The sequence below is a fragment of the Acinetobacter sp. NRRL B-65365 genome, from assembly GCF_001605865.1.
In the GTDB taxonomy this organism is placed as follows: domain Bacteria; phylum Pseudomonadota; class Gammaproteobacteria; order Pseudomonadales; family Moraxellaceae; genus Acinetobacter; species Acinetobacter vivianii.
Window position 1 is genome coordinate 1 of the sequence record NZ_LRPD01000031.1, and the last position, 47,723, is coordinate 47,723.

Consider the following 47,723-nt stretch of genomic DNA (forward strand, 5'->3'; position numbering starts at 1 on the left):
CCTATGAAGATATCAACTTTTCAATAGTTTTGTTGATATATTTGGCATAAGTCGGTTAATTTATTAAACTGGTTCGCAAATAAAATCATCGATTATCAAAACTAAATAACAAATTAATGTCTTTATGTTATTAATTCTAATCATTTATATCACTTAAATATTTTATTAACTTTGATAGCATAAATTTGTCAAATAGATGACAGTTTATTCAAAATAAATTGAAAAGCATAAGAGATAAAACTTCTTAATATGATGATTTACATTTTTATAACGTTATATGGATTTTGTTAACGAAAGTAGATTGTGTATATAAAACAAGCAAAAGACGTGGCCTTTTTTGTTAATGAGGAAAATTTGTGGCAAAACAATAAAAAATAATATATATAGGTTTAACAATATTATAGATCTATTTTAAAAAATAAGTTTATGAAGATAAAGTAGGCCAAACTTACAATTACATAAATTTTAAATATAGTTTTTATAACATTCTGTCTACTGGCAGAAATAGAAAAAACACCTGTCAAAACGGTCAATGATATTTATTTGACTTAAGAATGATAATTTGCAGCAATTTTTACACTGTGACGATTTATTGAATAAAACCAAGTGAAAAGTTACGTAAAAAAGACGCCAATATTTTGTTGGTGTAAATAAAAAATTGAATATTACAAATAAGCGGAATGAATATGGATAACGTCGCTCAGCTAGAAACTGACACTAATTTCCAAAGTCGAAAAAAAATAACATGGGCTGTTTTTAGTGCGCTTCTGTTATTACTCATTATCGGCATTATATATTATTTTTTTGTATATCGATATTATCAGTCTACCGATAATGCCTATGTTCAAGCTGACGTCACTTGGGTAATGCCAAAGATATCTGGTGAAGTGATTGAATTGATCATTAAGGATAATCAGGTGGTTAAAAAAGGCGAGACCTTGGCAATATTGGATCATCGTGATTATCAAGCTCGTTATGATCAAGCCCGTTCAGTCGTGACCTTAAAACAGGCAGCGCTTGGGGTGCAGCAGCAAAATGAAAAATCAGCAAAGTCATCTATTAGTGAAGCAAATAGTGGTGTTGTTGCAGCGCAAGCTGACTTATCTCGCTTGAAAAAAGATTTTGAACGTTACCAAGACTTGTTAAAAGATGGGGTCATTACCCGCCAAAATTTTGAAGGTGTCCAGTCCCAGTATTTAACCGCACAGGCACAACTGAGCAAGGCACAAGCCGCTGTCAATGCAGCCGAAGCGCAACTTGGTAGCTTACAGGCAAGTAGAGCGCAAATTTTGGCAGATATTCAAAATGCCAATGCGAGTCTGGATCTTTATCAGATTGATCTTGCTTCATCAAAAGTGATTAGTCCCGTGTCGGGCAAAGTCGGTAGTCTTGCAATCCAGAAGGGATCACGGGTCTCGCCACAAACGCGCTTAATGGCAATCATTCCTGAAAAAAGCTTATATGTGCAGGCCAATTTCAAAGAAACTCAAATTGAAAAAATGCATATTGGCCAGCAAGTTAAATTAAAAATAGATGCATATCCAAGCCTGACCTATACCGGGAAAATCGAAAGCTTTTCTCCAGCATCCGGGGCGACTTTTTCACTCATGCCACCTGACAATGCGACGGGGAATTTTAACAAAGTTGTACAACGTATTCCTGTTCGCATCACTATAGATTCAAGCCCGCATATTGATCTCATTAAACCGGGAATGTCGGTCAGCGCGACCGTTGATCTCAGAACTTAATCATAAAGTCTTAGGTGTAAGTGATGAATCAGTCTGTCGAAAGTGAATGGAAATTCCCTCGAAAAACCGCATGGGCAATTTTCGCTGCCATGATTTTTGGCAACTTTATGGCGATCCTTGATATTCAGATCGTCGCGAGTTCCTTAAATGAAGTTCAAGCAGGTATGAGTGCAAGCCGTTATGAAGTGACTTGGGTACAAACGGTTTATTTGATTGCAGAAATTATCGCGATTCCAATGTCTAGCATTGTATCGCGTGTGCTTTCTACACGTGTCTATTACACCATTTGTGCGGTTGGATTTACCATCAGCTCACTGCTTTGTGCGTTGGCATGGAATCTGGAAAGTTTACTGGTTTTCCGTGGCATTCAGGGCTTTATGGGCGGAGGCATGATTCCGACCTCAATGACAGCACTCTATCTACTTTTCCCTGAAGCAAAACGTTCATTACCGTTGGTGACCTTCGGGATGGTTAGCACATTAGGCCCAGCGATTGGCCCAACCATTGGCGGCTGGTTAACCAATAATTTCTCATGGCACTGGATGTTCCTGATCAATATTATTCCGGGCATTATTATTGCCACCGTGATTTACTCAGGGCCAAATATTGACCGTGCCAATTATTCACTGATTAAAACTATGGACTGGCTGAGCCTGATTGGTATGGCGATGTTCTTGGGTGGGCTGGAATATTTCCTTGATGAAGGCGCACGGCATGACTGGCTTGCAGATTCAGGCGTTCGTATTGCTTTTATGATCTGTCTGATCGGCGGCATGATCTTCTTCACTCGAAGCTTTACTCAGCCTAAGCCTTTACTAGATCTGAGCGTATTCAAAAACAAGAACTTCACTCTAAGTGCAATTACCACCTTTGTCATCGGCATGGCGCTGTATGGCTTGGGCTATATGATTCCTGTTTTTCTTGGGCAGGTTCGGGAGATGAACAGTAGCCAGATTGGTCACATTATGATGGTGACTGGCGTGGTGATGTTCTTTTTTGCGCCGTTCCTTGCCTGGCTGATTCCTAATTTTGACACTCGTAAAACCGTATTCGTTGGCATGATTTTGGCGGGGTTCGGGGTATGGCTGAATTCACATCTCAGCATCCACAGTGATTATGACTTTATGTTCTGGCCACAAATTTATCGTGGTATCGGCCTGATGATTTGTCTGATTGTGGTTTCACATTTAGCCATGAGCACATTACCACTGAGTAAAGTGGCTGATGCCAGCGGTATTTATAACCTAATGCGCAATATTGGTGGAGCAGTTGGCTTGGCATTGATCAATTCCTCACTGGACTGGCTGACAGCGCTACATGTGACTCAAATTAATCAATATATGACACCACAGAACTGGATCTTTGTCGAAAGACTGGATCAGTTGACAGCGCAATATCAGGAGGTTGGTTCAAATGCACAGCAAATTGCGCTGAGCGTGATTTACCGTGACATTCATTATCAGGCGCTTACATCAAGTTTCAATGATTTATTACGTATGCTCGCAATCATTATGTTTGTGACGGCTTTTTTAACCATATTTATGGATCGGGGGAAAAAGATGGATATCTAGATATTTTAAATAGAGGGTAATTTCAAAAATGAAAAAACAATAGGGCTTATATAAAACATATCCCGTTATAAGAAAAGAATATTTATATAAGTATTTTTAATACCTCTATATGAGGTAGGGGTACTCGTGTATCTAGATTTAGAAGGTTAAAGTATTATGATTAATACAACATATAAACTAATTTCAAAATTTAACCAGAAAGAACGTACCTATGGTCAGTATTTTGAAAAAGAGCAAATCGATATTGATCGATTAAAAGTGATGTACTCTATTTATGAACAATATTATGAAAACACCAGATTTTCTATATTTGCAGAGGATTTTAAAAAGAAAAGTGGTGTGATTCTGGTTTTTAATTCTCAAACTGATGAAATCGTGGGTTTCTCTACAGTCGTTGTGCAACATTTCTATTTAAATGGCAAGGACTATACCGTTTTATTTAGTGGCGACACTGTGATTTTAAGAGAGTTTTGGGGAACGCGTTCGCTGCAAAGTACCATGCTCAAACTGATGATCAAGTTAAGAATCAGATATCCATTTAATGAGCTGTACTGGTTGCTGATTTCTAAGGGTTATAAAACCTATTTATTACTTGCCAATAATTATTATGTGTACTACCCAAATATCAAAGATGAAAATCAGCATCTCTCCTCAGTCATTGAACATTACTGTGAAAACTTCTTTGGCGAATATTATGATAAAGAAGCGGGATTACTAAATTTTGGCGAGGATTATCAACCATTAAAAGGTGAAATTGCACCGATTACAGCTGAAATGAGAGAAAAGAATCCAAATATTCATTTCTTCGAGCAGAAAAATCCAACCTGGAGCATTGGCACAGAACTCCCATGTATTGGACGTATGGGCTGGAAAGATATTGCCCGTTTTCCAGTGAAGCTCATGAGAAAGCCAGTCAGCAAAGGCAAATGTGAGGCGATTTTAACGACTAAAAGCAACCGTAGAGAGGCCATCCAATGAAACCGAATGAATGGCTAACAACAGGCTCGCATCTTATTTTAAAGCAATGGTGCAATGCATCTGATCGTAATTTTCAAAAACAGTTTAATGCATTAGAAGCAACACAACGTCAAATTTTGCATTCGATTTTACAGACCTCAAGCTTTGCGAAAGATAAAAAAGTTCAAAACTATGAGCAGTTTGTAAAATCATTTTCTGCCACGCGTTACGGTGCTTGGCGAGAAGAAATTCAACGCTATCGTGAACAAAAGTTGACGCTTTCCAGCAGCAAGCTGGTGCGTTTTCAACCGACCAGTGGTTCAAGCGAACAGATCAAATTTATTCCTTATACCAAATTGTTTTTAGATGAACTTGATCATGCGATTGCGCCGTGGTTAGCCAGTATGTATCGCAAGTGTCCTCAACTCAGCTCGGGCACACATTACTGGTCAGTGTCATGGTTACCTGAAAGTCAGCGAGAAGTTTTGAAAGACAAAAACTTAAATGACGACAGCGCATTATTGGGGATGGGTAAACGAATTTTATCAAAGTTTACCCAAGCCGTTCCAAGCAATGTGGCTTTTGCCGCAAATGCCGATGATGCATTATTTGCGACGATCTGTTATTTGGTTGCAAACCGAAATCTGACGATGATCTCTGTCTGGAGTCCAACTTTTGCATTGCAACTCTTAGATCGTTTAGAAGCAATGCAACAGGAAGTAATTGAGGTACTTGAAAGTGGTTTATGGGGAAGTCGTCAAGGTTCACTCAAAGAAGTCACTGCGCCATATAGCCCTGAAAGTGCTCAGGCTTTAATTAGCAGTTCCAATGGCGAGCAGATTGATTTCAAAAAACTCTGGCCAAAATTAAGTCTGGTGTCCAGTTGGGATACCGCTGGTTCCAAAGCTTGGGCCGAGAAATTGCAACAGCGCCTTCCATCTGTGCAATTTGAAGGCAAAGGCCTATGGGCGACTGAAGGTGTGGTGACCATTCCATATAACGATCAATATCCGCTTGCTTATCAGAGTCATTTTTATGAGTTTGAGTATCTTGAAGGTGAGAAGCAGGGCCAGATTATCCCGTCATGGGAACTCAAAGCTGGTGATGTAGTGAGCCCCATTATTACTTCGGGCAATGGTTTACTCCGTTATTGTCTAGATGATTGTTTGCGTGTCACAGGTTTTCTGGAACAAATCCCTTGTTTCGAGTTTCAGGGACGTCGTTTTGGCGTTGATCTGGTGGGAGAGAAACTTGCACCTGAAACGGCGCAACAACTGCTTTCACAACTCAATGAAACGGAATCTAAAGCAATCTCTTTGCTTGCCATAGATACAGAACAACAGGTTAAACCCTTTTATTGTGTCCTGTTTGAAGGAGAAATCCATCACAGCATTAACGATGAATATATCGATCGTATCTTGCGTCAGAACTTTCATTATGAACTTGCCCGCAATCTCGGTCAGTTAGATCAGCCACAGATTCGTCAAGCCAATAATGGTTGGAATGCCTATAAGAAACTGGTCATGTTTGACGGTATTATTGAAGGCAATATCAAGCCTGAACCCTTAAAGAAAATTACCCTGAATAGTTTGGAACAACTATGAAGAAAGGGATGATGCAATTTAATAATCAGCTTTTTAAGTCCACGCATATTGCACTATGCGTGGGGATGTTGTTCGTTTCAAATAACGTGACTGCGATGACTTTAGATGAGGCATTGTCAGCAAGTTTAAGACATGAAAGTCAACTCGAAGTAAGTCGCTTAAGTGTGAATCAATCTACAGCAATGCTTGAGCAGGCCAAACAGCGAGACGGTTTAAAAGTTAATCTGGTCGGGCAACTGGATTATGAGCGGGTGGAAACACCTGCTCAGGTCATGTTTCCAACTGAAGGCAACCGTAAAGGCCGAAGTCTGCAATTACAACTGGATTATCCCGTCTATACCTCTGGACGACATCGCTTAGGGGTTGATGTGGCGAAAAACCAGTTATCTGCGCAGGCGCAGGGTTTATCGGATCAAAGATCAGAAACCATTCTGAATACGGTGATGGTTTATACCGATGTATTAAAAAAGAAAGCGATTTTAGAGCTGCGGAAAAAGACCATGTCTAATCTGCAACGCTCGCTTTATGAATCACAACGACGTTTTGATGTGGGCATGATTACCCGCGCAGATCTGGCACAGGTTTTAGCTCAAGTGGCTCAAGGACAAGCTGATATTACACAGGCGCAATCCAATCTCACCGTAAGTGAAGCACAGTTTTATCAAATTACGGGGGTCACGCCTGAGAATCTTGTGTCGATTAAACATCTTCCCGTCATTTCTAATCAACTGGATGAAATCTTGGCAAAAACCAATCATCATCCTGCTTTGATGCGCGCGAAATACGAGAAGCAAGCTGCCGAGAAACAATATGCTTTAACCAAACGGGAACTCTGGCCTACAGTCATGTTGACCAGCCGTGCGGGCAAGCAGCATGAAGCCAGTTATATCGGTTCTGAAAGTAACAATTACATGGTGGGTGTACAACTGAATGTGCCTTTGTTTGATGATGGTTTGAATCGGGCCAATACGCGAAAAGCACAGGCTGATGTTGACTTAGCCAACCAGAAAATCCGAACGCTTGAGCTTGATCTGAATCAACGCGCACGGACCACATACGCACAATTGCAAACCATTCGACAAAATAAAGAGGCACTTCAAAATGCTATAGATGCGGCGTCGATTGCTTTTGTTTATACCCGAAAAGAGTTTGAGTTAGGTACCAAAACAACCTTTGATTTGCTCAATACCGAACAAAAATTATTGGATGTACAAACCCAGAAAACTGTTAATGAACAGGATGAAGTTGTTTTTGTCTATCAACTTCTTGATCAAATGGGACAATTAAATCAGCTGGTTCCAAACCAGACCACAACACAGGTGAATAATGAATGAAAACAAATCCACCGACATCAACTGAAAACAGCTTGATTACACGTCAAGCCACATTGGCAGATGATCAGGCTTTACGTGAACTGATTGCCGTGCCAATGACCACCAAAGGCGTGCAAATCAGCTTTCAGCGCGAACCAAGCTATTTTAAGGCATCAGATATTTTGTATCGACATAAACTGCATGTGGTGATTGAAGATACTGAGAATCAGAAGAATGTCGCCTGTTACAGCAACGGTCATCGTCCGTGTTATGTCGATAAAGCGGTACAGAATGTGCGATATGCTAGCGATTTGCGGGTTGATCCCAATTATCGGGGCAAATCATTGGTCAAGATTCTTGGTGCACACGTCAAACAGACGCTACATGAACCTGATTTTAGCCAGATGATTATTTTCAATGATAACTATGCCGCAAGAGCTGCCATACAAACCGGTAAAACAGGAATTCCAGATTACTATGATGAAGGTCTGATCGAAACTTTGACTTTGACCCATCTAGGGACAAAACGTGATATTGATGCATTCTTAGAAAAGACCAGTCAACCTGAAACAGGCAACATTCATTCTCGTGTTGCTCAACCAGAAGATATCCCTGCAATGAATACGTTTATTGCAGCAATGGCACAGCACTATAATTTTATTCCTGCTTATAATTTTGAAGAACTGCAAGCAGGGCATCACTATTTTACGGGTCTACAATTGTCAGACTTTCAATTGTATTTCCAGAATGAGAAATTAGTCGGCATGTTTGGATTGTGGGATCAGCATAGCCTGAAACAAACCAAAATCCTGCATTACAGCCCCTTAATTGGTGTATTTCGTCCTGTTTATAATTTATTGACCAAAATCACCAAAGCAATGCCATTGCCGAAACTGGGTGATTCGCTCAAATATCATGTGTTACACAGCTTATTATCTCATCCACAACATTTGGCGCTGCACCATTTAATGCTTGAAGATGCCTATCAACTGTCTAAGCAGAAAGGGGTTGGGGTAATGAGTTTCACCTTGTCACATCAAGATCCACGCTACCAATTGAATCAGTTTTATAAAGGTGAACGATTAACAGGAATGCATGGCTTTATTAGTTTTGCAGGTGATCCACGTCCGAACTTTGATAAGAGTTTAATTCCATATCTGGAAGTTGGGCGGATTTGATTTGATCTATAAAAATGCCTCAAAGTATTGGAAAGTAAACTTTGAGGCATTTTGAGTAGAAGGGGGAAAATTATTGAGCTTTTAAGCTGTTTGCATATTCGACCAGTTGATCAACCACGGTTCCCCAACCTTCAAAGAAGCCCATATCCTCATGCTGTTGGCGGGTTTCCTGAGTTCGATGTCGCGCAATCGCTGTATATTTAGTTGCGCCATTACCCACATCTTCAAGTAATAGAATCGCAGTCATAAATGGATTTTCAGCAGGTTTCCAGTCTTCAGTATAGGTATCAGTAAAAACCAGTTTTTCACCGTCAATCACTTCAAGATAGACACCTTCATTTTTAATTTCATTGCCATCCACATCAAAAGTGGTATTGAATTTTCCACCCACTCTTAAATCAATTTCACAGGCCTTGATCGAGTGAGGGCGAGGAATAAAGAAGTGTTTGATATGCTCCGGCGTGGTCCAGCATTCCCAGACCAGTTCACGGGGCACATCAATCACTCTTTCTAGTTTTAAATCAGTTTTGGGATCCAGTTTCATTTTCTCTTTTCCTTTTTAATTCGAGTGCGTAACGATCAAATTGATTGAGTCTTTGTTCCCAGATGGCTCGTTGTTCACTTAACCAGTTTTGCATAGGCGTAAATGCATCAGGGGCCAAAGCACAAGTTCTGATTCGTCCATTTTTTTCAGAATGAATGAGTCCAGCCTGCTCTAATTTGTTCAAATGCTTTAGAAAAGAAGGCAGGGCCATATCATGTTGTTCAGCCAGTTCAGTGATTGAGGCTGATCCAAAAGACAGCCGCGTTAAGATATCTCTACGCGTTGGATCACTAAGCGCACTGAACAACAAATCGAGTTTAGAATCATACTTAGCCATAGAGCTAAGTATTGAGCATTTATTAATCTGATGTCAATTAAAACTTAGCTTTTTAGCTAAGTTTTTTAAAGATGAACGCTATCATTTTGTTTTTAATATTTATTCACCAATAAGATACCGATGAAACTGAGAACTGCACCCACAGCCATTGATCCAGTAATCGGTTCTTTCAGTATAAAAAAGGCCAGTAACACAGCAAAAATCGGAACAAGATTGGTAAAAATAATGGTTTTGGATGCTCCAATGGCATGAATGGCTTGTGCATACCAGATGAAGGCCAATACGGTACCCAAAGCACCTAAATAAAGAACAGCTAGCCAACTGTTCAATGAGATATTCATAAGCGTTTTATAACTTAACTCAGGTATTGAACTGATAAAAAGAAATGCGGTCCCCCAAAGGACGGCGTATGTGGTCATGGTCAATGCCGATGTATTTGTGTGCTTCAAGCACAAGGTATAAATCACCCAACTGAATACCGCACCACACATCATCATTTCACCAAGCCCAAAAGACTGTTGTAAGGCATTAAATACTTCACCGCGAGTTACCACCAGCAGTGTTCCAACTAGGGCAATACAGACACCAAGATATTTGATTCTGCTTAACTTTTCGTGAAAGAAAATACGCATGATCAAGACAGTCAGAATAGGTGACAAACTGACAAACAAAGCTGTTCGACCTGCCGCAATTCGGGAAAGCGCAGCAAAGAAAAACAGGTTATAAGTGCATATTCCAGTTAAGCCCATCAGAATTGCATAAATATGCTGTTGAGTGGAAAGACGGGGAAAGCCGCCTGTTGTTTTGATCAGTAAAATAAGCAGCAAGATGGCAGCAATGGAGAAGCGTAACAGTGCAGATAAAGCTGGAGAAACTTCTGCGGCAAGAATACGTCCAGCAATAAAGGTGCCACCCCACATCAAAGCTACACAGATCAATTTAAAATAAACAGTACAACGTGGCAGCAAAATTGCGAAATGGCGCATGAGGTTTTTAATCAATACAGAATTAAAGCAAATCGTAAAACTAATTTATCTTTATAGTAAAATGAGCTTTTACTCATGAATGGTCTATCATGACACTAACTCAACTCGAAATCTTTTCAAAACTGGCAGAATTAAAAAACTTTACCCTGACCGCACAGCAACTGAATATTTCACAGTCTGCGATTTCACATGCACTGAAATCCTTGGAAAAGAAATGGGAAACTCAACTATTTTATCGCAATAACAATGAAGTTGAACTCACTGTAGCAGGGCAAGGTTTGCTGCCTTATGTGAATGAAATGCTCAGTGTCTCAACCATCATTCATCAACAGGTCATGAACCTCAAAGGCTTTAAAACAGGGAGTTTGCGTATCGGCTCCTTTGGCGCATCTTCTTCCAATGTACTGCTTCCATTAATTTTAGAAAATTTTAGTCGGGAATATCCTGAGATTGACGTGTTGATTTATGAAGGAACAGATAAAGAGGTGTTGCAATGGATAGATGAGCGCAAAGTTGATCTTGGTTTTGTGGTTTTACCTGAGACTCGCTTTGATACTTTTGCTGTATTGGAAGATATCTTTGTGGCTTTGATACCAAAGCATTTACCGATTGCACAGCAAAGTGCAGTCAAACTAGAAGAATTGATGGATTATCCTTTTATTTTGACCAGTGCAGGCAGTCAAAATCATGTGCTGGAATTATTTAGAGCGGCTCAACTGACACCTCAAGTGAAGTATCATTTCTCTCAAATCCTGTCGATTTTAAATATGGTAAATAGCAATGCAGCGGTATCTATTGTGGCTGATTTATCCCTTGATCAAAACATTCTGCAACTGTATCCCAATATCGTAAAACGACCATTATCACCAAATATTAAACGCTCAATTGGCTTGGCTGTGAAGAACAAGCAGCAAATGACACCGATTGCAAAAGCATTTATTGAGATTGCAACACAACTGTAAATATCCGGTTAAATCATCAACAAGTCAGCTGACTGTTCATAAAAAGGCTAGAAAAACAGACAAAAGTTATCAATTACACAAAATACTTCTATAATAGCGGCCATTATTACTAAGGTCAGTGTTCGATCGTGCTTAAATGATCTTAGCTACAGCTTTATTTTTAAGTCTATTTCATATCTACGATTCGGCTTATCAATCAATATTTTCACTCTTGTGTGCTTGCAACGCATAAGAATATTTAGGTGTTCGCATGGAAATTAAGGTTAATTATCTCGACAATCTTCGACAAGAGGCGAAGTTTGATGATTTTACGGTAATCGCCGATCAGCCCATTCGCTATAAGGGCGATGGCTCTGCGCCCGGTCCATTCGACTATTTCCTTGCTTCATCTGCGTTGTGTGCGGCTTATTTTGTCAAAGTGTATTGTGCTGCGCGTGACATTCCAACGGATAACATTCGTTTATCACAAAACAATATTGTCGATCCTGAAAACCGCTATAAACAGATTTTTAAAATTCAGGTTGAACTCCCAGCCGACATTTCTGAAAAAGACCGTCAAGGCATCTTGCGTTCAATTGATCGCTGTACCGTAAAAAAGGTGATTCAGACTGGCCCTGAATTTGTAATTGAAGAAGTGGAAAGTATTGATGCAGATGCACAAGCGTTGCTGATGCCAAGCCTGACTTCAGAAAACAATACCTATATTCTGGGCAAAGACCTGCCGCTAGAACAAACCATTGCCAATATGTCTGAGATTTTGGCTGGTTTAGGCATGAAGATTGAAATTGCATCATGGCGTAATATTGTGCCGAATGTGTGGTCCTTACATATTCGTGATGCGCAGTCTCCAATGTGTTTTACCAATGGTAAAGGCTCAACGAAAGAAAGTGCTTTAGCATCGGCTTTAGGTGAATTCATTGAACGTTTAAACTGTAATTTCTTCTATAACGACCAGTTCTGGGGTGAGGAAATTGCCAATGCAGAATTTGTGCATTATCCAGATGAAAAATGGTTTAAGCCGGGTCCAAATGGCGAATTACCACAAGAAATTCTGGATGAATATTGTTTAGAAATTTATAACCCTGATGATGAATTACTGGGCACACATCTGTACGACACCAACTCAGGCAATACTGAACGTGGTATCTGTTCATTACCATTTGTACGTCAATCTGATAATGAAACGGTGTATTTCCCATCGAATTTGATTGAGAATTTATATCTCAGTAATGGCATGAGCGCAGGGAATACCTTGGTTGAAGCTCAGGTTCAGTGCTTATCTGAAATTTTTGAACGCGCGGTAAAACGTGAAATTCTGGAAGGTGAAATTGCTTTGCCAGACGTACCACAAGAGGTATTGGCCAAATACCCAGCTATCGTAGCAGGTATCCAAGGTCTGGAAGAACAAGGCTTCCCAGTACTTGTCAAAGATGCTTCATTAGGCGGTCAATTCCCTGTAATGTGTGTGACGCTAATGAACCCACGTACAGGCGGTGTCTTTGCCTCATTTGGCGCGCACCCTAGCTTTGAAGTCGCTTTAGAACGTAGTTTGACTGAGTTATTGCAAGGCCGTAGTTTCGAAGGACTAAACGACTTACCGCAACCGACTTTCCAAAGCAATGCCGTCACTGAGCCAAATAATTTTGTTGAGCATTTCATCGACTCAAGTGGCTTGGTTTCATGGCGTTTCTTTAGCGCTAAATCCGATTATGACTTTGTCGAGTGGGACTTCACCAATGAAGGTGAAAACTCCAATGCTGAAGAAGCAGCTGAGTTATTTGGCATTCTTGAGGAAATGGGCAAAGAAGTCTACATGGCGGTGTATGAGCACTTAGGTGCAACAGCATGTCGTATTCTGGTACCTGATTATTCTGAAATTTATCTGGTTGAAGACCTGATTTGGGACAATACCAATAAAGCCTTATTATTCCGTGAAGATATTCTCAATCTACATCGTTTAGATGAAACACAGCTGGAAGCATTGGTCGAGCGTTTAGAAGAATGCGAACTGGATGATTACACTGAAATCACCACATTGATTGGTATTGAGTTTGATGACAATACCGTTTGGGGTCAGTTAACGCTGCTTGAATTGAAGTTATTGATCTATGTTGCATTGCAACAGTTTGAAGAAGCCAAAGAACTGGTTGAGACCTTCTTGCAGTACAACACCAACACGGTAGAACGCGGTTTATTCTATCAGTGCATGAATGTCGTGCTTGAAGTCTTGCTCGATGATGAAATGGAACTGGAAGATTACGTGGTCAATTTCCGTCGTATGTTTGGCAATGAACGTATGGATGCAGTGGTTGGTTCGGTTGAAGGTAGTGTTCGCTTCTATGGTTTAACACCAACCAATATGCAACTGGAAGGACTTGATCGTCATTTACGTTTAATCGACAGCTATAAAAAATTGCACAAAGCGCGTGCTAAAGCAGTTGGCTTAAATATCTAAAACACGTTAAATATTCATTTAAAAAGTGCATGTTGATCATGCACTTTTTTATTTTCATGATTTCATATCATTTTATAGATAACAGTTTAAAACGCTTGACCTTACTATAATGGGAACGTTTATATTAGGTTCATATCCTCATCTGATTGGAGTTGTATGATGGAATTTCATGTAGAAAATATGACCTGTGGTGGCTGTGCACGTGGCGTAACGCGCGCGATTCAGGAAGTGGATGCCAATGCAAAGGTCATCACTGATCCACCTAACCGTAGTGTAAAAGTAGAAACCACAGCATCACAACAGCAAGTGGCTGATGCATTAGCAGAAGCAGGTTTTCCACCACGTTAATCTGTATCTAATCAAAAAGCGGCTGATATAGCCGCTTTTTTTAATTTCAAGAAAATGCTAAAAAATTAAAAGGCTATATTTCTATAGCCTTGTAATAAATCTTATTTGCGCCCAGTTAAGGGTGAAAGCGAGAGCAGATCATTATGATGGTGGATATCTTTCATTTCATGACTCGGTTCTCTCAAGCCCTCAAGAATTGGACAGTCGGGACGATTGTCACCAGCGCAGCAATCCACCAAAGTTTGTAAGGTTTGCGCCATTTGCTGTAAATCCTGAATGCGTTCTTCTAACTTATGGATATGCGACTGAGCCAGATGTTTTACATCCGCGCTATGCCTATTGCGATTGTTCCATAAATCCAGCAGATCGGTAATTTCTGCTACCGAGAAGCCCAATTCACGACTACGTTTAATAAATTTCAAACGCTCAACATCATTATCTGAATAAGAGCGATAACCTGCATTGCTACGTCCAGCCGCTGGAATCAAACCTATCTGCTCGTAATAACGGATCATTTTGGCAGTCACACCAGAAGCCTGAGATACTTTACCAATATTCATAACATCCTCCATTAGCTACTGCGTGTAGATGGTGGCTGGAAACGACGTAAGCGCAATGCATTACCCAGCACAAAGACACTAGATAGTGCCATCGCACCCGCTGCAAAGATAGGTGACATCAGGATACCATAGGCTGGATAGAGTAGCCCTGCAGCCACAGGAATCAACAGGGTATTGTAAGCAAAGGCCCAAAACAGGTTCTGGTGAATATTGCCAATCGTCGCTTTTGATAAAGCAATGGCATTGGCTACACCTTGCAGATTGCCTGACATCAACACCACATCCGCAGACTCAATCGCAACATCTGTGCCCGTACCAATGGCAAGACCTACATCCGCTTCTGCTAGCGCAGGGGCATCATTAATACCATCACCGACAAAGGCAATATTGCCATATTTTGCTTTTAACTGTTGTATTGCTTTGACTTTGCCTTCAGGTAGAACTTCTGCAATCACTTCGTCGATGCCCAGTTGTTTGGCAATCGCATGGGCCGTACGCGCATTGTCACCCGTAATCATGGCCACTTTTAAACCGAGCTGATGTAATGCCTGAATGGCTGCTGGTGTTGACTCTTTAATCGGATCTGCGACAGCGATAATTCCAGCAAGTGCGCCATCAATGGCAACATAGAGTGGCGATTTGCCTTCATCACCTAAACGTTGTGCTGTAGCCGCAAAAGGTGCAACATCAATACCCATTTGAGTCATATAGCGATCTGCACCAATCTGAATGGCCTGACCATTTACGCTGGCGTCAACACCCATACCTGTCACTGACTCAAACCGCTCAACTTGCGGAAGTCCCAGTTGTTGCTGTTTCGCTGCATCGACAATGGCTTTAGCAATCGGATGTTCTGAGCGCGCTTCAACAGCCGCAACCAGACTCAACACCTCATCGCGTTGAAAAGAGGGAGTCACTTCAAAATCTGTCAGTACAGGATGACCTTCGGTTAATGTGCCTGTTTTATCCACCGCAACCACTTGAGCATCTTTTAGCAATTGTAAAGCTTCGCCTTTACGGAACAATACACCTAACTCTGCGCCACGACCTGTACCGACCATAATCGAAGTTGGCGTTGCCAATCCCATTGCACATGGACATGCGATAATCAGTACCGCAACAGCATTGACCAAAGCGAAAGTTAAAGCCGGTGATGGCCCAAAAATCAGCCAGACTAGGAAAGTCAGTAGGGCAGCCAACATGACGGCAGGCACAAACCATAATGTCACTTTATCCACCACTGCCTGAATCGGCATTTTAGAGCCTTGCGCTTGCTCAACCAGACGGATAATTTGCGCAAGCATGGTGTCACCACCCACAGCCAGCGCTTTAAAACTCAAGTTGCCATTTTGGTTAATGGTTCCGCCCACCACCTGACTGCCAATATTCTTCTCAACAGGAATAGGCTCGCCTGTAATCATAGATTCATCGACGAAGCTTTGACCTTCAACCACCTCACCATCGACAGGGATTCGTTCCCCAGGTTTCACCATCACTACGTCACCCGCAACCACTTGATCGATTGGAATGTCAATGATTTCTCCATCTCGTGAAACATGAGCAACTTTTGCCTGTAAGCTAACCAAACGTTGAATTGCTTCCGAAGTTCGACCTTTGGCTTTGGCTTCAAGAAACCGTCCTAATAGGATTAAAGCCACAATAACGGCTGCTGCTTCATAGTAAACATTGACGGTTCCTGCTGGCAGTAGCGTCGGTGTAAAAGTAGCGACCAGTGAGAAGAGATAAGCGGCTAAAGTCCCGACTGCCACCAAAGAGTTCATATCGGGTGCTAAACGGAATAAGGCAGGAATGCCTTTACTATAAAAACGTCGACCCGGAATAATCAGGACTAAAGTGGTTAAAACAAATTGTAAGTACCAACTGTTTTGAATCCTAATGCTGTGTTCAATCAGATGATGAACACCCGGAATCAGGTGAGAACCCATTTCCAGAATAAACACAGGTAAGGCCAGAATCGTGGCAAGAATCAGGTCACGTTTGAGTTCAGCTCTTTCCTGATCTTTCTTCTCAAGTTGTTCTGTTTGATCTGGAGCCGCCGCCTGAATTTCTTTGGCATCGTAACCCGCCTTGTCAATCGCTGCGATGAGGCTTTCAATACTGGCTGTACCATTTACGGTTGCACGTTCTGTAGCGAGATTGACATTGGCTGTTTTTACGCCTGCTACAGCATTCAATGCTTTTTCAACCCGACTCACACACGAAGCACAGGTCATCCCCTCAATAGAAAGCTCTACTGTATTGGCAGGGACGCCATAACCTGTTCGCTCAATTGCCTGAATCAGTACTTGTCGATCTATCGGTTTAGCCAAGGTGATATCTGCACGTTCAGTGGCTAAATTCACGGAGGCGGATTGTACGCCTTCAACTTTTTTTAAGGCAGTTTCGACACGACCGACACAACTGGCGCAGGTCATTCCTTCAACTTGAAGTGAAACTTTTATATTTTTAGTCTCTGTATTTGTTTGGGTTTCCATAAGTAAGACCTATAGAGCTAATTCTGATTGCTTAAAGCATAGACCTTAACATTATGGGAAGGTCAAGAGAGGATTTTCAATTTTTAAGCTATATCTGTTTAGCTCGTCAAATTTATTATTTTCATCGCATTTTAAAAAAGCAAAATGAATGGCCTTTGAATGGAAATATATGTTTTTTAATTAGAATGATTGATGTGCGATATTGGGCTATGAATTAAAGCATCTAAAGAAAAATGATTGAAATACAGTTTTTGATCTCAATGATCGACCATTCATACCCCCAGCGAATGTCCGATCACCATACATATTTTATTTATGAGAAGAATCGAGCTTGTAGGGTAGAGGCTGTCGCAAAAATCTTTTGATATCCCTGTGGCAAAATCCGTTGCAAGATATCAACTGCTTTTGCATCTGCACCAATCAATAAACGACGTTTATTTTTGCGCACGGCTGTCAGGATCTGTTTTGCGGCTTCATCGGCGGAAGTTCTCAGTATTTTGTCAAAAGCAGCCTGACTGTTTGCTGGGTCTAGCCCTAAAATTTCGACACTATTATTAATACGGGCAGCTTTAACAATATTGGTGCGAATCCCGCCGGGATGCACACACGTTGCACTGACACCTGAACCTTGTATATCCAATTCTTGCCGCAAAGATTCGGTAAAGCCCCGAACTGCAAACTTACTGGCATTATAAGCACTTTGCGTTGGTTGCGCAGTCAAGCCAAACATGCTGGAAATATTGATGATATGACCGTCACCACTTTGTTTCAGGTAAGGCAGGAACTCTTTGGTGCCATACACCACACCCCAGAAATTAATCCCGATCAGCCATTCAAGATCATCGTAGCTAACACCTTCCGCGGTACTGCCCATAGCTACACCCGCATTATTAAAGATCAGATTAACCTGCTGATGCTGTTCAGCAATCGTTTTAGCCCAATCTGCCATTTCTTGTCGATTAGCGACATCGACTACTTGGGTGCTGACTTTGACTGGATATGTTTTTAATAGATTCTGCGTCTTGGCTAGACCCAGTTCATTTACATCAGATAAAGCCAGATGGCAGCCTTGTTTTGCCAACGCCACCGCAAGTGCTTGACCAATCCCTGAACCAGCGCCTGTAATGGCTGCGACCTTGTTATGAAATGTTTTCATTTAAACCGCCATTTGTTGTTCTAAAAGTTGTGGCTGAACATGAGTATGAGCTGACTTTGCGACCTGATGATAATTTTCCAGATCGAAGCGACGGGTACGCTGACGATATTCCAAGGTGAAGCCCGGCCAGTTATTGGTATTTTTCCCTGTCGCAGTTTGATACCAGCTGGTGCAACCTTGTGACCACATAGTTGATTTCATCCGTTCCTGAATTTCCTGATTAAACTGTGTCTGGATTTCAGCCTTAATATCTGTAAAGCAAAGCTGATTGCGAATATGTGCCTGAATTGCATCCAGAATATAGTTCACCTGACTTTCAATCATATAGACGATTGAGTTATGACCAAGATTGGTGTTCGGGCCATACAACATAAAGAAATTCGGGAAGCCATTCACCGTTAAGCCCAAATAAGCTTCAGCACCATCGGTCCATTGGTCTTTTAATTTTTTACCTTTAAGTCCGGTGATTTGCATCGGTGCCATAAACTCGGTTGCGGCAAATCCTGTTCCATAAATAATGGTATCTACTTCGCGTAATTTGCCATCTTTATCGACAATACCATTTTCAGTGACTTCCTGAATTGCGGTATTGATGACCTCAACATTAGGACGAACCAGACTACGGTACCAATGGTTTGAAATCAGAATTCGTTTACAGCCAATCGGATAATCAGGCATCAGACGATGACGAAAATGTGGATCTTTAATTTCTTCGCGGATATGTCGCTGGAAAATATATTCGGCTAATGGAATCTCATTTAAGGTTGCGGTGAAGCTTTTGAGGCGGATCTCGTTATAACTATATTGAAATACGCGATCGAGGCTTTGCAAAATGGGAAGTTTTTGAAATGCTTTTCGTTCCAGTTTTGAATAAACACGGTCTGGTTTTGGAATGACATAAGGAGCAGAACGTTGATAAATATCTAAATGAACCACTTGCTTGACGATCTCTGGTACAAACTGGATCGCACTGGCACCTGTCCCAATGACTGCGACACGCTTATTATTCAGGTCATAGTCATGATCCCAGCGCGCCGAATGGAAAGCTTTGCCTTTGAAATTGTCCAGACCTTTAATTTTCGGGTATGCAGGGCGGTTGAGCTGACCAACCGCGGCAATTAGAAATTCCGCCTCAAATTTTTCCCCAGTTAAACTCTGGATATGCCAAACACCTTGAGTTGCATCAAAATCAGCGCTGGCAATTTCAGTATTAAACTGGATATGCGGGTACAGTTGATATTTTTCTGTGCAATGTTTTAAGTATTGATGAATTTCTTGTGAGGAGCCATAACGGTTTTTCCAACCCAGTTCCTGCTCAAAAGAAAAGGAGTACAGATGAGAAGGCACGTCACAGGCTGCACCGGGATAGGTATTGTCACGCCAGACACCACCGACATCATTGGCTTTTTCAAATAAGCTAAATTGTTCAAATCCAGCAAGTTTGAGCTGAATAGCCAGACCTAATCCGCCAAAGCCTGTGCCGATAATGGCGATACGAATATTTTTATTTGAAGATAATTGTTGTTTCAACATAACTGACTCAAGTGAAAATTATCATGTATTACATGCAGAATAATCGTTTCATGCATTGATTTAGAGGATGGATGAGGACAAAATATTGTGATTAGCGGACATGGAGAAGACGCTTGAAGTACTTATGGACCTACGAACGAAGTATCCATAGTGTTCGCCTGATGGCTGATTTTGCCGCAGAGTTCGGGGTCAGCCATCAGCAGATTCTGAAAGGAACAGGCTTAGAACAACAGCAATTACTTGATCCCAATACACTGGTGACAGGCCAGCAAGAATTACAACTGATCCGCAATCTGGTAGAGAAATTCGGGCAAAGGCCTTTGCTAGGGCTGGAAATCGGCACACGTTATCACTTTACGACTTTTGGTTCTTTAGGACTTGCTTTGATCAGTAGTGCCAATATTCGTGAAGCTTTGAGCTTTGCATTGGCCTATTTTCCCTTATCCTTTGCTTTTAGCCAGTTTCTGGTATCGGAACAAGCCGAGACCCAGAGTGTTCAAATTGAAATTGTGGTGGATGAAGGGATTCCAAAAACGTTATGGCCATTTATTATTGAACGCGATGTGGCCGCACTCATTACTGTGCAACGCGATTTAATGCAGGATCATCTCTGTCAAAAAGTAGTATTTTCTTTTCCGCTTCGGGGAGAAATGCAGCCTTATACCGCGCTATTTGGCGTTACCCCAGAATTTGGCGGATTAAAAAACCTTATTGTCCTAAACGCAGAAAAAATAGATCAGAAGTTGAGTATGGCCAATGAACTGGTGTTACATGCTGCAGAAGAACAATGTCGACAGACGCTGGATAAACGACAATCACAAAAGAAATATACCCATCAGGTTCAGCAAGTATTGATGAATAATAAAGGGCAAATCCCGTCTATGGAGGACGTTGCGGATCGATTGCACTTAAACTCACGTACCTTGCGCCGTTATTTGGCCCAAGAGCAGGTGACATTTCTCCAGATCAGGGAAGAGGTTCGAAAAATTCTTGCAGACTATTATTTGTCTTTAACCCAAACCTCCATTGAGCAAATTTCTGAATGGTTAGGCTATGCAGAGCCAGCCAGTTTCATTCATGCCTACAAACGCTGGTATGGTAAAACCCCGCATGCGACCCGACTAAAAAATAAAGTATAGAAATTTACAGTGGATTGATCTATAAAAGGAGTTGGTTGTTTTTTCAGCCTGCTGAATGGAATCAGTTTAGATTTAAATCTGGATAACAAAAATATTTTTATGCGTCATTTTTAATAAAACGGTCAGTCTATGCTTTTAGAACACGATTTAAGTCCATCGGAGTTTACGCTTTTTTCCGAAATACTTTGGAAATTAGGCGCGCAAAAAGGACAGGAAAGCTTACGCGAAACAATCATTGCAGATATTGCGACTTTGTTACGTGCTGATTTTGCAGCATCTTATATCTGGGATGCCAAACATCATTTATCCAGAAAAGGCATCATGTGGCAAATTGATCCCAAAGCCATCACGGAATATGACCAAATCTGGCAATATGATGATCCGATCACAGCCCAACTTCGACAGCGACAACATCCGACCTTTGTTCATGAAATCATTTCTTTTTCCGCGCTCAAGAAAACCGATTATTACAATGAGTTTTTAAAACCTTATGGTTTGTATCACGGTCTAAATGTTTATTTTGTTCGAAATAATATGGATATCGGAGACCTACGTATCTGGCGTGCCAAAGATTCAATCATGTTCAATGAGCGGGAGAAAAGGATCCTCAATTTACTGGAAACTTATCTGACCCAAGCCTTAGCAATGGATTTATCCACTCAGTATTGTTTAACTCCACGCGAGCAGGAGGTTGCAACTTTAGTGGCGAAAGGATTAAGCGATAAGTACGTTGCCAATTTACTGGATATTGGCTTCACCACGGTCAGGACGCACCTTAAAAACGCCATGCAAAAAATGGGTTGCCATAATCGTACCGAAATGGCACGGCTCATCCATTGTTAAACCACTCCTCAATTTTGAGGATATCCTCGGAATTTACAACTGTACTAAATTAGCAAAACAATTACTTAAATGGATTTTAAGTCACTATGCTAAACATGAATGAAAAAGTAAATTCGGATCAAATCATTCACCTGAATAAAGCCACCATTGGCGAAATTACCCGTCTGGTACAAGAGCGTAAAGTCACTTGCGAACAACTCGTCCACCACTATTTTGACAACATTGAAAAGCAGCAAGCCTTAAATGCTTTTATTCAGACGGATAAAGCAGCAGCTATTCAGCAAGCACAATTTTGGGATCAATCTATCCGTGAGGGTCATGCTTGTCCTGCCTTGATCGGGGTCTTGCTTGCCGTAAAGGATAATATTCATGTCGCAGGTTTTCCGAATACAGCGGGAACACCAGCCTTGGCAGATTTCAGACCCAAAACCACAGCGCCAGTGATTCAGGCCCTGACTGATCAAGGGGCGATTATTGTTGGTAAAGCTCATATGCATGAATTGGCATTTGGTGTGACAGGTTATAACACCGCAATGCATATTGACGGCGTAATCGGCACGCGTAATGCGGTTAATCCTTCACATATTGCAGGCGGTTCTTCTTCTGGCAGTGCCGTTGCAGTTGCTGCAGGAATGGTGCCAATTGCCATCGGAACCGATACAGGTGCATCCGTCCGATTACCGAGTGCCTTAAATGGTTGTGTTGGCTTCCGCCCAACAGTTGGACGCTATACTCAAGCAGATATCACCCCGATTTCGCATACACGTGATACAGCAGGGCCTATGGCGCATTGTATGGCTGATATTATTCTGATTGATCAGTTAATTGCACCATCAGCTCAGCCTATTGCATTGCCTGCACGACCGATCAGGCTCGGAATCAATGCCTACTTTTGGGAGAATCTGGATGAAGATGTCCATGAACAGGCACATACAGCGCTACAACTATTAAAAACGGCAGGTATCGAAACTGTTCCTGTGGATATGCCAGATTTGGCTCAGCTCAACCACAGTATTTCATTTCCTTTGGTGATTTATGAAGGTAAATATGACCTGATTGCGTATTTAAAACATCATGAAATTGAGATGAGTTTGGAAGCTATGGTCGAGCAGATTTCCAGTCCAGATGTAAAACATATTTTTCAACAAAATATATTGCCTGAAATGTTGACGGATGAAACAGGGCAATCGCTACCCGTTCAACCTTTGTATCAAAAGGCGATTCAGGAAGCTCAACCACAACTGCTAGCGCTCTATCAAACTACCTTTGAGAATCATCAACTTGATGCTTTGATTTTTCCAACCTCTCCAATTGTGGCACCACTTGTGGATGAGCAGGTTAGCTCCATTGAACTTTTCCAAACACTGATTCGTAATACCGATCCGGGCAGTAATATTGGCTTACCAGGGCTTAGTTTACCCATTGGTCTAGGGAAAAAATCACAACTTCCTGTGGCACTGGAAATCGATGGCTTACCTCATACGGACCAGCAACTTCTGGCAATTGGACAAGTGCTGGAACAGATTTTTAGCAGCTTAAATGATCGCTAACATCACTTCATTTTCAGTACATCGCCCGTTTAATTGAAGACGGGTTTTGTATTACTGAAAATAAGCACTGATAGCGTTGTGGCTCAATCGATAAGTGAAAAGGATACAAATTGAAATGGCAAATCCCCAGGTGCAAAACTAGTATTAGACTGACTTTATAAAAAAATTGGTTTAAGTTTATTTTATGTTTTTAAAGAAAATTTTAGGTGTATGTATTTTAAGTAGCCTATTTGCAATGAGTGGCTGTCAAAAAAACGAGCAACATTCCAAAGAAAAAACTGAAGATGTGAATCAATCTGGTTTAAAACTGGATGCAGCACAGATGATGACGCACTTACATGCTTTTGAACATATTGCCAAACAGCATGGTGGCAATCGTGCAGTGGGCACGCAAGGCGGTTTAGCGAGTGCAGATTACATTTTAGATCAAGCCAAGAAAGCTGGTTTTAGTACAGAGGTTCAGACTTTCGAAAATCGCGAAAAGACCAAAGGCCAGAATATTATTGTGGAGATTCCGGGAGAGTCAAAACAAAATATTATTTTACTGGGGGCGCATTATGACTCGGTCAAAATGGGACCTGGCATCAATGACAATGCTTCTGGTGTCGCCTTATTACTTGAGTTGATGACACAATTGTCGACTCAAAAAATAAAGCCTAAACATACTATTTATCTGGCATTCTGGGATTCAGAAGAAGTGGGAATCGCAGGCTCTCAAGCTTATGTGAAAAAACTGACTGCCGAGCAATTAAAAGCGATTAAAGCCTATATCAACTTGGATATGGTTGGCACCAAAGATCCTGAAATCTTGATTGCAGATGGGGATAAATCCTCTGTAGACGAGATGGAAAAAATGTTAAAAGAACGTGGCATGCAGGAGCAGGACTATAAGCCTTTACTCGATGGTTTACGCAGTCTTCCAAGCCATAGCGGTGACTTAGCCTTAGAGAATATGCTCAAAGAATTTTTTAAAACTAAGAATCTAAAAATTAAAGAAGATGTCTCCACCTTAACTGCAAGTGATACGGCTCCTTTTTTAGGTAAAGTTCCAGTGACTGCTGTCATCTTGTTTAATGAACAAATGAAAGGGGACGAGCTTGAGTTCGCGCCGTGCTATCACAAAGCATGTGACACCATTGAACAGGTTGATCCCAAGTCAATGCAACTGGCAGGTGATGCCGTCATTCATTTATTGAAATCACTCGATAAAAATTAAATTTGAGCGTGTTGTACACAATAAAAAAGGAAATCGTGTGATTTCCTTTTTTATATAAATCTTCGTATTTCTATTTAATTTTGGCTTGTCGCTGTGCGATATATTTCTCGTTAAAGAAGCCACCAAAAGGAATAAAGGCCAAAATAAATAATCGAAGCAATTCAGCTTTTGACCACACCGCAGCCGTGCTGATCAAATTCCACAAATAGAAAAGAAATGCCACGCCGTGGATTGGTCCCATAATTTTGGTGGCAACAGGCAAATCAAATGCGTATTTAACAGGAATCGCAACGGCAAATAGAAGTAATAAAGTCACAGCCTCAAGGATGGAAGCCAAACGTAAACGTTGCAATTTTTGGGTGGTAGCACTCATAACATCGTCTCAGGAGATTAATAAAACCATAAAAATGACTGAAGCATATCATCTTTATCGCTCATCACCTTGAGAGACTAGGTAACAGACTTGAAAGATAAGCATATTTAAACAACAAGTTCTATTCAGCTAAGTGATAATTTTAAAATTGATTGGTTTATAAAATTGTTTTTATTATAGTAATTTCAATATCTTATATAAATTATCAGTGTGCAAGCATGATTCATAAAATTCTTTCATAGATTGATGTTATGCAACTTGTTGCATAAAAATATTTGTCCCGATATGATCAGGTGAAGCAACAATCAGGCGTTGATAATTTAAATGGCTTGATGAACGTATTGAAATAAAAATTTATCTTAAAAAGGGCATATTTCATGTCAAACATTCCAGAAGTACTCAAGCACTTAAGACTTCCTGTTATTGGATCTCCATTATTTATCATTAGCACACCTCAACTGGTGCTTGCTCAATGTAAAGCTGGAATCGTTGGCTCCATGCCTGCGCTAAATGCACGTCCAGCAGAAAAGCTGGAGGAATGGCTAAAAGAAATTACAGACGGAATTGCAGAACATAATGCCTTACACCCAGACCGTCCCGCAGCGCCATTTGCGATTAACCAGATTGTGCATAAAAGTAATAATCGTCTCGAACATGACATGGAACTGATTGTTAAATATAAAGTTCCGATTGTTATTACCTCTTTGGGCGCTCGAACTGAAATTAATGATGCAACGCATAGTTATGGTGGCGTAGTCTTGCATGATGTGATTAATAATCGCTTTGCCCAAAAAGCCATAGAAAAAGGTGCTGATGGCTTAATTGCAGTAGCCGCAGGTGCAGGTGGACATGCAGGCGTAAAGAGCCCATTTCCATTAATTCAGGAAATTCGAGAATGGTTTGATGGGCCTTTAGCTTTATCTGGAGCAATTTCTACAGGGGATGCCATTTTGGCAGCGCAAGCGATGGGTGCTGATTTTGGTTATATTGGCTCTGCATTTATCGCAACTCATGAAGCCAATGCAACGGATGCTTATAAACAGGCCATCGTTGATCATAATTCAGATGAAATTGTCTATTCCAACTTATTTACTGGCGTACATGGCAACTATTTAGCACCAAGTATTCGTGCAGCAGGGCTTGATCCAGCCAATTTGCCCGAAGGTAATTTGAAGGACATGGATTTTAGTACTTCCAGTGAAGATGGCACACAGCATAAAGTGAAAGCGTGGCGAGACATCTGGGGATGTGGGCAAGGCCTAAATGCGGTGAAAGCAACCACATCGGTTGCCGAGCTGGTTGATCGTCTTGAAAGAGAATATCGAGCAGCTAGACAACGTTTAATGCTGAATAATATTTAATTAAAGAAAGAGCTAAAAGCAATACTTTTAGCTCTTTTCAAAGCCATATTATTTTTTCACGATTAATGCCAGCTTGCCGACATGTTGTCCCTGATTTAAGAGTTCATGGGCCTGACGAGCCTGCTCCAGATCAAAAGATTGATAAAGCAAAGGCTTGATTTGTCCTTTGGAAATTAAAGGCCAAACTTTTTCCTGCAAGGCAGACATGACTTCCGCTTTAGCTTCGGATGATTGTGAGCGTAAAGTTGCGCCTGTATGCGTCAGGCGTTTTGCTAACATCGGAAAAATATTAAGGTTCTGCGCGAGACCTTTTAATACACCAATTTGTAAAATGGTGCCATTCATCGCGGCAACGTCATAATTTCGCTGAATATAATCACCCGCAATAATGTCCAGTACGAAGTCTACGCCTTTACCATCGGTATGTTTCTTGACTTCTTCAACAAAGTCTTTTTCGTGATAATTAATAGCAACATCCGCACCAAGTTCCAGACTGGCTTTTTGATGTGCTTCACTAGAAACCGTAGTAAAAATTTGTGTGGCGCCAAATGCTCGGGTCAACATGGTTGCTGTCGTGCCAATACCAGAAGTACCACCATGAATTAAAATCGAACTATTCGGGCGAAATTTAGCGTGCTGGAATAAATGCGACCAAACTGTCATAAAGGTCTCAAGTAATATACCGCCTTCCACCAAAGTCAGTCCTTCGGGAATAAAAAGAACATTATCTTGATGAGCGACAACATATTCAGCATAACCACCGCCAGGTACGAGAGCACACACTTCGTCGCCCGCTTTAAATTTGCTGACAGATTTTCCCACCTGTTTCACAATGCCTGAAACTTCCAGTCCCGGAATATCGGTCACGCCAGGCGGAGGGGCATATAAGCCCTGACGTTGCATCACATCTGGGCCATTGATACCAGCGGCAACCACTTCGATTAATATTCCTTCATCACTCAATTCCGGCATAGGTCTTTCACTGACCGTAATGACTTCCGGGCCACCCGCACCGTTAAACGTAATACATTTCATGAGACTGTACCTTATTCGATATTTTATAAATTTGCGTAAAATCGCAGTGGTAGAATGAGAATAGAAAACTGCCACTGCATGGAGTTCAATTAAACATCAGATTTTTTCTTGCCTAATGTGACGGCGAGTGCCAGTTCCATAAATTTGCCAAACGGGGCATGTAACAGGCTTGGAAAATTCCAGCGTCCTTGATCAAAAACACCTTTGGCATGACTCATGGAGCGGAATCCTTCAATGCCATGATAAGCGCCCATACCGCTTGGTCCGACACCGCCAAATGGCAAGTCATCTTGAGCAACATGAATGATGGTATTGTTGATACCGACATTGCCAGATGTGGTTCGTCTCAGCAATTTTTTACAATCCGAATCTTTTTCACCAAAATAATATAAGGCGAGTGGGCGATCCCGCTGATTAATATAGTCAATCACTTCATCGATATGACGATAGGTTCTTACGGGTAGAATTGGCCCAAAGATTTCTTCTTGCATAATGGCATCATCGTCCCGCGCACCAACCACCAAAGTAGGGGCTAGGGTACGAATACGCTCCGAAGCTGATTCGGGTTTTGTGCCCATTTCAAGCACACGGGCGCCGCGCTTACGAGCCTCATCCAGCAAGCCTTGCAAACGTGCATAGTGACGTTCACTCACGATAGAACTGTAATCCTGACAATCTGGCCCATCTGGATAAAAACGTGTTACCGTCTCATTGAACTGCTGGATAAAGTCTTCTAGATCATCTTCATGGATCAATGCATAATCAGGCGCAACACATGTCTGTCCGCTATTTGACAATTTCCCATAAGCAATACTGGTCATCGTCCGACGATTTACATGTCCGCGGGCGACAATCACCGGACTTTTACCACCGAGCTCAAGCGTCAGCGGGACAAGATGATCACTAGCAGCCTTCATCACTTTACGACCAACAGGCGTACTGCCTGTAAATAATAAATGATCAAAAGGCAAAGCACTGAAAGCAGCTCCAACTTCAGGCCCGCCTAAAATCACGGCAACCTCCTCAATAGGAAAAGTTGCTGTAAGCATACGGTGCATCACATCACTGGTACGTGGTGTCAGTTCTGAAGGTTTAAGCATGGCCCGATTACCCGCTGCCAATGCAGTCGCGAGCGGGATAAGCGTCAATGAAATAGGATAGTTCCAAGGTGACATCACGCCAATGATGCCTTTGGGCTGATATTCCACATGGGCTTTTGCAGCTCGATAAAACAGGCTGACATGACGGCGTTCAGCCTTCATGAATCGGCGTAAATGACGTGAGAGATAATCAATCGACTGTACAATCCCAACCAGTTCCATCACATCTGTTTCGTGTGCTGAACGATGTCCAAAATCTTCACTGACCGCGGTTTGTAATTCAGTACGATAGGCAAGTACAGCAGCGCGTAGCTTCGCCAGATTGGCTTTGCGTTGTGCCAGACTTGGCGGCTCCGCGGCCAGAAAAGCCTGACGTTGCTGTTTCAATATTTCAGATGCATTGTTCACATGACTGATATCGTTAAATGTGTTCATCTTCAACCTCATGAATTTTGGCAGACAGGCTGCCGACATGTGGATATTGGCTACACTTAGAGCTGTTGAAACTCTAGGCCTGCATGCTTGGTCAAACGTTGAATAAACCGATCATCAAACATGGTTGCAGGTGTCCAGAAACCACCAGCACGGCCCGTTTTTTTATCTTCTTTAACATGATCAATTGCAAGACTTAAGGCAGCTTGTCCCAACATTTTTCCAGTAGAGCCATAGCCTGGATCACGATCACCTGTGACTTTGATTTTGAGGGTTTGACCTGCTTCAGTTTTGCCGATAAAACGTAAATCAAAACGTCCTGTACGCTGCTGTTCTGGGGTAGGACCTTCGCCTGGTTTTGGCAACATATAACGTTCCATCAGCTGGCTCACAGGTTTACTGACTGCGGCGAGCATGAAGACACCTAAGCCAGAAACCACGCCTAAGGCTTTGAAACGTCCTTTTAAACCATCGCCAGTTAAAATGGCTTCGTTATAGCTAAAGTTGCTGCCATAGGCATTGCCTGATAACGCGTTAGAACGATGCACAACACGTTCATTGACTGCTGCCATCACGAATGGCGCAATCCATGCATTAAAATCTGGATCGAATTTCGCGGTTTTAATATAAATTTGTCGTTGGCTATTGCCATGATCTGGCGGGCAAAGCACATAAGGATTGACCAGATCTTTACGTAGTGCAGGATCAGCAGCAGCTTCTTGAATTACATTAATAAGACTCGCAACTGTGCCACCCGACGCACCACCTTTTAAGGTCTTGACCCGCATGCTGACTTGCGTTGCAGGTGCATTGAACTGTTTTTGAGCCTGTTGCTGTAAGTAATAAACCCCCATATCCGATGGAACTGAATCAAAACCACAACAATGCACAATGCGTGCGCTTGATTGCTGGGCTTGAGATTCGTATTTCTCGATCATTTTTTTGATCCATTGGGTTTCACCTGTCAGATCACAATAATCTGTACCATTGGTTACACAGGCCTGAATCAAGGGTTCGCCATATAAAGCGTAAGGGCCAACCGTTGAAACCACCACACGCGTCTGTGCGCACAATGCGTTTAGCTCAGCTTGATTGCTTGCATCGGCGATCAGGATTGGCAAAGATTCTCCCAAAGTACCTAAACTACTTTTAAGGTCTTGTAGTTTTTGTTGAGAGCGGCCCGCAATGGCCCAGCGCAGTTGTTCCTGTTGGGTCGAAAAATATTCTGCTAGATATCGGGTCAGAATTTGCCCAACAAAACTGGTGGCACCGAATACAACAAGATCATAATTGGTTTGTGTCATTGTTTATTTTCCTTCATTTTAAGTGGTTTAATATTTAAAGTGGTTTCGGTAAATTGAGCACAACCTGAGCATCTTCAACCACATCCAGACGAAGAATTCTGGATGCTCCCAGCTCATCCAGTAACTGGCTTAAAGGCCCGCCATGACGAAGCAACTTGACCTTTTTCGGTAATAATTGCTGTGCCAATGAAAGGGGATTAGATTGCACCAGTGTTTGATGCCATTTGCCATCAACTTGATGGAGCATCGTCGCTTCAGTCATTCGAGATTCAGATTTCACATGCTGTAAAGCAGGTGTCACTGCGGTCAGGCTTAAATCGATCTTGCCTGTGGTATCTGTCAGATTTGCATGAATTTGATCGGGATGAATCTCGACATTAATTTCGGTGAGCCATTTCGGCAGTTGATAGCCATATACGCCACGAACCCGTGCGATCTCGGTATCGACAGGCAATGCCAATACATGGCCATAAAAATGACGTTGTCGAATCGAATTGGCCAGCTCTAAAACATGTGAGCCATGCGCCTCTGGTTTACGCACAACAATTGCAACAGAGACTTCGTTATACGGATCATTATCGCAAACAGAATAGCGGAAGAAGGTTAATGCTACCAAGCCATAACCAGGCAACGCACGTAAAGGCTGCAAAGGCGCAGGTAACTTTTTCTTGAGTTGTTTGAGCGGTGCCAACATGAGTACTTGCACGTTATTGCTACGATAATAAAAATTCGGTGCCCAGACAGGGCCAACCCTCGATTCGACTAGCTTCTTTGGAATCTTACGAAAAAAATCGATATTTCCAGCAGCAGGATCCTGAGCAACTTCATCAAGGTTTGGGTTCATTCTAAAACGGTCATAGTAGCCACCTTTAGGAACGCTAACCTTTTGTTGTCCAAACTCAACTTCAGTAAACTGTTTATTGCTGTTCATATTGGTTAACCTTTAATTGATCAAGTTATTCAAAATGCCTGTATAAGAATCCATGCATTTGTCATCTGAGATCACTATAAGATTAAAGCTAACTTTAAAGTCAAGCCCTAAAATTTCTGTTTCGGAAAACGGGCGCTGAATTCGTTGAAAGTATGTAAACAGAATAGACCATAAAATATTTTTAAATCTTTAATAAAACATTAAATTTCAATAGCTCATCTTCAATTTTGTCTTTTATTTCTAAATTATAAAATTACATTTTTATTATCAGAATGGGACTAAACCCGTTGACCTTGAAGTGAACTTTAACCTTAGTATAGAGTGGCTATCCATACAGATAGTTTTAAAAATAATGTGATTTTACCGACATGAATTACAACATAGATCATGACTCGACAGTGTAAATCTTACACAGGAGAAACAAAGATGGCGTACGTTACGACAAAAGATGGTGTAGAAATTTTTTATAAGGACTGGGGTCCACGAGATGCACAGGTCCTCTTTTTCCATCATGGCTGGCCACTGAGCTCAGATGATTGGGATGCCCAGTTACTTTTTTTCTTAAACGAAGGTTTCCGTGTCGTCGCACATGATCGTCGTGGGCATGGCCGTTCCAGTCAGGTTTGGGATGGACATGATATGGATCATTATGCTGATGATGTCGCTGCGGTAGTACAACATCTCGGGATTAAGAATGCCATTCATATCGGACATTCAACAGGAGGTGGGGAAGTAGCACATTACATCGCGCGTCATGGCGAAGAAAATGTTGCCAAAGCCGTGCTAGTGAGTGCAGTGCCACCCATTATGGTAAAAACGCCGAATAATCCTGACGGCTTACCGAAAGAAGTGTTTGATGACCTGCAAAACCAGTTATTCAAGAATAGATCGCAATTTTATTACGATTTGCCTGCTGGTCCTTTCTATGGTTTTAATCGTCCTGATGCAAAACCATCTGAGCCTGTGATCTGGAACTGGTGGCGACAAGGGATGATGGGTGGTGCCAAAGCACATTACGATGGCATCGTGGCTTTTTCCCAAACCGATTTTACTGAAGATTTGAAAAAGATTTCAGTGCCTGTGCTGGTGATGCATGGCGATGATGATCAGGTGGTTCCTTATGAAAATTCGGGCGCATTGTCAGCCAAGCTAGTGCAAAACGGTACTTTAAAAACGTATAAAGGTTTCTCACATGGAATGCTCACCGTAAACGCGGATGTGATTAATCCAGATTTACTGGCATTTATCCGCCAATAATCCATTTTACTCAACTCAATCAAAATAGAGGCCTGCGTGCCTCTATTTTTTTATTCCCTAATTAACTGAATCTAAAAATATTTATAAAAAATATATTATTCCATTTGATAAAACTATTGACATTAAAGTTGGCTTTAATCTTAAAGTAAATCCATACTCAATGAGGTCACAAAAATGAAAGTATTTGAAAAACTGGTTTTCCCGAATGGTTCTGATATTCCCAACCGCATTGCAAAAGCGGCAATGGAAGAAAATATGGCAGATATCAATCATGCGCCGTCGGAAGAACTGATGCGTTTATATCAGGCATGGGCGGATGGTGGCGTTGGTTTAATCATTACCGGTAATGTGATGGTGGATCGCCGTGCAATGACAGGGCCTGGCGGCGTGGTACTTGAAGATGAACAGCATCTGGACACCTTTAAGCGCTGGGCACAAATCGGACGTTCTAAAGGCGCACAAGTCTGGTTGCAGATCAATCATCCGGGGCGTCAGATGCAATCCAATTTAGGTCAGGATACTTGGGCACCTTCAGCCGTTGCACTAGATTTGGGCAAAATGTCAGATCGTTTTAATACGCCAATTGAAATGAATCAGGACATGATTCAGGAAGTGATAGACCGCTTTGCCAATACTGCACGTCTAGGTGAAAAAGCTGGCTTTACAGGTGTTGAAATCCACGCAGCGCATGGTTATTTAATCAGCCAGTTCCTTTCACCACTCAGCAATAAACGTCAGGATCAGTGGGGCGGTTCTCTGGAAAGTCGGGCACGTATCCTGATCGAGATTGTCAAAGCAGTACGTGCTGTGGTTGCTGAGACATTTACCGTGGCTGTGAAACTCAATTCAGCAGATTTCCAGCGCGGTGGTTTTAGTGCGGAAGATGCACAGCAAGTGGTGCAGATGCTAAATGGATTAGCAGTCGATCTGGTCGAGCTGTCTGGTGGTAGCTATGAAGCACCTGCCATGCAAGGACAGGCACGTGATGGACGCACCTTGGCACGTGAAGCTTATTTTCTGGAATTTGCTCAGGAGATCCGCAAAGTAGCCAAAATGCCAGTGATGGTAACAGGTGGAATTCGCCGTAAACAGGTGGCTGAGCAAGTGATTGAAAGTGGTGTCGATATGGTCGGGATTGCGACTGCGTTGGCAATCGAACCAAATTTACCTCATCAATGGCAGCAAGGGCAGAACACGGCACCTGAATTACAGCCCATCCACTGGAAAAACAAAACGCTGGCTTCTTTGGCAAATATGGCCACAGTGAAATTTCAGTTGCGTAAATTGAGCCTTGGAAAGCACCCGAATCCAAAAGTTTCTCCACTTTGGGCACTGATTCTGCAACAAGCCGCGATGGCACGCCGTACCCGTCTTTATAAAAACCAGATGCGTCATTATGCCTAAGCATATTAAACAGCAGCAGAGCTTCTAAACTTTTTATAGTTTGAATCATGAAGCGATAGCCAATGGCAGCTCATCTGTCATTGGCTTTTTTATTGAGAGCTTTTTTGCAATCTACGATCAGACTATTAGACATCAACCCAATGTTCTACAATCCTACACAAGCAAATAAGATGGGTACTTCGGTTTAAAACTAAAAAGAAATAATTGACCAAAGATGAGAATTTTCTATTTTTAAAACGACAAACATTTTAGTGCAAATAAAAAATACCCGCTTTCAATCTGAAAACGGGTACTGGATGCCATAAACTTACTTTTTATGCTTGCTGACCTGATCCAGCGCAGGATAAGGAACAGGCATATTCAGGGCTAATTGAGCATCTTTGACCACATCGAGACGTAAGATCTTATCCGCACCCAAATCATTCAGAAGTTTCGTCAATGGCCCGCCACTACGCACCAGTTGTACGTCCTTTGGAAATAACGTTTGTCCAAATGCCAATGTATTTGACTCTACAGACGTGCTGTGCCATTTACCATCAACCAGTTGATACATGGTCTTGGTTTCAATTCTTGATTGTGGCTTCACCGTTTTAATTTTTGGCAAAGGCGCAGTCAGACTTAAATCAGGTTGACCATCTGTATTAAAAATCTGAGCCTGTAGTTTGTGACTACCGATATTCAGATCAATCGGTGTGAGCCATTTCGGTAACTGGTAGCCATAAACACCGCGAACACGGGCAATTTCCGTATCGACAGGTAAAGCCAGTACATAACCATAATATTTATGCTTACGCATTGAGCTTAATAATTCAGTGCTATTGAAATGATGTGCACCAGGCTGACGAACCACAATGGCAACAGAAACTTCATCGTATGGATCGACATCTCCCACAGCATAGGAAAAGAAGGTTAGAGAAACTAAACCATAACCAGGGAAAGGCTGTAAGGGCTCAAGTGGTGCAGGTAGCTTGGTTTTTAATTTTGCGATTGGGGCAAGCATCAACAACTGGACATTGCTGGTACGGTAATAAAAATTTGGTGACCAGACTTTACCCACACGCGTATCTACCAGCTTTTTAGGAATAGTACGGAAATAATCAATATTTCCAGCGGCTGGGTCTTTCGCTACTTCATCTAAATCAGGATTCATACGAAAACGATCATAATAACCACCTTTAGGTACATTGACTTTATAAGGACCAAATTCAACAACAGTGGTTTGCGCTGTGTTCTGTGAGGTATGGATTTGATTTGCGAGCTGATTGGGCTCAGTTGCATAAGTTGCAATGCTGAGCAATACACTTGCTGCTATTGCCGAGATTGAACGACTTAAATGACGTTGATTGAAGTTCATGAGATTCCTCCTGTTAACCTTTTAAGATGCTAAGATTAAAGCTAACTTTAAGGTCAAGCATTTTTTGAAGGCTTTCACTCATTCAATGCATGAGAACAATGAATCAATAGGGAAATATAAATCTCATTGAGAAATATATATTTTTAATAAAAAAGCCAGATTGTTAGGATCTGGCTTTAATGGCATTTTTTATTTTAAAGTACTGAGACGTTTGACCACAGCTTCCGCAATTTCTTTACTCGACTGTGGATTTTGTCCTGTAATAATGCGGTCATCCACAACCACATAAGACGTAAATGGCACCCACGCACGCTTATAGTGTGCGCCACGTTGTACCAGACCATCTTGCAATGAGAAAGGGACTTGCGATTTGATGCCTGAGAGTGTTTCCTCAATATTGGCAAATCCTGTTACAGTTCGACCTGCAATCAATGCTTTGCCCTGATCGTCCTGAAGCGACAATAAACCTCCTACACCATGACAAACAGCGGATACCACACCACCTTGCTGGTAAATCTGCTCACTGATCTTTTTCAGGCCCTCATTTTTGGGGAAATCCCACATGGTGCCGTGACCGCCCGTATAATAAATTGCCTTGTAACGGGATGGATCAATCGCATTAGGTGCAAGTGTATTATTTAAACGCTGCATAAATTTAGGATCTGCAAGATGTGCTTTAGCTGATTTATCTAGATAAATGGGCTTTAGGCTGCGTTCATCTAAAGGAACAGCGCCACCTTGTGGACTAACAAAATCCATGTCATAGCCAGCAGCTTGTGCAATATCATAAAAATGGGTCAGTTCAGTCAACCATAAGCCTGTATGATCTGAACGAGAAGGGTAAGCAGCGTGGTTGGTCATCACCACCAGAATTTTACCTAAGGATTTCGTTTGTACATTTTGCGCAGATTCAGCCGCTAAGGCCGAGTTAACCGAAAAGATCAGCATAAAAATACTGATCAACCACTTTTGAAGATTCCAACGTTGCAACATGACAGGTTCCTCATTAATCACCTGTCAAAGATCCTATGCTTAAAGTAAGGTTTAAGGTCAATAGCTTTTGATCTGTTTCTGATGAGGAAAGAACTATAAAAGAGGGGGCCGATTATTTTTCAGCATTATCATTGCTATAGTAAAGATTGAGCAAACGCTGCGCATTTTCTGCACAGGTGATTTCATCTGGCTTGTTATTAATTGCAGTAATCATCACTCGAAGATTCTGTTTGCTCATGGCCAGTTTCTGCTCTAAGTCTTCAATATCCTTGATTTTACTTTCCAGCAGATTAATCAGAACATCATGATCCCAAGAACTGACATTTGAAGGGAGAAAAGCCTTGATCTCGGTCAAAGAGAAACCGACTTGTTGTGCTTGCTGAATCACGAATAATTGTTTGAGGTCATTTTCGCTATATTCACGATAACCATTCGATTTGCGCTTTGCTTTCGGTAACAGTTTAATCTGCTCATAATAACGAATCGTTGGAGTGGTTAAACCACTACGTTTCGATAATTCACTGATATTCATTTTACCGATTTCCTCTTGACATTAAAGCTAACTTTAGACTTATAGTGAGACAAAAGCAAGACTAAAAATAACGTTAAAAGCTGAGGTGAAAAATGTCTAAACGTATCCTGCATGTGGTGACCAATGTTGCCCAATATGAAAAAGTTGATCGTCCAACAGGTCTATGGCTAGGGGAGTTGACCCATGCCTATGACGAGTTTGAAAAGCATCATTATATTCAAGATATTGTGAGTCCTTTGGGAGGTCGTTCGCCGATTGAGCCTAAATCACTAGAGCGTTTCGTGGCTGACACTTCTGTTTTAAAGCGCAAAAATGATCCTGCATTTATGCAATTACTGGAAACAACCAAGAAACCTGCCGAGATTAATTGGCAAGATTACGATGCGATTTATTACACGGGTGGACATGGTGTGATGTGGGACTTTTTAGATAATCCTGAGCTGCAACAGATCACCAAGAATATTTATGAAAAAGGTGGCATTGTTGCTAGTGTCTGTCATGGTTATTGTGGATTGCTCAATGTTCAGCTTTCAAATGGACAATACTTGATTGCAGGTAAAAAGCTGACTGGCTTTGCGTGGTGCGAAGAGGTATTGGCTGGTGTGGCAAAAAAAGTGCCCTATAACGCAGAACAACTGGCAAAAGAGCGGGGTGCAGATTATGAAAAGAAATTGATTCCTTTTATGCCGAATGTCGTTCGAGATGGCAACCTCATTACAGGACAGAATCCATTTTCAGCGCGTGTGACTGCATTGGCAATAATTGAAGCATTAAAAGATAAAGACCGATTAGATCGGAACATATGAGTTAAAGCATAAAACAATATTTATACTGCTGGCTCTAAAAATAAGTTTAAACGTCAACTGACGGCTAGCCATTTCTTAATATGTTGTATTGATTTTATCAATACAACATATTGTTTTTTTTATATAGACCTAATTTTCAGATTTGGTACATTTCTAAAAAGAAAGAAGCATTCCCCATGATGAGGCTTCAGGGATGATTAAGAGTTTATTTGATCATTTATTTTAATTTCAGAATAAAACGATTGTACTAGATATAAGGCCTAAAATTTTTTCAAGATTTATTGTTCACAATATTTCAGTAATTCTTTATGCCTAAAATTTAGCAATTACACAAGGATGTGATAGTGAAAATCATAAGATATATAACGGTAGTGAGTTTAGGTGTACTGATAAATAGTCAAGCTTTTGCAGAGCAGAGTGTAGGTGGATTCATTGCAACCTATATCGTTCCAAAAGCAACAGTTGAAGTTAAAAATACTGGAAGTGCAAAAATAACAGGCGATGCTCGAGCATACGGTATTGTTGCCGAACTAAATAAAGATCAATGGTTTGGATATATACATTATGAAGGAGCTTCTATTGATATGGATGCATTACCAGAACCAGGTATTGATGTAGATGAATATCGTCTTGGGATAGGCTGGCGAAAGAAGTTAGCAAAAGGTTCTGTACAGACAAGTGTTGAATATTTTGGTCAACGTGAGCAATTTGATTTTTCTATGATTCCTGAATGGAATGATTCTGGTGTTGGTATTCATGTTAATGGAGAATATTTATTAGGTCTCATCGCAGGAAAAACCCCAATCGTTGGTTTCATTGATGTTGGCTATCTTGATTTAAATAAAAGCGATGCAGAGGAATATCGATTTGGTGTAAAAAGTATGCTAAGTAAAAACCTTGGTGTGATGTCAGCCTATCGTATTTTTAAACAGGAGGTGAATAAAACTGAAGATAAAACAACATTGAAAGGACTAAATTTAGCTATTTCATATCTATTTTAGATATATAATGAGAATATTCAGCTTTTCATGCAATTTAAAATGTTGGTTATACAAAAAATAATCAACATTTTAAAACACAAATATAGTTCACAAATATCCATTCGCTGAACTGGTTTATATTTCTAACACAAAAAAGTTAAAGAAAGGTGATGTCAGATTTAACTAATAATTGTTAAAAATTCAGAGTTTCAAAAATGCTCTCGATGAACCACGATTACATATTGCATAAGTTTATTTTGTATTGCGTAACTTTTTTCGCTCTGCTAGTCTTTTTTTGCTTTCTCTGAAAATATGCCAACATAAGGATTGTATACAAGAGATTATAAATTCGAAGAATCAAAAAGGAAGATAGAAATGTTAAAGGATGCAGAAGTCGCATCACCGTCATCAAAAATTGGCATGATCATTACATTAGTTTTATGTTTTATTTTCGCCATTATTGAAGGCTTTGATTTGCAGTCAATGGGCGTTGCAGCTCCCAGAATGAAAGCGGAAATGCTACTGAACAGTACGGAAATGGGCTGGGTATTTAGCGCAGCGGTTCTGGGGACTTTACCAGGTGCCATGATTGCAGGAAGGATCGCTGATTCGATTGGACGTAAAAAGGTATTTATTAGCTGTATTCTTATTTTTGGCCTGATGTCTTTATTAACGCCTTTTGCCCAACAACTGAATACCTTACTGTTGGTAAGATTTCTGACAGGATTAGGCATGGGTGGGGCCTTGCCCATTGTGATTACCATGGTTTCCGAGGCTGTGAGTGAAAAATACAAAGCCACGGCGGTAAGTGTGATGTATTGCGGTATGCCAATTGGCGGTGTACTCACTTCTGTGGTTGCATTATCTCTCACTGCCGATCATGAGTGGCGACATATCTTCTACTTCGGTGGGATCGCACCTTTATTACTGGTACCTTTTCTGATTTTCTTCCTACCTGAATCAAAAGCTTATCTCAATAAAACGGCGACCAGTCCAGCAAAAAATCAAAGCTTGATGACAGTTTTGTTTGCAAAGCCACGAGTGCTAATCACTTCGAGTCTATGGTTAAGTTTCTTTGGAACGCTTTTGGTATTGGCGCTATTCCAAAACTGGTTACCAACGCTCATTTCAGGATTAGGACTTAATAAAGAGCAAGCAAGTTATATCCAGATTGGCTTTAATTTGGGTGGTTCAATCGGCGTACTCATTTTAGGTTTTATGCTGGATCGTTTGAATAAGTTTGTGATTGTTGCAAGTGTTTATAGTGGTATTTTGCTCTCGCTGATTGGTCTTGCTTATTCTAATAGCGCATTTAGCTTTACCTTATTTGCCACTGGATGCGGTATGTTTGTGATTGGTTGTCAGTCAATTCTCTACACCTTAGCAGCCAAATATTATCCGACGGAAATGCGAGGAACGGGTGTCGGTGCTGCTGTCGCAATTGGCAGGATAGGTGCGTTTTCTGGCCCATTAGTCGCGGGGTATTTACTGGGAACAGGTCAAAGTGAAATTGTGGTGATTGCTTCAAGTATTCCGATGATTTTATTGGCCGCCATTTCAGCACTGATCTTACTTTGTAAACCGACGCATTCCGTAGAAGAAAAAGATAATCTAAAGATCGTCACCACCTGATTTGCTCTTATTCTTGGAAGGTTAGAAAAAAATTAATTTTTCGACGTCCTCAAACAAAGGAAATAGCACGGCTGTTTCCTTTTTTATTTCAGTCTGCAAATGCACCCATATAGATTCAAGATGATGTACATTGGCTTTTGACTTATCGGTATAATAAAATAGCGGCGATTGAGGATGAGCAGATAGGAAGAGTAGGATGTATAAGGCGATTTTCTTTGATATTGATGATACCTTGCTGAATTTTAGCGTGGCGAATCGATCGGCATTTGTGAAATCATTTGGGGAATTCAATTTACATCATGATGATCTGACCTATTCCACTTATAAACAAATTAACCATCTTTTATGGGAAAGACAGAAGTTAGGTCAAATTACCGTACAGGATGTGATTAATAATCGCTTTAAAGAACTGTTTACTGCACTAAAAGTTGAAATTAACCACGATCATTTTCGTGATACCTTTCAAGGTAATCTGGCAAAAGAACATACCCTTGAAGAAGGTGCAGCAGAAGCAATCCAGTATTTGAGCCAGAAATATAAACTCTTTGCCGCTTCCAATAGCATTCTGCTTCAACAAAAAGCACGTTTACACTTGGCGGGTTTATTGCCGCATTTCTCTGATTTATATGTTTCTGATGATGTAGGTTATGAAAAACCCGACCAGCGTTTTTTCCAGACCTGCTTAGCCAGAAGTAATATCGCCAAAGAAGAAATACTTTTTATTGGGGACAGTTTAGAGGCAGATATCAAGGGGGCAACATCCTGTGAAATCCCAACCTGCTGGTATAACCCGAAACAACTCAAAAATGAACAGAATCTGAATATTACTTATACCATTCAACATCTGTCAGATCTGACCAAGATCCTATAAAAACAAAAGCGTGCCTTTGCTGATAAGATGTTAAGAGGCAGGACGTGGATAGTGAATGACATTGTGCATAATCACACTCTGCTCACCCGTATTGGCATAGGTATGCGGAATATCGGCATGAAAGCGGATGGATTCTCCTGCGGCCACAGTATGATTCATCCCCTCAAGCTGTAACTGCAATACCCCAGCAAACACAATAATATGCTCAATTACGCCTGCCTCATGTGGGCTAGATTCACTTTTTGCACCCGGTAGCAATTCAATCTTCAACACATCCATTCGGAGTTCTTCATCAAAAGGAATCAGAGGACTAACGCGCATTCCTGAATGATCCTGTTCAAAAACAGGTAAATCACTGAAATGATGAATCTCTGGTTGGGTTTGAGCTTGCCCACCTTCAAGAAAAGTCGAAAATGCAATATTGAATCCTGTGGCGATTTTCCAGAGAGTTGCAACAGTCGGACTCGACTTACCCAACTCAATCTGCCCAAGCATCGCTTTACTCACACCGGTTAATTCAGCAGTCTGACTAAGACTCAAACCTCGCTCGGTTCTTAATTTTTTTAGAGCTTCGGCAACATTGGGTGGAATATCTTGCATAAATAGAAGTCTTCTTGATTAAAAAGGATTGTCCGTTATAACAGACGATGATACTTTAGTCACTCTACCGTCATCTTCAGTAAAGTACTTCCTATGCGTAACTTAGCATTTTTTAGGTCTTCCTCACCAGCCATGATCATGACTGGACTTGTGGCGGTACTGGTGGGCTATGCCAGTTCTTTGGCCATTATTTTGCAGGCACTGGAAAGAGCTGGGCTGGATGCTTCGCAAACTGGAAGCTGGCTGATGATGCTGGGTATCGGCATGGGGATCACCAGTATTGGCTTGTCGCTATATTACCGTACCCCGATTTTAACAGCATGGTCGACACCCGGAATTGCCTTGCTTGCAACCAGCCTGACTGGAGTAAGTATTAATGAAGTGGTGGGGGTGTTTATTTTTGCTTCGGGACTAATGCTGTTATGTGGCGCGACCGGTATTTTTGCCAAACTCATGAATTACATTCCACGTTCCATCGCTTCTGCGATGTTGGCGGGCATCCTGTTACGCTTTGGCTTAAGTACATTTGAAGCATTACAGGTCAACTTTATCCTGTGTATTGCCATGTTGGCGGCATTTGTTTTGACCCGACGCTGGTTTCCACTCTATGCCATTATTGCAACACTGATTACAGGAATTGTTGTTGCAGGACTCAGCGGGGATTTGCATTTTACACAGACCAGCAACGTGTTTACGCTTCCGACCTTTATCCAGCCGCATTTCACCATGACTACGCTGATTGGTGTCGGGATTCCATTTTTTATTGTCTCTCTCGCATCTCAAAATGCGCCGGGTATTGCAATTTTACAGGCCAGCGGTTATTCACCTAAAACGTCAATGTTGCTGGTGTGTACGTCCTTAACCGCGATCATATTAGCGCCGTGGGGTGGTTTTAGTATCTGTATTGCAGCCATTACTGCAGCGCTTTGTATGGCACCTGATGTTCATCCAAATCCTGCAAAACGTTATATTGCATCTACATGGGCAGGGATCTTTTATTTAATTGCAGGGATTTTTGGTGGCGCAATTTTTATATTGTTTAATGGCTTACCAACTGTATTAATCCATATTCTTGCTGGATTGGCCTTAATCACCACCTTGATGAACAGTCTGCATCAAGCTTTGGCAGAAGAGCAAGGCCGTGATGCAGCGATTATCTGTTTTCTTCTCACTGCATCAGGTGTCACTTTATTAGGCATCGGTTCAGCATTTTGGGGCTTGGTCGGCGGGATTATTGCGTATCAGATTTTAGTGAAACGTGATCATAAAACAGCGTAGAGAATCGGCTTTTAGCTGCTAAAACTTCGAAGAATGGTAAAAAATCTCTCAAAGACAAAGCTTATGCAAAAATGAATCAGTCAGGTGCGCATTATGTAATTGATAGCATCGCTGATTTACCAGCGGTTTTGGATGATATTGAGCGCCGTCTAAATCAAGGTGAAAAGCCTTAACTTATCGAAAGAAACCAAGCCAATTGATAGATAAAAATCAATTGGCTTTTTTATATCTAATTAAGCGTAAGAATATCATTTAGCAGGATCAACTGATGAATAGAAAAGAGTTAGAAATTTGAGATAAAAAGGTGTAAAAAGAAAATAGAAAAATTAATTTTTATAAGAACACAATTTATAAAGATATTTCAAAGGAGTTGTTATGCATGATTGGTCTTTCATTTCAATCAATATTATTTGAGTTGAAGCAAAGATAGTGATTCAGCTTAGGAACAACAAGTCTGAGGATGTATTTTTAATAGCTGAAAACTTTCTCAACTTTAAGTTAACCAAAAAGGATGAGTGGGGTGAAAGTATATCCTTAAATGAAATAACTAGATTTGATAGAATGGATAATGGGAATTTTTATATAAAACTAGAGATTCAATCAGGGAATGTATGTGAAATAGAAGCCAAGAATATAATCTTACCATCTTTTATCACAACTCTATAACTTAAGTTATGATTTTTCCTAGAGTCATAATTAAGAATTTTAAAAATCTTTGTACTCAACTTAAAGTTAGCAAAAACTCTCTAAATAGATGTATCTAATAGATATTATTGAAGGCCAATATGAATAGAGAAGCAATAAAATCTTTAATTAGCAAAAATATTAGACTAGATAAGGACTTACCTTTTTATGTTTTCAAAGAAAATAATTATATTTTTTGGTTTTTTGAAAGACCATTATTAGATTATAAGGATATTCTAGACAGTTTAATTCATATTAATTCAACCAATTTCAAAGAAGAAGTTTTCATTACATTTGGAAATTTAAACAAGGAGAATTTCTCATACTATAGTTTTAGAAATAAGGATGAACTCGAAAGTATCGATGGTTTAGAGGAATCAAGGCTAGAGTATCCAATTATCATAATAAATAAAAATTGTGATTGGTTAGCTTTCGAGAGTTCACGAGAGGAAATTGGCGTAATTGCTTTAAAAACAAATAGACCTACCTCTAAAGAAATCGAAAAAAAATTTAATGAAATTTTCATTACGATGAATGAGTTAGAACAAATAAGAGAAAAAGGAGGATGGTATTCAAAAGTAGCAGCTGCATTTATTCTAAACTATTATAGGCATTAAAATTATCTTTAAAATCATAGTAATCTAAAGTAGCGACAAAATTTCCATCTTAATCATAAAAAATATTTCTAATTTTCTTACAACGAATCATTTTAAAATTTCAGTTTTAGGTGCAACCCTTCATCAACCCAAAGGATAGCGTTTAAATAACTGTACGATCCATTCAATAAAAACTTTCTGTCTCGGTGAAACCAGTGTCTTAGAAGGATACAGTAAAGAGACAGGCAACGAAGGTACGGGATAATGAGGCAAGACTTCACACAGTACGCCTTGTGCAAGTTCATCAACATGACCATAACGCGGCACTTGTATCAGCCCAAAGTGTTGTTTCGCTGCTGCTGAGTAGGTATGCGCACCATTGACCTGAATCATAAAGGGCAAATCATAATTTTTTAGTTCGCCCTCAACCATCAACTCCAGCGGAAGATTCTTCTGACGGGCAGTGGAATAAAACCCAACCATAACATGGCTTTTAAGCGAGTCTAGGTGATGGGGCGTACCGTATTGTTGTAAATATTGCGGACTTGCCAACGTGACTTGCTGGATATTTCCCAGATGCCTAACGATCAGTTCACTATTATTTAGTTGTCCGATCCGGATCACGCAATCAATTCCTTCCTTAATCACGTCAACATAACGATCGCTTTCTGTCAGCCGTAATTGGATTTGAGGAAATTCGCTTAAAAAATCTCGTAATTTTGGCAGAATAAAATGAGAGGCAAAAATACCATGCACTTCTATTTTTAAGGTTCCTTGAGGTTTTGCATGCAAAAAATCATGATCTGATTCATTGATATAGCTCAAGATATACTTACAGCGCTCATAATAAATCTGGCCTTCATCGGTCGGTCGAACCTGACGTGTGGTACGGAATAACAGGCGTGTATTTAATTGGGTCTCTAACTGCTTGATCGCATCCGTGAGTGTAGAGCGGGGCAGGTTTAATATTTGCGCCGCTTTGGTAAAACTTTGCTGCTCGACCACATGGATAAAAGCAGACATTGCATTTAACTTATCCATATCTTGATGTCCTTTGTTCGGCTTATTCGGACAAAGATGTCAGAATCCGATAGATTATTAACTGATAGCTGAACAGTATCATAGAACGCATAAGATGATAAGTTTCATTCAATGAGGTTTAAAATGACAAATACAGCAGCACATTCTGATCGGTCAAAAGTAATTTTAATTACGGGTGCTTCTCGAGGCATTGGTGCTTTTACGGCAAATTTACTGGCTCAGCAAGGACATCAGATTATTATTAACTATGCCAATAATGATCAGGAAGCAGATCAAGTGGTAAAGAAAATTCAGGCTGCGGGCGGCATCGCGAGTGCGTTTAAAGCCAATATCAGCCATTCAGATGAAGTGACCCAACTTTTCGATTATGTGATCCAGACCTATGGTCGTGTGGATGTCCTGATTAATAATGCTGGCATCATGCGTTTAAGTAAAATCGAGCAGGTCGATGATGAAAGTATTGATCAAATTCTGGTAATCAATCTGAAAGGATCTTTATATACCATGCGCGAAGCGGCAAAAAGACTGACACATGGTGGAAAAATTATTAATTTATCCAGTAGTGTGGTTGGGCTAAAACTTGAAGGCTATGGTGTTTATGCAGCTTCAAAAGCGGCAATTGAATCTTTAACTGCTATTTTAGCCAAGGAACTTCGAGGTAAAAATATTACCGTTAATGCGATTGCGCCTGGGCCAACTGCGACTGAGCTTTTTTTAGAAGGGAAGAGTGAAGCGTTGATTGCACAGTTAAGCAAAGCTGCACCATTGGAACGCTTGGGTCAGGTAGAAGATATTGCCGCAGTTTTAGATTTTGCAGTGAATGAAGCCAGCAACTGGATCAATGCCCAAGTACTTCGTGTCAATGGTGGCATCATCTAATACAAAACAATGCTGACTGAAGCTTTGTGTTTCGTTCAGCGCTACAGCTAAAAATACTGTATTTCTGGTCTCTATATTGAAACGAATATGAGAATCTTTGGGTAGGTGAGAATTCAGGACTTCAAAGACCAAACTTGATATATATCACACAATGCAAATAATATGCCTAATAAATCTTTTAATAATTTTTATAGATATTAATCATGCAGTTATAATGATTTTGCCGATTTTATAAAAACAATATCGGCTTTTAACTGATTAAATTGTTGTGATTGTAAGCATGATACAACATAAAATATTTATATATGCTAGGCTGTTTAGTTTTTCTTAAGAAAATACTCTCAAATGGATTTAAAGCAGAAGCATGAAACAGGAAAGTTTTACTGGTCATTTTTATTACCCAAATATTGGGGAATATGGATCTCCCTTACGATTTTAATGTTATTTGCAATATTGCCGTGGGCGATTCAATGGAGATTAGCAGATGCTTTATCAAAGTTGGCGTGGAAAGTTTTAAAATCTCGACGTAAAACCACGTTAAGAAATTTTGAATTATGCTTTCCGCATAAAGATGTCTTAGAAAGAGAAGCTGAGGCAAAGCAAGTCTTTTTCAATATGATCATTGGTTTGTTCGAAGCCTTAAATGCTTGGTATAGCCCGAAATGGTATCGAAACCGTATACATATTCAAGGCTTAGAGCATATTTCACAAGCACGTGAGACAGGGGTTCTTTTATTAGGTAGCCACACCACGCTTTTAGATGCGGGTGGCTATATCAGCAGTTGTTTCTTTGATCTGGATGTAGTGTATCGTCCACAAAACAATCCCTTACTGGATATGTTAATCAGTCGGTCGCGTGCCACCATTTATAAAAATCAGATCTCCAAAAATGATATGAAAGGTTTAATTGGCAATCTGAAACAGGGAAGAGCCATTTGGTATAGCCCAGATCAGGATTTTGGCCTAAAACAAGGCGTTATGGCACCATTCTTTAATATTCAAGCGGCGACGGTAACGGCACATCGGAGACTAATGAACATCTCAAAAGTTCCCGCCATTCCTTTATTTTTCTATCGAACGGGTAATATCCGCAATCCTCAATATCATATTTTACTTGAGCCACCGTTACAGAATTTTCCAAGTCAGGATGAGGTTGCGGATGCAACCAAAGTCAATCTGATTCTAGAAAATCAAATCAGTATGTATCCAACTCAATATATGTGGTTTCACCGAAGATTTAAGACCCGAGCGCTAGGAGAAGCTGCTCTTTATTCATAATCGGTGAACTACAAGATTATTAGTTAAATCATCAATATAAAAAACCTACGACCAATCAAGGCAGTAGGTTTTTTATAAGCAAACAAAAATACTTTAGAGCATCGACTTCGTTATATCGCTTGCCATTGTTGCTTAACTTCTTCTGAGTTTTTAATCAGAACTACTTTGTCATCTTTGACCTCACCAATCCATGCCGTTGGGATCAGATGATGTTGATCGTTTTCATCGCGCGTCAGTTTGAGTTGGCTATCACCTTCAAGATGATCAACTGTTCCGACTTTGGTACCACAAGAAGCAATGACATCTGAATGTTTTTTAATATCTTGAATATTTAAAGTACTCATTTCTTGAACCTCTTTATAAACATCACAACACGGAAGCCTTTAAGCTACTTCATATTTCCTCATAATTGTTGGGTTTTAAATAATCCTTACAGGATGATTTTATAGATTCACCTAAACATACTGTTTAGTTAACAATGAAACAAAACGAAATAAATAGTTAAAT

The 47,723-nt window shown here is 40.8% G+C and carries 42 protein-coding genes and 1 pseudogene; 25 read left to right on the forward strand and 18 right to left on the reverse strand.

Annotated elements, in window-relative coordinates; translation table 11 throughout:
• Window positions 1-686 precede the first annotated feature (686 nt).
• The 6 genes from AWW72_RS12305 to AWW72_RS12330 all read left to right on the forward strand — a co-directional run bounded on the left by AWW72_RS12305 (window position 687) and on the right by AWW72_RS12330 (window position 8,371).
• A complete protein-coding gene (locus tag AWW72_RS12305) occupies window positions 687-1,748 on the forward strand; it encodes an HlyD family secretion protein (RefSeq protein ID WP_062847534.1) in 1,062 nt (353 codons plus the stop codon).
• A 23-nt stretch (window positions 1,749-1,771) separates the two neighbouring features.
• Window positions 1,772-3,319, forward strand: coding sequence for a DHA2 family efflux MFS transporter permease subunit (locus AWW72_RS12310; RefSeq protein WP_062847535.1), 1,548 nt, complete (start codon window positions 1,772-1,774; stop codon window positions 3,317-3,319).
• A gap of 156 nt (window positions 3,320-3,475) precedes the next feature.
• Window positions 3,476-4,297: a hypothetical protein gene (locus AWW72_RS12315; RefSeq protein WP_004772291.1), complete on the forward strand. Its 822-nt coding sequence runs from the start codon at window positions 3,476-3,478 to the stop codon at window positions 4,295-4,297.
• Window positions 4,294-5,880 (forward strand): GH3 family acyl-acid amido synthetase, encoded by a 1,587-nt coding sequence (locus AWW72_RS12320; RefSeq protein ID WP_004772290.1) that lies wholly within the window; start codon window positions 4,294-4,296, stop codon window positions 5,878-5,880. Before AWW72_RS12315 ends, AWW72_RS12320 begins: the two co-directional genes overlap by 4 nt.
• On the forward strand, window positions 5,877-7,214 hold the full coding sequence (locus AWW72_RS12325; protein WP_004772289.1) for a TolC family protein: 1,338 nt from the start codon (window positions 5,877-5,879) through the stop codon (window positions 7,212-7,214). Before AWW72_RS12320 ends, AWW72_RS12325 begins: the two co-directional genes overlap by 4 nt.
• Window positions 7,211-8,371 carry a hypothetical protein gene (locus AWW72_RS12330; RefSeq protein WP_004772288.1) on the forward strand — a complete coding sequence of 387 codons (1,161 nt, stop codon included), beginning with the start codon at window positions 7,211-7,213 and terminating at the stop codon, window positions 8,369-8,371. Before AWW72_RS12325 ends, AWW72_RS12330 begins: the two co-directional genes overlap by 4 nt.
• 70 nt (window positions 8,372-8,441) lie before the next feature.
• On the opposite strand, the gene AWW72_RS12335 is transcribed toward AWW72_RS12330, so the two are convergent.
• From AWW72_RS12335 to AWW72_RS12345, 3 genes are all read right to left on the reverse strand, one after another.
• Entirely contained in the window at window positions 8,442-8,915 is a 474-nt protein-coding gene (locus AWW72_RS12335) for an SRPBCC family protein (RefSeq protein ID WP_062847536.1), read from the reverse strand.
• Entirely contained in the window at window positions 8,893-9,252 is a 360-nt protein-coding gene (locus AWW72_RS12340; protein WP_047427652.1) for an ArsR/SmtB family transcription factor, read from the reverse strand. The genes AWW72_RS12335 and AWW72_RS12340 overlap by 23 nt, the downstream gene beginning before the upstream one ends.
• Before the next feature lie 92 nt (window positions 9,253-9,344).
• Window positions 9,345-10,238, reverse strand: a complete 894-nt coding sequence (locus AWW72_RS12345; protein WP_062847537.1) for a DMT family transporter — start codon at window positions 10,236-10,238, stop codon at window positions 9,345-9,347.
• Between the two features lie 89 nt (window positions 10,239-10,327).
• Between AWW72_RS12345 and AWW72_RS12350 the strand changes: the two genes are divergently transcribed.
• The 3 genes from AWW72_RS12350 (at window position 10,328) to AWW72_RS12360 (ending at window position 14,003) form a co-directional block, all read left to right on the forward strand.
• The gene (locus tag AWW72_RS12350) at window positions 10,328-11,200 is read left to right on the forward strand and encodes a LysR family transcriptional regulator (protein ID WP_062847538.1); all 873 of its coding nucleotides are present in this window, start codon (window positions 10,328-10,330) and stop codon (window positions 11,198-11,200) included.
• A gap of 250 nt (window positions 11,201-11,450) precedes the next feature.
• A complete protein-coding gene (locus tag AWW72_RS12355; RefSeq protein WP_062847539.1) occupies window positions 11,451-13,655 on the forward strand; it encodes an OsmC domain/YcaO domain-containing protein in 2,205 nt (734 codons plus the stop codon).
• A gap of 159 nt (window positions 13,656-13,814) precedes the next feature.
• Window positions 13,815-14,003, forward strand: a complete 189-nt coding sequence (locus AWW72_RS12360; protein ID WP_004772280.1) for a heavy-metal-associated domain-containing protein — start codon at window positions 13,815-13,817, stop codon at window positions 14,001-14,003.
• Between the two features lie 101 nt (window positions 14,004-14,104).
• On the opposite strand, the gene cueR is transcribed toward AWW72_RS12360, so the two are convergent.
• The 4 genes from cueR to AWW72_RS12380 form a co-directional block, all read right to left on the reverse strand.
• Complete coding sequence (gene cueR, locus AWW72_RS12365) at window positions 14,105-14,563, reverse strand: Cu(I)-responsive transcriptional regulator (protein WP_004772277.1); 459 nt, start codon at window positions 14,561-14,563, stop codon at window positions 14,105-14,107.
• An 11-nt stretch (window positions 14,564-14,574) separates the two neighbouring features.
• Window positions 14,575-17,058 carry a heavy metal translocating P-type ATPase gene (locus AWW72_RS12370; RefSeq protein ID WP_062847540.1) on the reverse strand — a complete coding sequence of 828 codons (2,484 nt, stop codon included), beginning with the start codon at window positions 17,056-17,058 and terminating at the stop codon, window positions 14,575-14,577.
• Window positions 17,059-17,371: 313 nt separating this feature from the next.
• Window positions 17,372-18,214 (reverse strand): SDR family NAD(P)-dependent oxidoreductase, encoded by an 843-nt coding sequence (locus tag AWW72_RS12375; protein ID WP_047427628.1) that lies wholly within the window; start codon window positions 18,212-18,214, stop codon window positions 17,372-17,374.
• A complete protein-coding gene (locus AWW72_RS12380) occupies window positions 18,215-19,747 on the reverse strand; it encodes a flavin-containing monooxygenase (protein ID WP_062847541.1) in 1,533 nt (510 codons plus the stop codon).
• Between the two features lie 113 nt (window positions 19,748-19,860).
• On the opposite strand from AWW72_RS12380, the gene AWW72_RS12385 reads away from it, so the two are divergent.
• The 4 genes from AWW72_RS12385 to AWW72_RS12400 all read left to right on the forward strand — a co-directional run bounded on the left by AWW72_RS12385 (window position 19,861) and on the right by AWW72_RS12400 (window position 24,495).
• Window positions 19,861-20,886 (forward strand): AraC family transcriptional regulator, encoded by a 1,026-nt coding sequence (locus AWW72_RS12385; RefSeq protein WP_062847542.1) that lies wholly within the window; start codon window positions 19,861-19,863, stop codon window positions 20,884-20,886.
• A 129-nt stretch (window positions 20,887-21,015) separates the two neighbouring features.
• Window positions 21,016-21,729 (forward strand): response regulator transcription factor, encoded by a 714-nt coding sequence (locus AWW72_RS12390; protein WP_062847543.1) that lies wholly within the window; start codon window positions 21,016-21,018, stop codon window positions 21,727-21,729.
• 86 nt (window positions 21,730-21,815) lie between these two features.
• On the forward strand, window positions 21,816-23,279 hold the full coding sequence (gene iaaH / locus AWW72_RS12395) for an indoleacetamide hydrolase (RefSeq protein WP_062847544.1): 1,464 nt from the start codon (window positions 21,816-21,818) through the stop codon (window positions 23,277-23,279).
• Window positions 23,280-23,463: 184 nt separating this feature from the next.
• Window positions 23,464-24,495, forward strand: coding sequence for a M20/M25/M40 family metallo-hydrolase (locus AWW72_RS12400; protein WP_062847545.1), 1,032 nt, complete (start codon window positions 23,464-23,466; stop codon window positions 24,493-24,495).
• Window positions 24,496-24,565: 70 nt separating this feature from the next.
• Here the strand turns inward: AWW72_RS12400 and AWW72_RS12405 are convergent, their stop codons facing one another.
• Complete coding sequence (locus tag AWW72_RS12405; RefSeq protein ID WP_005257747.1) at window positions 24,566-24,868, reverse strand: DUF3817 domain-containing protein; 303 nt, start codon at window positions 24,866-24,868, stop codon at window positions 24,566-24,568.
• A gap of 377 nt (window positions 24,869-25,245) precedes the next feature.
• Here AWW72_RS12405 and AWW72_RS12410 point away from each other — a divergent pair, with 377 nt between their 5' ends.
• Complete coding sequence (locus tag AWW72_RS12410) at window positions 25,246-26,229, forward strand: NAD(P)H-dependent flavin oxidoreductase (RefSeq protein ID WP_005257745.1); 984 nt, start codon at window positions 25,246-25,248, stop codon at window positions 26,227-26,229.
• A gap of 48 nt (window positions 26,230-26,277) precedes the next feature.
• Here AWW72_RS12410 and AWW72_RS12415 read toward each other — a convergent pair whose 3' ends face one another.
• From AWW72_RS12415 to AWW72_RS12430, 4 genes are all read right to left on the reverse strand, one after another.
• Window positions 26,278-27,264, reverse strand: a complete 987-nt coding sequence (locus AWW72_RS12415; protein ID WP_062847546.1) for an NAD(P)H-quinone oxidoreductase — start codon at window positions 27,262-27,264, stop codon at window positions 26,278-26,280.
• 89 nt (window positions 27,265-27,353) lie between these two features.
• Window positions 27,354-28,799: a coniferyl aldehyde dehydrogenase gene (locus AWW72_RS12420; RefSeq protein ID WP_004772257.1), complete on the reverse strand. Its 1,446-nt coding sequence runs from the start codon at window positions 28,797-28,799 to the stop codon at window positions 27,354-27,356.
• 56 nt (window positions 28,800-28,855) lie between these two features.
• Window positions 28,856-30,100, reverse strand: coding sequence for a saccharopine dehydrogenase family protein (locus AWW72_RS12425; RefSeq protein WP_062847547.1), 1,245 nt, complete (start codon window positions 30,098-30,100; stop codon window positions 28,856-28,858).
• Window positions 30,101-30,134: 34 nt separating this feature from the next.
• Complete coding sequence (locus tag AWW72_RS12430) at window positions 30,135-31,031, reverse strand: acetoacetate decarboxylase family protein (protein WP_062847548.1); 897 nt, start codon at window positions 31,029-31,031, stop codon at window positions 30,135-30,137.
• 426 nt (window positions 31,032-31,457) lie between these two features.
• On the opposite strand from AWW72_RS12430, the gene AWW72_RS12435 reads away from it, so the two are divergent.
• Window positions 31,458-32,288 (forward strand): alpha/beta fold hydrolase, encoded by an 831-nt coding sequence (locus tag AWW72_RS12435; RefSeq protein ID WP_032869652.1) that lies wholly within the window; start codon window positions 31,458-31,460, stop codon window positions 32,286-32,288.
• A 174-nt stretch (window positions 32,289-32,462) separates the two neighbouring features.
• Window positions 32,463-33,692 (forward strand): NADH:flavin oxidoreductase/NADH oxidase family protein, encoded by a 1,230-nt coding sequence (locus tag AWW72_RS12440; protein WP_062847549.1) that lies wholly within the window; start codon window positions 32,463-32,465, stop codon window positions 33,690-33,692.
• A gap of 307 nt (window positions 33,693-33,999) precedes the next feature.
• Here the strand turns inward: AWW72_RS12440 and AWW72_RS12445 are convergent, their stop codons facing one another.
• From AWW72_RS12445 to AWW72_RS12455, 3 genes are all read right to left on the reverse strand, one after another.
• Window positions 34,000-35,046: an acetoacetate decarboxylase family protein gene (locus AWW72_RS12445; RefSeq protein WP_062847550.1), complete on the reverse strand. Its 1,047-nt coding sequence runs from the start codon at window positions 35,044-35,046 to the stop codon at window positions 34,000-34,002.
• A gap of 189 nt (window positions 35,047-35,235) precedes the next feature.
• Complete coding sequence (locus AWW72_RS12450; protein WP_062847551.1) at window positions 35,236-36,039, reverse strand: type 1 glutamine amidotransferase domain-containing protein; 804 nt, start codon at window positions 36,037-36,039, stop codon at window positions 35,236-35,238.
• Window positions 36,040-36,151: 112 nt separating this feature from the next.
• Window positions 36,152-36,571 carry a MerR family transcriptional regulator gene (locus AWW72_RS12455; RefSeq protein WP_047427589.1) on the reverse strand — a complete coding sequence of 140 codons (420 nt, stop codon included), beginning with the start codon at window positions 36,569-36,571 and terminating at the stop codon, window positions 36,152-36,154.
• A 92-nt stretch (window positions 36,572-36,663) separates the two neighbouring features.
• Here AWW72_RS12455 and AWW72_RS12460 point away from each other — a divergent pair, with 92 nt between their 5' ends.
• From AWW72_RS12460 to AWW72_RS12475, 4 genes are all read left to right on the forward strand, one after another.
• Window positions 36,664-37,377 carry a type 1 glutamine amidotransferase domain-containing protein gene (locus AWW72_RS12460; RefSeq protein ID WP_062847552.1) on the forward strand — a complete coding sequence of 238 codons (714 nt, stop codon included), beginning with the start codon at window positions 36,664-36,666 and terminating at the stop codon, window positions 37,375-37,377.
• A 344-nt stretch (window positions 37,378-37,721) separates the two neighbouring features.
• Window positions 37,722-38,378: a hypothetical protein gene (locus AWW72_RS12465; RefSeq protein WP_062847553.1), complete on the forward strand. Its 657-nt coding sequence runs from the start codon at window positions 37,722-37,724 to the stop codon at window positions 38,376-38,378.
• Between the two features lie 354 nt (window positions 38,379-38,732).
• A complete protein-coding gene (gene mhpT / locus AWW72_RS12470; RefSeq protein ID WP_062847554.1) occupies window positions 38,733-39,989 on the forward strand; it encodes a 3-(3-hydroxy-phenyl)propionate transporter MhpT in 1,257 nt (418 codons plus the stop codon).
• A 196-nt stretch (window positions 39,990-40,185) separates the two neighbouring features.
• A complete protein-coding gene (locus tag AWW72_RS12475) occupies window positions 40,186-40,860 on the forward strand; it encodes a YjjG family noncanonical pyrimidine nucleotidase (protein ID WP_004772237.1) in 675 nt (224 codons plus the stop codon).
• Between the two features lie 30 nt (window positions 40,861-40,890).
• Here AWW72_RS12475 and AWW72_RS12480 read toward each other — a convergent pair whose 3' ends face one another.
• The gene (locus AWW72_RS12480; RefSeq protein WP_062847555.1) at window positions 40,891-41,460 is read right to left on the reverse strand and encodes a helix-turn-helix domain-containing protein; all 570 of its coding nucleotides are present in this window, start codon (window positions 41,458-41,460) and stop codon (window positions 40,891-40,893) included.
• 93 nt (window positions 41,461-41,553) lie between these two features.
• On the opposite strand from AWW72_RS12480, the gene AWW72_RS12485 reads away from it, so the two are divergent.
• The 3 genes and pseudogenes from AWW72_RS12485 (at window position 41,554) to AWW72_RS12495 (ending at window position 44,039) form a co-directional block, all read left to right on the forward strand.
• Window positions 41,554-42,738, forward strand: a complete 1,185-nt coding sequence (locus tag AWW72_RS12485; RefSeq protein ID WP_062847556.1) for a benzoate/H(+) symporter BenE family transporter — start codon at window positions 41,554-41,556, stop codon at window positions 42,736-42,738.
• A gap of 47 nt (window positions 42,739-42,785) precedes the next feature.
• Window positions 42,786-42,911: pseudogene (locus AWW72_RS19190) on the forward strand (phosphonoacetaldehyde hydrolase); the annotation flags it as partial.
• A 612-nt stretch (window positions 42,912-43,523) separates the two neighbouring features.
• Window positions 43,524-44,039: a hypothetical protein gene (locus AWW72_RS12495; RefSeq protein ID WP_062847557.1), complete on the forward strand. Its 516-nt coding sequence runs from the start codon at window positions 43,524-43,526 to the stop codon at window positions 44,037-44,039.
• Window positions 44,040-44,162: 123 nt separating this feature from the next.
• On the opposite strand, the gene AWW72_RS12500 is transcribed toward AWW72_RS12495, so the two are convergent.
• Window positions 44,163-45,059, reverse strand: coding sequence for a LysR family transcriptional regulator (locus tag AWW72_RS12500; RefSeq protein WP_062847558.1), 897 nt, complete (start codon window positions 45,057-45,059; stop codon window positions 44,163-44,165).
• Between the two features lie 123 nt (window positions 45,060-45,182).
• Between AWW72_RS12500 and AWW72_RS12505 the strand changes: the two genes are divergently transcribed.
• Together AWW72_RS12505 and AWW72_RS12510 are read left to right on the forward strand one after the other, a co-directional pair.
• A complete protein-coding gene (locus tag AWW72_RS12505) occupies window positions 45,183-45,938 on the forward strand; it encodes an SDR family oxidoreductase (protein ID WP_062847559.1) in 756 nt (251 codons plus the stop codon).
• Between the two features lie 345 nt (window positions 45,939-46,283).
• Window positions 46,284-47,216, forward strand: coding sequence for an LpxL/LpxP family acyltransferase (locus AWW72_RS12510; RefSeq protein WP_062847560.1), 933 nt, complete (start codon window positions 46,284-46,286; stop codon window positions 47,214-47,216).
• A gap of 110 nt (window positions 47,217-47,326) precedes the next feature.
• On the opposite strand, the gene AWW72_RS12515 is transcribed toward AWW72_RS12510, so the two are convergent.
• A complete protein-coding gene (locus tag AWW72_RS12515) occupies window positions 47,327-47,560 on the reverse strand; it encodes a DUF2171 domain-containing protein (protein ID WP_004772208.1) in 234 nt (77 codons plus the stop codon).
• Between the last annotated feature and the right edge of the window lie 163 nt (window positions 47,561-47,723).

Excerpts from the sequence above, each read along its gene's own strand:
- AWW72_RS12305 (WP_062847534.1), top strand. The coding sequence starts at position 687 with ATGGATAACGTCGCTCAGCTAGAAACTGACACTAATTTCCAAAGTCGA.
- AWW72_RS12340 (WP_047427652.1), bottom strand. The coding sequence starts at position 9,252 with ATGGCTAAGTATGATTCTAAACTCGATTTGTTGTTCAGTGCGCTTAGT.
- AWW72_RS12475 (WP_004772237.1), top strand. The coding sequence starts at position 40,186 with ATGTATAAGGCGATTTTCTTTGATATTGATGATACCTTGCTGAATTTT.
- AWW72_RS12320 (WP_004772290.1), top strand. The coding sequence starts at position 4,294 with ATGAAACCGAATGAATGGCTAACAACAGGCTCGCATCTTATTTTAAAG.
- AWW72_RS12505 (WP_062847559.1), top strand. The coding sequence starts at position 45,183 with ATGACAAATACAGCAGCACATTCTGATCGGTCAAAAGTAATTTTAATT.
- AWW72_RS12345 (WP_062847537.1), bottom strand. The coding sequence starts at position 10,238 with ATGCGCCATTTCGCAATTTTGCTGCCACGTTGTACTGTTTATTTTAAA.
- AWW72_RS12485 (WP_062847556.1), top strand. The coding sequence starts at position 41,554 with ATGCGTAACTTAGCATTTTTTAGGTCTTCCTCACCAGCCATGATCATG.
- mhpT (WP_062847554.1), top strand. The coding sequence starts at position 38,733 with ATGTTAAAGGATGCAGAAGTCGCATCACCGTCATCAAAAATTGGCATG.
- AWW72_RS12370 (WP_062847540.1), bottom strand. The coding sequence starts at position 17,058 with ATGGAAACCCAAACAAATACAGAGACTAAAAATATAAAAGTTTCACTT.
- AWW72_RS12450 (WP_062847551.1), bottom strand. The coding sequence starts at position 36,039 with ATGTTGCAACGTTGGAATCTTCAAAAGTGGTTGATCAGTATTTTTATG.
- AWW72_RS12400 (WP_062847545.1), top strand. The coding sequence starts at position 23,464 with ATGTTTTTAAAGAAAATTTTAGGTGTATGTATTTTAAGTAGCCTATTT.
- AWW72_RS12455 (WP_047427589.1), bottom strand. The coding sequence starts at position 36,571 with ATGAATATCAGTGAATTATCGAAACGTAGTGGTTTAACCACTCCAACG.
- cueR (WP_004772277.1), bottom strand. The coding sequence starts at position 14,563 with ATGAATATTGGTAAAGTATCTCAGGCTTCTGGTGTGACTGCCAAAATG.
- AWW72_RS12390 (WP_062847543.1), top strand. The coding sequence starts at position 21,016 with ATGCTTTTAGAACACGATTTAAGTCCATCGGAGTTTACGCTTTTTTCC.
- AWW72_RS12335 (WP_062847536.1), bottom strand. The coding sequence starts at position 8,915 with ATGAAACTGGATCCCAAAACTGATTTAAAACTAGAAAGAGTGATTGAT.
- AWW72_RS12380 (WP_062847541.1), bottom strand. The coding sequence starts at position 19,747 with ATGTTGAAACAACAATTATCTTCAAATAAAAATATTCGTATCGCCATT.
- AWW72_RS12355 (WP_062847539.1), top strand. The coding sequence starts at position 11,451 with ATGGAAATTAAGGTTAATTATCTCGACAATCTTCGACAAGAGGCGAAG.
- AWW72_RS12460 (WP_062847552.1), top strand. The coding sequence starts at position 36,664 with ATGTCTAAACGTATCCTGCATGTGGTGACCAATGTTGCCCAATATGAA.
- AWW72_RS12480 (WP_062847555.1), bottom strand. The coding sequence starts at position 41,460 with ATGCAAGATATTCCACCCAATGTTGCCGAAGCTCTAAAAAAATTAAGA.
- iaaH (WP_062847544.1), top strand. The coding sequence starts at position 21,816 with ATGCTAAACATGAATGAAAAAGTAAATTCGGATCAAATCATTCACCTG.
- AWW72_RS12415 (WP_062847546.1), bottom strand. The coding sequence starts at position 27,264 with ATGAAATGTATTACGTTTAACGGTGCGGGTGGCCCGGAAGTCATTACG.
- AWW72_RS12360 (WP_004772280.1), top strand. The coding sequence starts at position 13,815 with ATGGAATTTCATGTAGAAAATATGACCTGTGGTGGCTGTGCACGTGGC.
- AWW72_RS12435 (WP_032869652.1), top strand. The coding sequence starts at position 31,458 with ATGGCGTACGTTACGACAAAAGATGGTGTAGAAATTTTTTATAAGGAC.
- AWW72_RS12420 (WP_004772257.1), bottom strand. The coding sequence starts at position 28,799 with ATGAACACATTTAACGATATCAGTCATGTGAACAATGCATCTGAAATA.
- AWW72_RS12375 (WP_047427628.1), bottom strand. The coding sequence starts at position 18,214 with ATGAAAACATTTCATAACAAGGTCGCAGCCATTACAGGCGCTGGTTCA.
- AWW72_RS12515 (WP_004772208.1), bottom strand. The coding sequence starts at position 47,560 with ATGAGTACTTTAAATATTCAAGATATTAAAAAACATTCAGATGTCATT.
- AWW72_RS12495 (WP_062847557.1), top strand. The coding sequence starts at position 43,524 with ATGAATAGAGAAGCAATAAAATCTTTAATTAGCAAAAATATTAGACTA.
- AWW72_RS12430 (WP_062847548.1), bottom strand. The coding sequence starts at position 31,031 with ATGAACAGCAATAAACAGTTTACTGAAGTTGAGTTTGGACAACAAAAG.
- AWW72_RS12410 (WP_005257745.1), top strand. The coding sequence starts at position 25,246 with ATGTCAAACATTCCAGAAGTACTCAAGCACTTAAGACTTCCTGTTATT.
- AWW72_RS12330 (WP_004772288.1), top strand. The coding sequence starts at position 7,211 with ATGAAAACAAATCCACCGACATCAACTGAAAACAGCTTGATTACACGT.
- AWW72_RS12405 (WP_005257747.1), bottom strand. The coding sequence starts at position 24,868 with ATGAGTGCTACCACCCAAAAATTGCAACGTTTACGTTTGGCTTCCATC.
- AWW72_RS12310 (WP_062847535.1), top strand. The coding sequence starts at position 1,772 with ATGAATCAGTCTGTCGAAAGTGAATGGAAATTCCCTCGAAAAACCGCA.
- AWW72_RS12500 (WP_062847558.1), bottom strand. The coding sequence starts at position 45,059 with ATGGATAAGTTAAATGCAATGTCTGCTTTTATCCATGTGGTCGAGCAG.
- AWW72_RS12510 (WP_062847560.1), top strand. The coding sequence starts at position 46,284 with ATGGATTTAAAGCAGAAGCATGAAACAGGAAAGTTTTACTGGTCATTT.
- AWW72_RS12440 (WP_062847549.1), top strand. The coding sequence starts at position 32,463 with ATGAAAGTATTTGAAAAACTGGTTTTCCCGAATGGTTCTGATATTCCC.
- AWW72_RS12315 (WP_004772291.1), top strand. The coding sequence starts at position 3,476 with ATGATTAATACAACATATAAACTAATTTCAAAATTTAACCAGAAAGAA.
- AWW72_RS12350 (WP_062847538.1), top strand. The coding sequence starts at position 10,328 with ATGACACTAACTCAACTCGAAATCTTTTCAAAACTGGCAGAATTAAAA.
- AWW72_RS12325 (WP_004772289.1), top strand. The coding sequence starts at position 5,877 with ATGAAGAAAGGGATGATGCAATTTAATAATCAGCTTTTTAAGTCCACG.
- AWW72_RS12445 (WP_062847550.1), bottom strand. The coding sequence starts at position 35,046 with ATGAACTTCAATCAACGTCATTTAAGTCGTTCAATCTCGGCAATAGCA.
- AWW72_RS12425 (WP_062847547.1), bottom strand. The coding sequence starts at position 30,100 with ATGACACAAACCAATTATGATCTTGTTGTATTCGGTGCCACCAGTTTT.